We start from the raw sequence: 57671 nt of genomic DNA on the forward strand, positions 1-57671 counted from the left end.
TTTTATTCTAATTTAGGTAAACACTTTAGACATATCTTTGACTTTTATAACGCTATTTTAGATTATAATGAAAACTATAGCGTTGACCTTACTATTAAATCTAGAAATTCTTGCGCTGAAGATGATATTAGTAAAGCTTGTGATTATTTGGATTATGTTGTTAAAAAATTATCTGCATTGGATGAGAGTATGATGAAAAAAAAAGTTTTTGTTATTGATGATTTGGGAAATGGTAAAATAAAAATGAAGTACACTTTTGAGGCTTTGTTATCACAAGCAAATAGTCATACTATCCACCATTATGCTATAATAGCTTATATACTAAACACTTTGGGTGTAAAAATAGAAGATGATACATTTGGGTATAATCCAACAACGCCAAAAAACAAACCTATTTTTAAAGCTGAAAATTAATTTTTTTTGTAGAACATGCTATCCATAATAGTTTTAAGTCCTTTAAAAACAAGAAAAATAGCTAGAATACAGATTAGAATAGCTACAATTAAAATAGGAATATAAAGTGGTTTTTCTTGATTACTAAAGGCAATATATAGTAAAGTAGGACCAAGAAACATGCATAATAATGATATGCCCATTGTTTTTATTCCTTTGACTAAAATTGTTTTATTGGTTCTTTTGGTTTCCATTTTTATAATTTTGGATTGCTAAACGAACATTTTTGTGTTTATCTAATAATAATTTCGCTTGTTGTTCATTAATGTTAAGCTCTGATGATAACATTCTAATAGCTCTATCAACCAATTTATCATTGCTTAACTGCATATCAACCATTTTATTTCCTTTAACTTTCCCCAGTTGAGCCATAGTTGCAGTAGAAATCATATTAAGAATCAGTTTTTGAGCTGTGCCAGCTTTCATTCTAGAACTTCCTGTAACAAATTCAGGACCTACAATTGCTTCTATTGGATATTGAGCAGTTTTAGATAAAGGGCTATTATGATTACATGTAATACATCCTGTAATAATATTTTCTTGATTACATTTTTTTAGACCGGCAATTACATAAGGAGTTGTTCCTGAAGCAGCAATGCCTACTACAACATCTTTATCTGAAATATTATAATCACATAAATCATCCCATGCTTGGGTTGTTGAATCTTCTGCAAACTCTACAGCTTTTCTAATTGCGTTATCGCCACCTGCAATTAATCCAATAACTACATTGTGGGAAACACCAAAAGTAGGTGGACATTCAGATGCGTCTAAAATACCTAATCTACCGCTTGTCCCTGCGCCAATGTAAAATAGACGACCACCCAATTGTAATTTTTTGACAATTTGTTCAACTAAAACCTCAATTTGAGGTAACGCTTTTTCTACAGCTAAAGGAACTGTTTTGTCTTCAGTATTAATATTAGTTAATATTTCTGTAATGGTCATCTTTTCAAGATGATTGTAATGTGAATCTTGTTCGGTTGTTTTTGTAAAGCTCATATAAAAACAAAAATACGGAATTTTGTAAAGCGTTAGTGATGGAAACGGCATCCTTTTGTTTAACAAAAGATATAGTGTAGAGCACGTGCCTTTTTATGGAGTTTGTCATAAAAAGGTAACGCCCAATTATAAAAAAAGCTCCTTTTTAAAGGAGCTTTTATAAGTTATTAATTAAAGAGAATTTATAATATTGTTTAATGTATCGCTTGGTCTCATTGCTTGACTTGCCAATGATTCATTTGGTTCATAATAACCACCAATATTCATTGATTTTCCTTGTGCGCTATTTAGTTCATTTACTATTTGAGTTTCATTTTCTTTTAGTTGATTAGCTACTGCAGAAAATTGCTCTTTTAATTCAGAATCTACGTCTTGATTTGCTAAAGCTTCTGCCCAATACATAGCTAAATAAAAATGACTACCACGATTATCTAATTCGTTTACCTTACGAGAAGGAGATTTACCATTGTCTAGGAACTTATCAGTAGCATCATCTAGTGTGTCAGCTAATACTTTTGCTTTTGCATTACTATTAGCAATTGAAAAATGTTCTAATGATACTGCCAATGCTAAAAATTCACCTAAAGAATCCCAACGTAAGTGATTTTCTTCTTCAAATTGTTGTACGTGTTTTGGAGCTGATCCACCAGCACCAGTTTCAAATAAGCCACCACCATTCATTAATGGTACTATTGATAACATTTTTGCACTTGTTCCTAATTCTAAAATAGGGAATAGGTCAGTTAAGTAATCACGTAATACATTTCCAGTAACAGAGATTGTATCATTACCTTCTTTTATTCTTGCTAGTGTGAAATGAGTAGCCTCAATAGGAGAAAGAATTCTTATGTCTAATCCTGTTGTGTCATGATTTGGTAAATATTTATTTACCTTTTTTATTAATTCTGCATCATGAGCTCTGTTTTTATCTAACCAAAATACAGCAGGTGTATTAGATGCTTTTGCTCTTGTTACTGCAAGTTCAACCCAGTTTTGAATAGGAGCATCTTTTACTTGACACATTCTCCAGATATCACCAGTTTCAACATTGTGCTCAATAAGAACATTTCCTTTTGCGTCTATTACTTGAACTTTTCCGTTACCAGGAATTTCAAATGTTTTATCATGAGATCCATATTCTTCTGCTTTTTGAGCCATTAGACCTACGTTTGGAACTGTCCCCATAGTCGTTGGATCAAAAGCACCGTGCTGCTTACAAAAATCAATAGTTGCTGTATAAACACCAGCATAGCTGCTATCTGGTATAACAGCTTTTGTATCTTGTTGTTTTCCTTCTTTATTCCACATTTGGCCAGATGTACGAATCATAGCTGGCATTGATGCATCAATAATTACGTCACTTGGTACATGTAAGTTGGTAATTCCTTTATCAGAGTTTACCATAGCTAAATCAGGACCATTGTTAAAAGCTGTTTCAATATCAGCTTCAATTTCTTTACGTTTAGCTTCTGGAAGCTCGTTAAGATTTGATATTAAGTTACCAAAACCATTGTTAACATCAACACCTATTTCTTTAAAAGTTTCTCCGTGTTTTTCAAAAAGGTCTTTAAAGAATACTTTTACAGCATGTCCAAAAATAATTGGATCACTAACTTTCATCATGGTAGCTTTCATGTGTAAAGAGAATAAGACACCTTGATTTTTCGCGTCTTTTACTTGTTCATCTAAAAATGCTAATAAAGCTTTTTTGCTCATTACAGTAGCATCGATAATTTCTCCTTGTAAAAGGTTTAAACGATCTTTTAATACTGTTTTTGATCCAGTTTCGTCTGTAAATTGAATACTAACTGTATCTGCTTGTTCCATGGTTAGTGACTTCTCATTATGGGCAAAATCACCTGCTTCCATTGTAGCAACATGTGTTTTAGAATCTGATGACCAAGCGCCCATTGCATGTGGGTGTTTTTTGGCATAATTTTTTACAGCCTTTGGTGCACGTCTATCAGAGTTTCCTTCACGTAGTACAGGGTTTACAGCACTACCTTTTATTTTGTCATATCGACTTTTAATATCTTTTGCTTCGTCAGTGTTAGTGTCTTCTGGGTAATCAGGCACTTTGTATCCTTGTGCTTGTAATTCTTTAATAGCAGCTTTTAGCTGTGGTATTGAAGCACTAATATTTGGAAGTTTTATAATATTAGCTTCTGGTTTTTTTACAAGGTCTCCTAATTGAGCTAATGCATCTTCAACTTTTTGATCAGCATTTAAAAAATCAGGGAATGTTGCTAAAATTCTTCCAGCTAATGAGATATCTTTTGTTTCAACTTGTACTCCTGAAGATTTAGTAAAAGCTTTAACAATAGGTAAAAAAGAATAAGTTGCTAAAGCTGGGGCTTCATCTGTTTTTGTATAGATAATAGTTGGAGTATTTGCCATAGTTGTTTAATATTTAGTTTTGTTAAATTACTTTTTATGAAAGTCTTGCAAATATACAAAATTCATGTGTTTTTTAAACATGTTGATGTTCAGTGTTTAAGGTTTTTATGGGCGATTTTAATCAATTGTAATATTGAAATCTTTTAATAAACCTAATACCTCATTTTTTGAAAACTTTGTATGATTTAAGATATTTTTACTTGGGTTTATTCTGTAATTATATGAAGACCTAAAATCGACATTTTTTAGATTCGTGTTGCTAAAAATACTTTTGTTTAAATCACAGTTTTTGAATTTTGAGTTTTCTAGATTGGCATCAGAAAAATCGACACTTTCTAAATTACAATCTACAAACTGTATGTTTTTTATTTTACTATTATAAAATGATGATAAGCTCATGTTTGAGTTTATAAAAGAGAACTCAATTAAAAACTGATTACATTCATTAAAAGGAACTCCTAGTATCTTACAATTTTTAAATATTACACCTTTAAAAGTGGTGTCTTTTATTTTCACAGAACTTAAATTGCAATTAATGAATTCACATTCTAAAAATGAAATATAGGATAGATAACCGTTAGAAAAATTACAGTCTATAAAAGTGCAATTGTCATATTCAGCTTTTTCTAGAGCTAAATTTGTGAAATCTTTTTTTGTAAAAGTTTTATCTAAAACTAGAGGAAGGTTCATTTATAAGATGTAAGTTATGTTTTACAAACATAAAGTTTATTAAAAACAAAAGCCATATCAGAATAGAATTTAATCTATTTTTGATATGGCTTTCTTTGAAATAGCTTTTTTGATCTATTAACTATACTGTTAAATTTTGATAATTTAAGATTCATCACCTTAATACTATCTTTTCAATTCAAATACAACTATTTCAAAAGGTACATTTTGTTTACAACTTTCAAAATGTATTGACTTGTTGATAAAATGCACTTGATGATTGTTTTTAGAAAGCTATTGCTTTAAAATTAACTGTTTTATGATTAGTGTTTTTAAAGCGATGCTTATTAAGTATTTCTACTTATTAAGTGTATTCTTCTTAAAAAACAATCAATATTAAAGAACGTTTCTTTATACAGCTTAACACAATATTCAAATTCATTGTTGAAACCAACATGGATGTTGTGTTAAACTGTTTTACTAAATTACAAAATTGTTTGAGTTATTTTGTTTTTTTAATAATTTAGTTTTCAACCATTTATGAACTAAAGTTATTAACTTTTGTTAATAAAAAAAGCCTTGCAAATACAAGGCTTTTCAATGTTATTAAACGTTTATTAACGTTTCATGCTTTCTTTAATTCTAGCTTTCTTACCAGTAAGACCTCTGAAGTAATAAATACGAGCTCTACGTACTTTACCTCTTTTGTTGATTTCTACTTTTTGTAAAGCTGGCATGTTGATTGGGAAAATACGCTCAACACCAATTGATCCAGACATTTTTCTAATAGTGAAAGTTTCAGAAGTACCAGTACCTCTTTTTTGAATTACGACACCTCTAAAAAACTGTGTACGTGTTTTACTACCTTCTTTAATTTCGTAGTATACAGTAATAGTGTCACCAGCACTAAATTTTGGTAAGTCTTTTCTTGTTACAAATTCGTCTTGTACAAATTTTACTAAAGATTCCATATCTTTAAAATTATTATAGTTAGTTCGAAACAACATTCACGATTCTCGCCAGAGGTTAACCCGAAATTGGCTGCAAAGATAATTAATAATTAATAACCAACAATTTTTAATGTGATTTTTTAATTCTTATCTAGTCATCAAGTAAATCTGGACGTCTCTCTTTTGTTCTATTGTATGCTTGTTCTTCTCGCCACTTTTCAATTTCAGGAAAATTTCCACTGAATAGTATTTCTGGAACTTTCAAACCTTTGTATTCTCGTGGCCTAGTATAAATTGGAGGAGCTAATAAATTGTCTTGAAAAGAATCTGTTAGGGCAGATGTTTCGTTACCTAAAACACCAGGAATAAGTCTTATTACAGCATCACAAAGTACAGCGGCGCCTAATTCTCCGCCAGATAGCACATAATCTCCAATGGATATTTCTCGAGTGACAAATAAATCTCTTACACGTTGGTCAACGCCTTTGTAGTGCCCGCAAAGTATAATGATATTTTCTTTTAAAGAGATTTGATTTGCAATACCTTGGTTTAAGGTTTCGCCATCTGGAGTCATATAAATAACTTCATCATAAGTGCGTTCAGATTGAAGTTTAGAGATGCATTTATCTATTGGTTCTATCATCATAACCATACCAGCACCGCCTCCAAACTGATAATCATCTATAGACTTATAGTTGTCTGTGGTATAATCTCTTAAATTATGAAAATGAACTTCTACTAAATTAGCGTCTATAGCTCTTTTTAAAATTGAAGCCTCAAAAGGGCTTTGTAGAAGTTCTGGTAAAACGGTTATTATATCAATACGCATTGCAATGTCTTAAGAAATGCAAAGATGCAAAGAATATGGTGAAAATAAAATATGATTTATTTACAGTTTTATAGGCTAGTTATTTTTTTGCTTATTTATTTCGTCTTGTAATTGGCGTCTTACTTTTTGTTCGCGTTCTAGGGCTATTTTTCTGTGTTCTTCAAATTCTTCTTCAGTCTCTTCTAGAGATTTTTTTGCTTGCTTTGTTACAGCGTTACTGTTTTTGAATTTGTAGATAAAGAATAATAGTAAAACAAATAAGCCTCCAATAATAGACCACATTAATGCGTTGTAACTAGCTTTGCTCATTTGTAAACCAAATAATGACATATTGTTTTTTTCATTATTTGTTTTTTCTAATGTTGCTTTTGTATCGTTTAAGTTTGTTTTTAAACTAGCAATCTCATTGGTTTGATTTGTTACTATAGCTTGTGTATCTGCAAGATTTTTATGTATAGCGTTTAGTGAATCTATAGTGTGAGCTTTTAAGGTATATAGCCACGTTTTTTTTACAACTTTATAATCTTGATAATTGTTAGATTTTCTTATTACGTACTCAAATTGATTATCTATTGTTCCACTATTTAATGAAAGTTTATCATCATCTGTGGTTGATTGTGCATGAATGTTGAATGATAAAAATAAAGTAACTAAAGTTAAAAATTTAAGACTATTCATTGGGTGTTTTTTGTTTGACAGTATGTTGCGAAAATAAGAAATAAAGTTTAGTTTTTCTACTAATGAAAAGCCTCACTTTTGTGAGGCTTTATTTATATACGGTCAAAATTTATTTTTGGATGTTTATACTACTAGTAATAAGTAAAACGTCTTACTTTGGCAATATATTTAGCAAGTCTAATTACTTGGTGGCTGTAACCATACTCATTATCATACCAAATGTAAAGAATAATGTTTTTACCATCTTTTCTAACTATTGTTGCTTTGCTATCATAAATAGAAGGCGCAGAGCTTCCTACAATATCACTAGATACAAGTTCGTCACTTAATTCGTATTTAATTTGCTCAACTAAATCTCCTTCTAATGCATATTTTTTAAGAATTGTATTTACGCTATCTAAAGAGGTTTCCTTATCAAGTTCTAAACTTAAAATTGCTAATGAACCATTAGGAACAGGAACTCTAATAGCATTTGATGTTAGTTTTCCTTCTAATGCAGGTAAAGCTTTTGCAACAGCACTTCCTGCTCCAGTTTCAGTAATAACCATGTTTAGTGCAGCTGCACGCCCACGTCTATATTTTTTATGAAAGTTATCTACTAAATTTTGGTCGTTGGTGTAAGCATGAATGGTTTCTAAATGACCAGATTTTACACCAAATGTGTCATTTATAGCTTTTAATACTGGTGTTATAGCATTTGTAGTACAAGAAGCAGCAGAGAAAATATCTATTTTATCTGGATCATTTTCTTTTTGGTTAACACCGTGTACAATATTAGGAATTCCTTTTCCTGGTGCAGTTAGTAATACTTTTTTTACACCTTTAGATTTTAAATGTCTGCTTAAAGCTTCTTTATCTCTAAAGGCTCCTGTATTGTCTATAACCAATGCGTCTTTTATTCCATATTTTGTGTAATCAATATCTTCAGGGGCATTTGCAGAAATAATGTTTACTGTAGTACCATTGATAATAAGTGCACTATTTTCAACATCAGCAGTTACCGTACCAGAAAAATCACCATGAACAGAGTCATTACGCAATAATGATGCTCTTTTTTCTAAAACAGTTTGATCTATTGTACCACGTGTAACAATAGCTCTTAAACGTAACTGACTTCCTTTACCTGTTCTAGTCATTAATTCTCTAGCTACTAATCTACCGATTCTACCAAAACCATAAAGCACTACATCTTTAGGTTGAATAGCTTCTTCTTTACTAGCATTTTTAAGCTTATCAGCAACAAAAGCCAATGCATTGTTGAATTTTTTTTCTTCTAGGTGATACTCGTAAGTTAATTTACCAATGTCAAGTTTTGCAGGAGGTAAATCTAAAGTTTGAATAGCTTGTGCGATTTCTACAGAATCAAAAATAGAAATTGGTTTTTGTACAAATTCACCTGCATATTCGTGTAGGTTTAAAATCTCACTAACATTTCTGTCAATTAGTTGATTTCTAAATAGTACAAGTTCTATAGATTTTTCATACCAAAGATCGCTTACTATCTTAATAAATTCTACAGTAGCTCTTCGTCTATCTGCTTGAAAAGCCAATTCGCTTTCATAAGTTTCTTTAAAACTCATTGTATTCGTTTTTAGTGTGTTGTTTAAATATTTTTTGCAAAAGTAACATATTTCAAACGTTTTCGTAACGTTTTTTCAAAAATAAAAAATCCCTTGCCTGGTTATTGATTTAGACAAGGGATTTATGATATGAAACAAAGAGCGTGGTTATCTAAATATGAAACTTTGCTTTTGGCCGTGACTGTTAAGAATGCTTATTTTTTCAATATTCTCTTTAAAGTCATTACCATATTTTTGCTTTAAAGTATTGATATCGTCAATAGAGTTTATAGGCGTATCATTTATATCAGTAATAATTGTGCCTCTATTTATACCTATTTTTTGGTAAAGCCAATAATTATCATTTTTAGTAACTAAAACACCTTGCTTTATATTATATTTTTCTTTTGTTGCGCTTGGAATATTTTTGAGTTGCATATCTAGAAATGTAACTGTAAGTATTTCACTTTTAGAAAGTTTTACAGGTAATGTTTTTTCTTTACCATCTCTTAAAACTGTTACTTCTACTAAATCATTTGGTCTTTTTGTACTTAAATAACCTGTTAGATCTGCGAATTTTGAGATTCTTACATTATCTATTTGTTTGATAATATCACCACTTTTTATTCCAGCATTTTTTGCACCTGATTTATCTTCAACATTGCTTACGTAAAAACCTTCAGTAACATCAATATCTAAATCTTCAGATTGTTCGCTGTTTAAGCTAATGCCGCTTACACCTAATATACCATTTTGAACATTACCAAATTCCATAATATCTTCTACAACTTTTCTAGCAATGTTACTAGGAACAGCAAATGAATATCCTATATAAGATCCTGTTTGTGATGAAATTGCAGTGTTTATACCTATTAAATCACCATTACTGTTTACTAAAGCACCACCTGAATTACCTGGGTTTACAGCAGCATCTGTTTGTAAAAAAGATTGTGAATGTTGCCCTGTTAAATCTCTAGATTTTGCACTAATAATTCCTGCTGTTACTGTAGATGTTAGGTTAAAAGGGTTACCTACAGCCAAAACCCATTCGCCAACTTTTACTTGGTCGCTATCTCCAAAAGTTGTAAACGGAAGTTCATCATCAGCATCAATTTTAAGTAACGCAACATCTGTTTTAGGATCTGTACCAACTAATTCAGCAGGTAGAGTTCTGTTATCGTTTAGTGTAATTGATATTTCTTTTGCACCATCAATAACATGATTATTCGTTATAATATAACCATCAGGAGAAATAATAACTCCGCTACCAGTTCCTACTTGCGCATGTTGAGAACGTCTGCCATAAAGCAAATCCTGAAAAGTAACAGGACCAGAAACTACTGATGTGTTTTTAACGTGTACTACAGCATCAATTGTTTTTTCAGCAGCATCTGCAAAACTTGGAGCGTTTTCAATACTGTAATTGTTTTTTTTTGTGTTTAAACTTGTTGGAAAATAATGAGTTGACTCTTGAGGTGTTTGCGATGTAGTAATAACATCTTTCTCAATAAATAATTTGTAAGATGACAATGAAATTACGCCACCTAATACCGAAACAAATACGAGTGTTAGAAACTTTTTCATATGTAATTAATTTTATTTGATATTTATAATTCAAGACACTAAAAAGAATTGTGCCTCTAGTAATTAGATTTTTACAACGATTAAAATTAAATTTTTATTGAATTTATTTTTGGTTTTTAACGATTTTTAACGCCAACTTTAACGAGTGATTAACAGTGTGAAAACCGATGTAATATTCCTATATTTGCCAAACAATTATGGGGACAACTTTTTATAAATATCAAGGAACTGGTAATGATTTTGTTATGATAGATAACAGATTATTGCAATTTGATAAAACTGACGCGCAACATATTGCTTTTTTATGTGATAGACGTTTTGGTATTGGTGCTGACGGATTAATATTGTTAGAAAATCATACAGAATATGATTTTAAAATGGTTTACTACAATGCTGACGGTCATGAAAGTTCTATGTGCGGAAACGGAGGCAGATGTATTGTTGCTTTTGCTAAGCAATTAGAAATCATTTCTAATAAAGCTACGTTTGAAGCTATTGACGGTTTGCATCATGCCATTATTGAAAACGATACGGTTAAGCTACAAATGCAAAATGTGTCTACTATAGAAAATCATAAATCGCATTTATTTCTTGATACAGGATCGCCACATCATATAACACTTGTTGAGGACTTAAAAAGTCTTGATGTGAAAACCGAAGGTTCAAAAATAAGATATAGTAACTTGTATGGAAAAGCAGGTAGTAATATCAATTTTGTAAAAAAAATATCTCCAGACACTTTTGCAGTAAGAACCTATGAACGTGGTGTTGAAGACGAAACCCTTTCTTGCGGAACAGGAGTTACAGCTGTAGCATTGGCAATGCATTACATAGGTGAAACAGAAAAGAACCTTATAAACCTTGAAGTAGAAGGAGGAAAACTTCAAGTAGGTTTTGATATTACAGATTCTAATTATGAAAATATTTGGTTAATTGGCCCAGCAAATATGGTTTTTAAAGGCGTTGTATCATGATTACTTTAAAAGGAGAACATATTTATCTACGCGCTTTAGAGCCTGAAGATTTAGAATTTATTTACGTAATTGAGAACGATGAAAGTGTATGGGAATTAAGTAGTACACAAACGCCATATTCTAAATTTTTAATAAAGCAATATCTAGAAAACGCTCATAAAGATATTTATGAAGTTAAACAATTGCGATTGGTTATTTGTAATTATGATGATCAAACTATAGGACTTATAGATCTTTTTGATTTTGATTTTAAAAACAGTCGCGCAGGTGTTGGTATTTTGGTAAAGGATGTAAATAATAGAAATAGAGGTATAGGAAAAGAGGCTTTACAGCTTTTAATATCATATAGCAAAGAACATCTTAATTTGCATCAATTGTATTGTAATATTTCAGAAACAAATGAGAATAGTTTAAAGCTATTTAAAAGTCAAGAGTTTACGATTATAGGTTTAAAAAAGGATTGGAATCTTGTAAAAGGTTCATATAAAAACGAATATTTACTTCAACGTATTTTAAAATAAATGTATATAAAAAAAATACTTTGGGCAGTTGCCCTAATTGGTTTAGTAGTAGCAGGTTTGTTTGCGTACTACATTTATAGTGTTATGTTAAAACCTAACACAGCTTTTAATAATGAAGAAGCCTATGTATATATAGCAAGTAATGCCAATTATCAGGATGTTAGAGATCAATTAGAACCACTTCTTTTAGATATTGATAAGTTTGATGCACTTGCAGAAAGAAAAAAATATACTACCAATGTGAGAGCTGGACGATACGTTATTAAAAAGGGAATGAATAATAACGATATTATTAATTCTATACGAAGTAAAAACATACCAATTAATATAGCGTTTAATAATCAAGAAAGTCTAGAGAAATTAGCTAACAGAATTAGTAACCAGTTAGAGCCTGATAGTTTAGCCATTATATCAGCAATGAAAGATAAAACGTTTTTAGAAGCTCAAGGTTTTACTGAAGCAACAGCTTTAGGTATGTATATTCCTAACAGTTATGAGTTTTTCTGGAACACATCTGCTGAAGCTTTTAGGGATAGAATGCTTAAAGAATATAATAGATTTTGGAGCGAAGCAAGAAAAACTAAAGCTAAAGCCATAGGCTTGTCCCAAGATGAAGTAATGACACTCGCTTCTATTGTGTATGAAGAATCTAAACAAGCAAATGAACAACCAAGAATAGCAGGTGTTTATATGAATAGATTAAACATAGGAATGCCGCTGCAAGCAGATCCAACGTTAAAGTTTGCAGCTTATAAACTGCCACAATATCAAGGTACTGTTATAAAACGAGTATTAAATATTCATAAAGAAATAGAGTCGCCATACAATACCTATAAGTATGCAGGCTTGCCACCAGGATTAATTGCAATGCCAGATATATCTGCAATAGATGCCGTGCTTAATTATGAAAAGCATAAGTATTTATATTTTGCTGCTGATGCACAGCGTTTAGGTTATCATAAATTTGCAAAAACATTAAGCCAGCATAATGTTAATGCTAGAGAGTACCAACGTTATTTATCTTCTCAAGGTATAAATAAATAGTTTTTGAAAACTTGCTTAAAACATACTCTAGTTGCTTTTTTTATAACGATGACTGCTTGGTCGCAGCATAGTGATATTAATTCGTTTTTAAAACCAAGTGATACTTTAAATATATCAAGAAGAAATACAGTACTTATTACTGAAGCTTCTTTAGCAACATTAACATTGGTAGGCTTAAATCAGCTTTGGTATGCAGATTATCCTAAATCAAAATTTCATACGTTAAATGATAATGAAGAGTGGCTTCAAATGGATAAACTGGGTCATGTGTTCTCTTCTTATCAATTAGGTCGAGTAGGAGCAGACGTTTTAAACTGGAGCGGTGTTAGTAAAAAAAATCAGTTAATTTATGGTGCTACTTTAGGCTTTGGTTTTCTTACTGTAGTTGAAGTTTTTGATGGCTTTTCTCAAGAATGGGGATTTTCATGGGGAGACATGGCTGCAAATGCAGCCGGAACCGGATTGTATGTAGGCCAAGAATTACTATGGAAAGAGCAACGTATTGTACTTAAATATTCATTTCACAGAACACAGTATGCAGCGCAACGACCAGATAAGTTAGGTAGTGGGCTTACTGAAGAGTTTTTAAAAGATTATAATGGACAAACTTATTGGTTAAGTTTTAATATGTCTTCGTTTTTTAAAGATTCAAAGATTCCTAAATGGCTAAATATAGCTTTGGGTTATGGAGCTGATGGAATGCTTACAGGAACTAATACACATTTGTCAAATTATGATAGAGGTCGCCAATATTACTTAAGTCTTGATGTTGATTTAACAAGAATAAAAACGAATTCTCATGTTTTGAAAACTTTGTTTAGCGTTTTTAATACCATTAAAATACCTTTCCCTGCTTTAGAAATAAATGAGAAAAACGGTGTAAAGCTACACGCTGTCTACTTTTAGAAAACCTTAACACTTTGGTTTTCAGATATTAAAAAAAATACGTATATTTGCACGCTGAAAATTTCAACGCACCGTGATTTTTTATTGTGGAGCAATGTGTTGAAGAAATTCAAAAATATGATAAAAAATATTGGAAGTTACACAGCCCTATCACTTACAATATGTTTCTTATTGTTTGGCTCTTTTTACTTAAATAAAGAAGTAAAAACCAAATTAAATACATCAAAAAGAATAGCAATGGTTGATAATACTGTTGTTGATAATGATGTACTTGTTGCAGATGCTATTCATCCTATTCACAAGCCAAACGATTATTCTTTTTCTCCTAAATTAGGTAAATCACTTATTGGTTTTAAAGAAGCTTTAGGTTTTAAAGAATCTCGAGGTGATTACTTTACAGTAAATACTTTTGGTTATTTAGGTAAGTATCAATTTGGAAGAGAAACTCTAAAACTTATTGGTGTTTACAACACCGTTATGTTTCTTAACAATCCCGAATTACAAGAAAAAGCATTTATAGCAAATGCTGAACGTAATAAATGGATTTTAAGAAAAGACATAAAACGTTTTTCAGGACGTACTATTAACGGAGTTGAAATAACAGAATCAGGTATTTTAGCAGCAGCTCATTTAGCTGGAGCTGGCAATGTAAAAAAATACTTAAGAAGTCATGGAGCTCAAGGTTTTTCTGATGCATTTGGTACATCAATTCAATATTATATCAAGAAATTCTCTGGATACGATACGTCATCAATAAAACCAAATAAAAAAGCAAAAGTAAAGGTGACAGCTTAATAACAGTTGTTACTCTTTATGTATTACAAATAATGCAGGTCTTTTATGTAGGTCTGCATTATTTTTTTTCCACGCTTTTACTGTTTTAGTTTTTATGTATTCTGTTGATAGTGTTATGTCACAAGCAATACAAACCAAAGTATTTTCATTTAGTGTATGGCATATGTCTTCAAGCATTGCGTTATTTCTATAAGGTGTTTCAATAAAAAGTTGCGATTGATTTTGTTTAAAAGACAATTGCTCTAATCGTTTTAATTCTTTTTTTCTCTCGCCTTTATCTATAGGTAAATAGCCGTTAAAAGCAAAGCTTTGTCCATTCATTCCAGAACCCATAACGGCCATTAAAATTGATGAAGGACCAACCATAGGTACGACCTTAATATTGTTTTGATGAGCAATTCTAACTATATCAGAACCAGGATCGGCAACAGCAGGGCAACCAGCTTCAGATAGTAATCCAACTGGTAATCCTTCTTTACACGGATTTAAAAAACTAGGTATTTCTGAAGCATCTGTAAATTTATTTAGAACAAACAGCTTTAATGAAGATTGCTTTTTGTTAGGGCAGATTTTTTTTATAAATCGTCTAGCACTTTTTTCATTTTCAACTATAAAATGAGAAATATTTTCTATTGTTTTTTTTACAGAAATAGGAAGAACTTCTAAAGGTTCGTTATCGCCTAGCGTTGTAGGTATTAAATATAGGTTTCCAGAATTAGGGTTGCTCATTAGTATATTATAAGTTTTTTTAATGATGTTTTTCCATTTGTAGCAGTTATTTCAGTGAGGTATAATCCGCTAGCTAAATCTTTTGTAGATACTTTAATTGAACTATTGTTAGTGTTATTTACTGTTTTTATGGCAGTACCTTGAATATTATATATTATTATTTTTGAGATATTATTAGTTGCGCTTGAGTTGTCAAAATATACCATGTCATTTGTTGGGTTAGGATACATTTTTATAGATGATAGATTAAATTCATCAGTACTTAAATTGGTGTCAACAATTTTAAAAATGTTTCCAGAGCTTAAACCAGCTACATAAATCTCACCATCAACATCTTCTCCAAAAGCAGTCCAGTTGTTGCCCGAGTATTGTTGTGTAAAAGACATATCCCAAGTTGTGCCATTGTATTCTAAAATTCCTATTTCATTACTGCAATAATCTGCAAAAAAGTATAAACCACTTAATGTTGATTGCGCTGTTCCTCGATATCTATATCCGCCTGTAATAGAACATTTAAAAGCGCCACTTCCAGAATGACTATATTGACTTACCGGAAATGTTATTGTATTAACGTCAGGACATCCTGTTGTATTGTAAGCCGAATTTCCTTCATAGCATCTCCAGCCGTAATTTACACCAGCTGTTGTAATTGGAACCATGTTTATTTCTTCAATATCATTTTGACCAACATCTGCAATCCAAATGTCATTAGTTTGCCTATCAAAAGAAAAACGCCATGGATTTCGAAGTCCATAAGCCCAAATTTCATCTCTAGCATTTGCTGTACCAACAAACGGGTTATCGCTAGGAATTCCGTAGTTGTTTCCGCCACTAGCTGTGTTTACATCTATTCTTAATAGTTTGCCTAATAGCGAATTCAAATTTTGTGATCTGTTTTCAGGGTCACCACCAGAGCCGCCATCACCTGTAGCAATATATAAATAGCCATCGCTGCCAAAAGCGATATCACCTCCATTATGATTAGAGTAAGGTTGAGCTATGGTAAGTAATATTTCTTCTGTACTAGGATTTGCAGTGTTATCATCTGGAGGGTTTGTTACAAACCTAGAAATAACGGTATCCCCGTTATTGTTTATATAATTAACATAGAAAAAACCGTTTGTTAGGTAGTTAGGATGAAAAGCTAAACCTAGCAAACCTCGTTCACCTCCGCTATTTGAAACTAATGTGTTAATATCTATAAAAGGCGTTGGGTTTGTGCTTCCATCATTGTTTACAATTTTTATTACACCAGCTCGTTCAACAATAAAGAGTCTGTTGTCTCCGGCATGTTTTATACTTACAGGGTTTGTGAACCCAGAAGCATAGGGCTCGATATCAATGCTTTGAGATATTGATACAATTGAATAGGTAAGTAATAGAATACTAGTATATAGCTTTTTCATAAGTATCAATTTTAAAGATTAGCACTATGGTAAAATACAAAAAAAAGCTAGTAAACTTAAAATATTTTAAAGTCTTAATGTTAGTGTTGAAGTTTTGATGCAATTTCATTACATGCCTCATCAAGCATTTTGTAAGTATTTTCAAAGCCTTGTTCGCCACCATAGTAAGGATCTGGAACACTGTGGTTTTGATTGGGATATATCTCGTTAAGTATGTATTTAACTTTAGCAATATCTTCAGGAGTTCTAGACTGTTTTATAACGTTTTCATAATTTGATTCATCCATCACGTAAATTAAATCAAAAGTATCAAAGTCTTCAGTAGAGAATTGTCTTCCTTTAAGATTAGAAATATCGATACCATATTTTTTAGCAACTGCAATAGAGCGTTTATCTGGAGCGTCACCTACATGGTAATTGCTAGTTCCTGCAGAGTCTACAAGGACATTTTCAGAAAGTTTGCTTCGTAAAATACCTTCGGCCAAAGGAGAACGACAAATATTTCCTAAACAAACCATGAGTATTTTAGTCATCGAAAAAGGTTTTTATACAGAAAGCTTTTTTGTTAAGTCTTCTACGTACTTTCTAAATTGCTTGTCTGTTGCAGATAAGTTATCTACAGTTTTACAAGCATGCAAAACTGTGGCATGATCTCTTTTTCCTATTTGAGAGCCAATACTAGCAAGTGAAGCTTTTGTGAATTTTTTAGCAAAAAACATAGCAAGCTGTCTTGCTTGAACAATGTGACGTTTTCTTGTTTTAGATTGTAAAGTATCAATATCCATTTGGAAATAGTCAGATACCACTTTTTGAATATAATCTATAGAAACTTCACGTTTAGTGTTTTTAACAAATTTCTCAACAACTTGTTTTGCAAGATCAATTGTAATTTCTTTTTTATTGAAAGAAGATTGCGCGATTAAGGAAATAATAGCTCCTTCTAATTCTCTAATATTTGTTTTAATATGTTTGGCTACGTAATCTACAATTTCGTCTGGCATATCAACACCATCTCTGTATAGTTTGTTTTTTAATATAGATACACGTGTTTCAAAGGCAGGACTTTGTAGTTCTGCAGAAAGTCCCCATTTAAACCTTGATAGTAAACGTTGTTCTATATCTTGCATATCAACAGGAGCTTTGTCACTTGTTAATATCACTTGTTTACCGTTTTGATGTAAATGGTTGAAGATGTGGAAAAATACATCTTGAGTACCAGTTTTTCCTGATAAAAACTGTACATCATCAATGATTAACACATCAATAATTTGATAAAAATGTATAAAATCATTTCTATTATTTTTCTTAACAGACTCTATATATTGTTGTGTAAACTTTTCAGCTGAAATATATAAAACTGTTTTTTCAGGATATTTATCTTTAATATCAATACCAATAGCATGCGCTAAATGGGTTTTTCCTAAACCAACACCACCAAAAACTAGTAGCGGATTAAATGATGTGCCTCCTGGTTTTGAGGCTACAGCTAAACCAGCACTACGAGCTAAACGATTAGAGTCTCCTTCTAGGAAATTTTCAAAGTTATAACTAGGATTAAGTTGCGACTCTATTTTGACATTTCGAATTCCAGGAATAACGAAAGGGTTTTTTAATTCAGGGCTTTTATTGTTTAGAGGAATATCAACATCTTGAGCTTTTACAGCGCTTCTATTAGAACTAGGTATACGTTCTGTAAAAGGTTGTTTGTTACCATACGTGTTTTCCATTTTTATAATGTAAACAAGTTTGGCTGTGTCTCCAAGTTCTTTAGTAAGTGCAACTTTTAAAATCTTAACATAGTGTTCTTCAAGCCACTCGTAAAAAAATTTACTAGGTACTTGAATGCTCAATGCGTTGTCTGTAAGTTTTACTGCTACAATAGGTTCAAACCATGTTTTGTATGCTTGCGGTTGGATGTTATCCTTTATAAATTCAAGACAATTATTCCATACCGATTTCGCAGTTACACTCATTATTAGTTAAAAGGTTTTACTAGTTAGTTATTGAAGAGACCTGATATTCTCTGTTGATTTATAGCTGAGCAAATATGTGAACAAAATTCTAAAAAAAAAAATCAATACCTATTGAATTTTAAGAAATTTTTTCTCATGTTTAAAAGCATGCCTAAACTACAAAAAAATATTTAAATAAGATGACGGTTTTTGATGAAATTCCAATAAGAATTAGATATGGTGAAACAGACCAGATGGGTGTTGTACATCACGGTAATTACGCATTATACCTAGAAATAGGTAGGACAGAGTGGTTGAGAAAAAAAGGAATTTCTTACAAATCTATGGAAGATAACGGTGTTATGTTACCTGTTATCTCTATGAACATTAATTTTAAAAAATCTATTCTTTATGACGACGTTATTACGGTAAGAACACAGTTAAAAAGAGCACCTTCGGTAAAGATTGAATTTAACTATGAAATACGTAGCGAAACAGGTATTGTTTTGGCTACTGCAAACACGGTTTTGGCGTTTGTAGATATGAAAACTAAACGTCCTATTAAATGTCCGGAGTATATTTTGGAGAAACTGTAGTTAAAGTTCTTTAATACTTACTTCATAAATGTTTTTTATAATATCAAATATGCTTTTTGCTTCTTTTTGTCTAACACTTATTGTAAGTTGGCAATCTAGCTCTAGTTTTTGATTTATAACATTTAGGTTTTTTTCTTTTACAACACGCATAACTTTGTTCATGTTTTTGTAATCAAATGTTATTAGGTATTGAGTATTTATTGTTTTTGTAACTATTTTAGAGTTTTCTAAAGCTAATTGAGCTGTAGTTTTATAAGCATTTATAAGTCCGCCAACACCAAGTTTAACGCCACCAAAATAACGAACTACAATAATGAGTGTGTTTGTTATTTCAAAGGATTGAATTTGACCATAAATAGGCATTCCAGCACTATTATTTGGTTCACCGTCATCATTAGCTCTAAACAGGATATTGTTTTCACTTGTGCCTATTTGATAAGCATAACACCAATGTCTTGCTGTATGATGTTGTTTTTTTATGGTTTCAAGATGTTCTTTTACTTCGTCTTCAGAAGTTACTGGGAAAGCATACCCAAAAAACTTACTGTTTTTATCTTTAAAAAGTACTTCTTCGCTAGGTTTAGTAATAGTTCTGTATGTATCTTTCATTACGTAAGAGTTACAAGTATTATAGATATTACGGCAATTACAATACCTATCCAATTAGTTTTTGATAGATTTTCTTTAAAAAATAACAAGCCTGTAAAAGTAGATAGCATGACTACGCCTACGTGATTTATGGTGAATAACGTAGAGCTTTCAAAAAGCTCATGATCTAAAGCTTTTAATAAAAAGAAAATTGAACCAAAGTTCACAATGCCTAAAATAATGCCACTTACAAAAGCTCGTGGTGTGATTAGTAATTCTTTTTTTATCACTAGAGTACATACGCCTATTATAGCTGCAATACAAAAAATGGTTGCTGAAAACAATGGAATACCATTTTCAGGAACATAAGTTGTCTCTAAATACTTTATAGAAGTATCAATAATACCAGAGCCAAAGAATAAAATGATAGGAAATAAAAGATTTTTTTTGAAATCTATCTTTGATGCTGATTTTATAGATGTTAAGTATACTGCTGTAAGCGCTAGTAAAATCCCAATTATTTTTTGTAAACCAGTACTTTCATGATATACATAAATGCCAAATATAATAGGGATTATAACACTCATTTTAGATGCAACAGAAGCAACAGAAACACCATTTTGCTGTGATGTTTTAGCCATTACAAAAAAGATAGAGATAAATAAAAACCCTAAAAAAACAGCGCCATAAAACCAAGGCGATTTTATGGTGTTATTTACTGTGATATTTCCTCCGTAGGTTATTAAACCTGTAATACACGCAAAAAAATAGTTTATTACGATAACCTGAAGTGTTTTTATATTATAAGCTTGAAGTAGCTTAAATATTACAAAAATAAGGGTGGAGCAGACTATACTACAAAGTAAATACATGCTTAAAATAAATGTTTGTTAGTAATAAATAACTGTGTTACATCATCTGTTTCTGGATTTATGTTCCAAGTGTTAATACCTAAAAGAGCAGCACTGTCGGTATTTTCTTTTAAGTCATCAATAAATAAACATGTTTCAGGAGCTAGGTTGTTTTCTTTCAATACAAAATCATAAATAGCTGTGTCTGGTTTTCTTAAGTTTATTTCGTGAGATAAATAGAATTTGTTAAAGCAGTTTTTAAAATCTTCGTAAAAACGAATTTCATTTTTTATCCATTCTATATGAAGTTCATTTGTATTGCTTAAAAGTATAAGGTTGTATTGCTTATCATTTTTAAGTTGTTGTATGAATTCTAATCTATGACTAGGAAAATCTTTTAAAATGCAATTCCAAGCATCTAATATTGAGCTTTTATCTAAAGCAGGAAAATTATCTTGATAGAATTCCAGAAACTCATTTGTAGAGATTAGTCCTTGTTCGTATAAGCTGTTTATAGCTGTAAGTTCTTCAGGAAATGTTTCAATTTCAAATAGGTTTAGAGCATTTGTGATGGCACCTTGTTTGTCAAGGTTTATAAATACATCGCCAAAATCAAAAATTAATGTTTTTATCATACTATGTAAGTTGTAGTGATATATGCTTTACAATTATTTTTTTAGTTAGAATTATTGTTAGCGTATACTTTTAAGATATCTTGTTTTATGTGTTGTTTTGAAGTTAATTCTCCAATTAAATCAGGTGCTTTTATACCATCATCAAATGTTGTGTCGCCAATAAAAATACGAGCTTCGTCCCAAAGATTTTCATTAATAAAACGTTGTAAAGTTTTGCTGCCACCTTCAATTATTACAGAGTTTATATCTGCCTTAAATAATAAGTCGCAAATAGATTTAGCAGATGTTTCTTTAACAAGAATGGTTTTAGCTTCGTTACTAAAAACATTCAAGTCTTGAGAAAGAATTTCATTTTTGTCTAAAACAATCCTTACAGGATTTTCTCCAGTCCAATCTCTTACAGTCAGGCTAGGATTGTCTTCAATAACAGTATTTGTGCCAACTAAAATAGCTTGCTCTTCAGCACGCCACTTATGTACCAATTGCCTAGAATAAGAATTAGTAATCCAAACGGGTTTCTTTTCGTTTTTGGTTTTTGGAGCAATAAAGCCATTTGCAGTTTCAGCCCATTTTAAAATTACATAAGGACGCTTTTTATTATGAAAAGTAAAAAAGCGTTTATGATGTGTTTTGCAAGCATTTTCTAATACGCCAACAGTAACGTTGCAACCAGCTTTTTTAAGTCGCTCTATGCCTTTTCCGGCAACTTTGCTATGCGTATCAATGGTGCCAATAATAACATTGGGGATTTTTTTTTCTACAATTAAATCGCTGCAAGGAGGCGTTTTTCCATAGTGACTACAAGGTTCTAAAGTCACATAAAGTGTAGCCTCTTGTAATAACGCTTGGTTTTTAACAGCATTTATAGCGTTTACTTCAGCGTGAGCTCCGCCATACGGACTCGTAAAGCCTTCACCAATTATTGCATTATTGTGTACAATAACACAGCCTACCATAGGATTTGGTCTTGTAGAACCCAAGCCGTTTTTGGCAATTTCAATACAGCGTTTTATGTATTTTTCATGTATCTTCACGGGCGCAAAAATAAGATAATAAAATGAGCCGTGATAATATTGTGATTAGAGATATTACTCCAGCAGATAATAAGGAAATTGCTCAAGTGATTCGTGATGTGTTGGTTGAGTTGGGAGCGCCAAAAGTAGGAACAGCTTATGAAGATAAAACCCTTGACTGCATGGCTGAAACCTATAGTAAGCCAAAAGCGGCTTATTTTGTGGTTTCTTCAAATAAAAAAGTAATAGGAGGTGCTGGTATTGCTCAATTAGACAACTGTGATGAAAATGTTTGTGAGCTTCAAAAAATGTATTTTTTGCCAGAGGCTAGAGGACTAGGGCTTGGTGAAAAAATGATTAATACTTGTCTTGATAAAGCTAGAGAATTAGGGTTTGAACAATGTTATTTAGAAACTTTACCTTATATGAAAGCTGCTACAAAACTTTATACAAAGGTTGGTTTTAAATCACTAAAAGAGCCATTAGGTAATACTGGACATTTTTCTTGTAATGTCTGGATGATAAAACGTTTATGATTTTAAAAGATATTCAAAATATATACCACAAAGAGTTAGATGCTATTTACGGAAAAAACGAGGTAGATAGTTTTTTCTATTGGTTGATAGAGTATTATTTTCAGTTTAATAGAGTCACATTGGTTTTAGAGCCGCAATTAGCCTTAAGTAAAACCGAAGAGCAGTGTTTGTTTGAGGCTTTAGCTAGGTTAAAACAAAATGAACCAATTCAATATATTCTAGGAGAAACAGAATTTTATGGTTTAACATTTAATGTGAATAAACATACCTTAATTCCGCGCCCTGAAACAGAAGCGTTAGTTTCATGGGTAATATCTCATAGCTTATCTCTTGATAAAGAAAAGCCTCTTAAAATATTAGATATTGGTACAGGTACTGGATGTATTGCTATTTCAATTGCTAAAAATTTACCAAATGCAAGTGTGTATGCTTTAGATGTGTCTTCTGAAGCCTTACATGTGGCTAAAGAAAATGCTAAACGCCATAAAGTAAATGTCACGTTTATTCAAGATGATATTTTAAATGTATCAGCATTAAACGCTAATAATTTAAATGCTTTTGATATTATTGTTTCAAATCCGCCTTACGTTAGAAACCTTGAAAAACAAGAAATAAAAGCCAATGTGTTAGACTATGAACCACATTTGGCCTTGTTTGTCGAAGATGATAATCCTTTAGAATTTTATGAAGCAATAGTTCATTTTGCTCAAAAAAAACTAAACAAAAAAGGAGCATTATTTTTTGAAATAAACGAATATTTAGGGGAAGAAATGAAACATTTGTTTATCTCTAATAATTTTAATGAGGTTGTCTTGAAGCAAGATATTTTCAATAAAAACAGAATGATCTCTGGAAAAAAATAAACAGAAAATTAAAATAGTTTTTTTAGCAGTGTATTTTAATTAATTGTTAATAACTCTATTAAGGAGTTCGGTATAAAATGCATAATTTTACAGACTTATCAACCTTAAAAGGTTTAATAAGGAACGCCTTAAAATGACAGTACAAGACCAAATAAACCAGCTTCGAGAAGAACTTCGTCAACATAATTATAACTATTATGTTCTTGATAACCCTACTATAAGTGACTTTGATTTTGATGTAAAACTAAAACAGTTACAAGTATTAGAGGAAAAACATCCAGAATTTTATGATGCTAGTTCACCAACTCTGCGCGTTGGAGGAGAAGTGACAAAAAACTTTGAGACAATTGTTCATGAACACCGTATGTATTCGTTGGATAATTCGTACTCTAAAGAAGACTTGTTGGATTGGGAATCCCGAATTAAAAAGCAAGTAGATGGTCCTGTGCAGTATACTTGTGAACTTAAGTATGATGGCGCTTCTATAAGTTTAACATATGAAAATGGGAAACTATTAAGAGCTGTTACACGTGGAGATGGTTTTCAGGGTGATAATGTGACAACCAATATAAAAACGATAAAATCTGTACCACTACAATTAAAGGGCGATTATCCGTCAAAATTTGATATCCGTGGAGAAATTGTTTTACCTTTTGATGGGTTTCATAAAATGAATGAAGCTCGAATTGAAATAGGAGAAGAGCCATACAGAAATCCAAGAAACACAGCATCTGGTAGTTTAAAATTACAAGATAGTGCCGAAGTCGCAAAACGACCACTAGAATGTTTGTTGTATAATATAACAGGAACAAACTTAAATATAACCACACAGTTTGAGAGTTTACAAAAAGCACGTGTCTGGGGATTTAAGGTTCCAGATGCTGCAAAATTAGCAAACTCAATTGATGAGGTTTTAGAGTTTATTAATTATTGGGATACGCATCGTCATAACTTACCTTATGAAACTGACGGTGTTGTTATTAAAGTAAATAGTTTATACCAGCAAGAAGAATTAGGATATACAGCAAAAGCGCCAAGATGGGCTATGGCTTATAAGTTTAAGGCAGAACAAGTGTCAACCAAACTTAACGAAATCACCTATCAAGTAGGCAGAACAGGAGCTATTACGCCTGTAGCCAATTTAGAGCCTGTTGAGTTAGCAGGAACTACAGTAAAAAGAGCTTCTTTGCATAATGCAGATCAAATAGAAAAATTAGATATTCGTGTTGGAGATGAAGTTTTTGTTGAAAAGGGAGGAGAAATTATACCAAAAATTATTGCTGTAGATTTAACAAAGCGTCCTCAAGATTCTCAACCAACCAATTATATTACTCGTTGTCCTGAATGCGAAACAGAATTAGTTAGAACCGAAGGCGAGGCTCAACATTACTGTCCTAATTATAACGGTTGTAAGCCACAAATCATAGGAAGAATACAGCACTATATCTCTAGAAAAGCAATGGATATTGATGGTTTAGGAGGAGAAACAGTGACTTTATTGGTAAATGCAGGTCTTATAAGTAATTATTCAGATTTATATGAGCTTACAATAAATGATGTTTTACCATTAGAACGTATGGCTCAAAAGAGTGCTGAAAATTTAATTAATGGAATAGAAGCTTCAAAACAAATTCCTTTTGAACGCGTTTTATATGCTTTAGGTATTAGATATGTTGGTGAGACTGTAGCCAAAAAATTAGCTAAACATTATAAATCTATTCAAAATATTGCAAATGCGTCTCATGATGATTTGGTAAATGTTGATGAGATAGGAGTGAAAATTGCAGAAAGTGTTTTGATGTTTTTTGCATCAGAAGAGAATATGTTGATTATTGAGCGATTAAAACGCTTTGGTGTGCAATTAGAAATTTCAGCAGAAAAGCTAGCAAATCAAACGAACAAATTAGAGGGTTTAACATTTGTTGTTTCTGGTGTTTTTGAAAACGTTTCTAGAAATGAGTTAAAGAAACTTATAGAAGATAATGGTGGTAAAGTATCTTCTTCAATTTCATCAAAAACCAGCTATATAGTAGCGGGAGCTAATATGGGACCAAGTAAAAAAGAAAAAGCAGAAAAGCTAAATATAGAATTATTGTCAGAAAGTGAATTCTTACAAAAAATACAAGTAAAATGATTTTTATTAGATAAAAAGTATTTTTTTATCGATAAATTGTAATTATATATCTATATTTGCTTCAGTGTAAATTAATTATAAATAATGAACAGGTCAAATATTTTAATAGTAGTTATACTATTGTTGTGTGCTGTATCTGTTGTGCTTGAGTTTAATCAACGCGAGATTTTATCTCGTGTGTTTAAGTCTTGTATCGTGCCCACAATAACAGTTTTTTATTTTATTTCGGTTACCAAAAAATCTAAGTATTTTGTTTGGTTTTTATTATTATTTTCCTTTTCAGATGTTTTAAGCTTTATAGAGGTTCATTTAGAATCTGATTTGTCTTTTGACTTATATTATACTTTTGGCAACCTTTTGTATATAGCAGGTTATTTGTTTTTGTTGTTGGAAGTGTTTAAAAGTATTAGCATAAAAGATGTTTTAAAAAATTACATGGTACACTTGGTGGTCCTAACAATCCTTAATGCTTACATAGTTTATGTGTTAATGGTTATTGTAAACCCGTATTTATCTGGTTCTTACTTGTATTATATTGAGGCACTTTACAACATCATTATTTTAATATTACTTTCGGTGTCATTAGTAAACTATTTGCATAATGAAAGTAAAAAATCTTTATTATTATTTATAGGCTCGTTGTTTATTGTGTTTTCAGAAGTTATACAAATTGCTTATTACTATATTTCAGAGCGCACGTTGTTGCAAGTTGCATCTACTTTTTTGTTTGTTATAGCTTTTTTGTTCTTCTATTATCAATCTAAAATAGAAAACAAGCCTATAAAAATTTACTTAAGCTAGGAAGATCTTTTCTGTGTATGTAAATTATGATTATAGATAATATAAAGGTGATTATAGCAGTTATAAAAAGTACTCCGTTATCGTTATTTACTTGAATTCCTATTTTTGTTAAGTGTAAAAATATGGCGCCACCAATTATGCCTGACGTTAATACAGCGCCTATCCATGCTGTCTTGTTTCTTAATAACAAGATACTTGAAATTAATTCTAATATACCTATTAGTATTCTTCCGTAGGGCTCAAGTCCAGCTTTTGAAAAAATATACACACTATCAGGATGTGCTGTAAATTTAAATCTTAAAGTTTGTAATAATATTATGGCTACTATTATTCTTAAAGCAATAGATGTGTAACGCTTCATGTTTTTCTTTTTTTTGACGAAAAACAAATACTGTGCTAACATTTTTGATTTTAAAAGACTTTGTAAATCTAGAAATTTAACATTTTATTCGACGAAGCGCATTAATTTTCGATGAAAATGTGTATATTTGCTACACCTACTTATAAATAATCTACTGTGAAAGAATGGCTAAAAATTAGTTATAATAAGATATTATTGTGTGTCTTATTAGTACTTATTGTGGTTAATGTTATGGCTACATTAGGTCACTTTGAATTGTTAGAAAAGCTAACAAAATCCTTACTTATTCCAATTTTTTTAATGTATTTTCTAACAAGGCACAAGCGTATTGAAGCCGCTGTTGTAGGGTTTTTAATATTTTCTTTTTTAGGAGATTTGTCATCGGTGTTTTTTGACAACGAATTACTAATTGAGAGTTCTAGTATTGCTTATTTTTTAAGCTATGTATGTTTAGTTTATGTTGCTATTACTCGAATCCACAAAATAAATTTTGATAAAATTATAGGAGCTTACTTAACGGTGGTTTTTGCAATAAACGCCTATTTTATGTATGTTTTATTCACGGTTTTGCAAGCTCAAATAGCTGATGAAGTTGAGGTTATTGCTTTTGGCGCTAGAAGTATAGCGCTTGTTGTGCTAGCGTTTGTAGCGTTTGTTGTGTATTTAAATTTTGAAACAAAGCAATCTATAATGTTTTTAGTGACATCGTTATGTTTTGTCTTTTCAGATGTTCTATTTTACATCAGCAACTATTATATATATGACTGGAGCTTTGTATTAATTGATAGAGTGTTGCACGCTGTTGGTTTATTCTTTTTAATAGGTTGTGTTGTAAATGAAAGTAAAATGCTCAACAATCAATCTGTAAAATCAAGACTGTCTATTGAGCGTACAAACAATGACCCTATTGCTGCTTAAGGTCTAAACAATTATAGATTTGCCTGTAGCTGTTTTATTTTTATCATTATCAAAATAGAAGTCAATTCTTCCTAAATTAATACCATAACATCCTACTTGGTTTACAAGCATATTGTTACCATTTACATTTTTTACAATGGTAGGTTTTGGTAAAAACGTGTGTGTGTGACCACCTATTATTAGGTCAATATCTTTAGTGTTTTTTGCGATTACTAAATCAGATACTTTTTTAGAATCATCGCCGTAATAGTAACCAAGATGCGATAAACAGATAATTAAATCGCATTGTTCATTTTCTTTTAAAGTTCTACTCATATCTTGAGCTATTTCAATAGGATCTAAATATCTGGTTTCTTTATAAGCGCTTTTTAATACAAGACCATTAAGCTCAATGCCCAAACCAAATACGCCAATTTTTAACCCAGCTTTATTGAAAACTTTATAGGGCTTAACATGTGTGTCCATTATGGTGTTAGAAAAGTCGTAGTTAGCAGATAAGAAATCGAATTTTGCATAAGGTAATTGAGCATAAAGTCCATCAATACCATTGTCAAAATCATGATTACCTATAGTTGCAGCGTCATATTTTAATTTACTCATTAATTTAAACTCGAGTTCACCACCATAATAATTAAAATAAGGTGTGCCTTGAAAAATATCGCCAGCATCAAGTAAAAGTGTATTAGGATTTTCTTTTTTAATATTATCTATAAGTGTAGCTCGCCTTGCAACACCACCTTTATTAGGGTTTTTTCCATCATCAGGACCAAAGGCATCAATATGACTGTGAACATCGTTGGTGTGTAAAATGGTAATTTGTTTACTATGATTAGGTTTGCTAAATGCTTGTAGGCCTAAACCACCAAGTGTTAATAAGGAGGTTGCAGCAGTGGTTTGTTGTATAAAATCTCTACGTTTCATTACTTGATGTTGTTTGCTTTTATAAATCGGTCGTCAATTTCTGGTTGTATGGTATCAGTTTTTTTAAAGTAATCTAATAATACATTTCTAATTTTATAATTTAAATTATACATAGTATCACTAGCTTTGAAAAAATCCATGTGATCACCTCCATTATATAGGTAATCATTAGTTGCTACATAATATGTTTTTGTAGTATCTATAGGTTGATTATTTATGGTAGCTTCAATAAGGTTGTAGTCATTATCTAAAGCTATTTTTAGGCCGTGAATAGGGTGAGCTCTTTTGGCTTTGCTTAAGTAAGAAACTAGTTCATTTACAGCATGTCCGTTTAGTGAAGCAACAACAACACTGTTCTCAAACGGCATAAGTTTAAAAGCGGTTCTTCTTGTAATATTTCCTTTTGATATTATAGAGCGAATTCCACCATGATTTATAAGAACAATATCAATATCATTGTTGGTCATATTATTAAATATAGGGTTGCATTGCTCAAAAATGGCATCAGCAAACAAGTTTCCTATAGCAGTATTTAACTCGCCGTCTTTTTTTGAGTAGGTTTCCTTTGAAAAAGAAATCACGCTATCTAAATCTTGATTTACATGATCTCTGTAAGGTTTTATAAAGGTTTCAATTTCAGTATTAGCTTTTAAGCTATCAGAAATAGAGATTTGTTTTCCTTCAATGCGAGTAACCTGCATTTTCTCTTGTTTGCAACTCAAAAAGCATAGCGTGATAACAAGAATTAAAATTGGTTTAAAATTCATCATGAAACTTGTAAGTTTTAATAATCTTTTGTGTGTACTTTTACTACCTTTGTACAAAGTATAAAGATATAATGATTTTAAAGGGTTTTAAAGAAAAATCTATTAAAAAACAGTTAAGTTCATTTTTAAAAAATCGCCAATTAAAATTTAGCGACAAAAAAATTGAATCTGTGGGAATTATCTTAAGCGCAGATGAAGAGAATGATTTTGAATTTTTAAAAACTTTAGCAACAAGACTAAAAATTTCACCAAATAAGTTAAAAATCATTGCATATACATCGTCAAAAAAGGAAATGACGTATGCGTGGGATGTTTGTTTTAATCCTAATGATTTTACATGGAATGGACGTGTTAAAAATGCCGAGTTACAAACATTTATAAACACCGAATTTGACTTGCTAATAAGTTATTATAGCACAGATGTAACAACGTTAAAATATATAACAGCAGCTTCAAAATCAGTATTTAAAACTAGCATTTTTCAAAATGACAAACGGCTTAATGATCTAATAATAAATACAGATTTACAAAACGTAGAAGCCTTTAAAAACGAACTATATAAATACCTAACCGTATTAAATAAAATTAAAGAATGAAAAAACTAGAAGGAACTGGAGTAGCTATAGTAACACCATTTAAAAATGATTTAAGTGTAGATCACGAAGCTTTAGCAAATATAGTTAACTATAATATTGATAATGGTACCGATTATATTGTAATATCAGGAACCACAGGAGAAAGTGTAACAATAACAAAGGCTGAAAAACAAGCTATAACTGAAACCATTGTAAAAACAAATAACAACAGAGTTCCTTTAGTATTAGGAATAGGAGGAAATAATACAGCTCAAGTTATTGAAGAAATAAAAGCTACAGACTTAAGTGCTATGACAGCGATACTGTCTGTTTCTCCTTATTATAGTAAGCCAACACAAGAAGGAATTTATCAACATTTTAAAGCAATATCAGAAGCATCACCTGTTGATATTATACTATACAATGTGCCTGGCAGAACAGCTTCAAACATGTTGCCAGCAACAATTGTTAGGTTAGCAAATAATTTTGAGAACATAATAGCTGTAAAAGAAGCAGGAAGTAATGTGACACAATATTTACAATTATTAAAAGATAAACCTGAAGATTTCATGATAATATCAGGTGATGATGACCTAGCATTAGGCGTTGTTTTAGCAGGCGGTTCAGGCGTTATATCTGTTATAGGGCAAGCGTTTCCTAAAGAATTCTCTCAAATGATTCGTTTAGGTTTACAAGGGAAAGCAAAAGAAGCATATGCCTTACATTTTAAGCTTATGGATGTTATAAAACTTATCTTTTCTGAAAACAATCCAGCAGGAATTAAAGCGGTTTTAGAGCAACTAAACTTATGTCGTGATAAAGTAAGGTTACCACTTGTTGAAGCAACTGAAACTTTAAAAGAAAAAATCGCCTTATTTATAAAAAGTTTCTAGTAAAAGTTAAATTATACTTAAACATGTTTACAAGCGGGATGCATCAATTATTTTAGCAAAATAAAATATTTTTAAAATCCATATTATTAACGTAATTTTGCATCTTGTTATATACCTATGAAGAATTTTTTTTACATCATATTAACCTGCACTATTTTAAGTTCTTGTAGTGAATACCAAAAGGCATTAAAGTCTGAAGATATCGCAACAAAATTTAAAGTAGGAGAGCAAAAATTTAATGAAGGTAAATACTCAAAAGCTAATAAGTTATTTGTGCAAATAGTACCTAACTACAGAGGTAAACCACAAGCCGAAAAACTTATGTATTTATATTCTATGACATTTTACGAAATGGGAGAATATTATTTAGCTAGTTACCAATTTGAACGTTTTGTTGCAGCTTATCCTAATAGTGAAAAGCTTGAAGAAGCAGCTTTTTTAAGTGCAAAAAGTGCTTACATAGTATCAGACGATTTTATTTATAGCAAAGAGCAAAAAGAAACAAAAGACGCTATAGAAAAGCTACAGTTGTTTATCAACTCATATCCTAATTCTAGCTACATAGCAGAGGCAAACGAGCTAGTTAAAGAATTAGATTATAAATTAGAGAAAAAAGCTTTTGAAATAGCAAAAAATTACAACAGAATAGCTGGATTTACAAGAGATTATACAGCTCCAATAAAAGCTTTTGAAAACTTTATATTTGATTATCCAGGATCAAGTTTTAGAGAAGAAGCATTTTTTTATAAGTTAGATTCTGCCTACAAATTAGCAATGAATAGTGTTGAGTATAAAAAAGAAGAACGTCTAGAAACAGCAAAAAAATACTACAATACATTCGTAAAATCATATGCTAGTTCTGAAAGGATAGAAGAAGCTAATAAAATGGCTGAAAACATTGACAAAGAATTAGAAAATTACAGCACTAAAAGTTAATACACGTAACACATGGATTTAAAAAAAATCAACGCACCTGTTAACACAACAACTTATAATAGAAACAAAGTAGACGAAGCTACAGGAAACATTTATGAGTCAATATCTATCATTTCAAGAAGAGCAGAGCAAATTAATTCTGAAATAAAAAAAGAATTAATAGAAAAACTTGAAGAGTTCGCTACTTACAATGATAGTCTTGAAGAAATTTTCGAAAACAAAGAACAAATAGAAGTATCTAAGTTTTATGAAAAATTACCAAAACCACACGCACTAGCTGTGCAAGAGTGGTTAGATGGTAAAATATACCATAGAAACACTGAAGAAGATACGCAACAGTAGTATATGTCTATATTAAGTGGCAAAAATATACTTCTAGGCATTAGTGCTGGTATAGCTGCTTACAAGACAGCTAATCTGGTTAGATTATTTATTAAAGCAGGCGCAAGCGTAAAGGTCGTTATGACGCCTGCTTCTAAAGACTTCATAACGCCTTTAACTTTATCAACGCTCTCTAAAAACCCTGTACAGTCATCTTTTTACAATGAAGATGACGACAATGCAGTATGGAATAACCATGTAGATTTAGGACTTTGGGCAGATTATTTTGTTATAGCACCTGCAACAGCAAACACTTTGTCAAAAATGGCAAATGGCGTTTGCGATAACTTACTTTTAGCAACGTATTTATCAGCAAAATGTCCTGTATATTTTGCACCAGCTATGGATCTTGATATGTATAAGCATCCGTCTACATTACAATCATTTCAAAAGCTAAAAGAATTTAAAAATATAATGATTCCGGCAACTAGTGGTGAACTAGCAAGTGGCTTGGTAGGAGAAGGACGTATGGCAGAGCCAGAAGATATCTTGACGTTTATTGAGAATGATATTTTAAACAAGTTGCCTTTAAAAGGAAAAAAAGTTTTAATTACTGCCGGGCCAACCTATGAGGCCATAGATCCAGTTCGTTTTATTGGGAATCATTCAAGTGGTAAAATGGGGTTTGAGATAGCAAAAAAAGCCGCTTCTTTAGGTGCAGAAGTAACATTAATTTCTGGACCAACCCAACAAAAAGTATCTCATAGCTTAATACATGTAACTCATATAACGAGTGCTGAAGATATGTATCAACAGGCTAGTGCTGCGTTTCCAGATGCAGATATAGCAATATTTGCAGCCGCTGTAGCCGACTATAAACCAAAACATGTTGCAACTCAAAAAATAAAAAAGGCAGATAGTACGTTAACTTTAGAGTTAGAAAAAACAAAAGATATTTTAGCATCTTTAGGTAAAACTAAAACAAATCAATTTTTAGTAGGCTTTGCCCTAGAAACAAATAACGAGCTAGAAAACGCAAAAGCTAAACTAAAAAAGAAGAATTTAAACTTAATTGTTTTAAATTCGTTAAATGATAAAGGTGCAGGTTTTAAAACAGAAACCAATAAAGTAACTTTGATAGATAATAAAGACCGAGTAACCCAATATGAATTAAAGTCTAAACAAGAGGTTGCTAGTGATATACTTAAGGAAATAATACATCAAATCAATGCGTAACATACTATTTATATTCTTTTTTAGTATTATAACATTTACTTCGTTTTCTCAAGAATTAAACTGTTCGGTAGTTGTAAATGCAACACAAACAGGTAATGAAAACCTGCCAGTTTTTAAAACTTTAGAAAGACAACTTAATGAGTTTATAAACAATACAAAGTGGACAAATAAGGTTTTTAGCACACAAGAACGAATAGCATGTAGTATGTATATTAATGTGACTTCGTATTCTGGAAATGCATTTACTGCAACAATACAGGTGCAATCATCTAGACCCGTTTTTGGTTCAACCTATACATCACCAGTTTATAACGTCAATGATAAAGATTTTAGCTTTGTTTATTTAGAGTTTCAAAACCTGATTTACAACCCAAATCAATTTCAATCAAATTTAATTTCAGTATTAGCATTTCATGTTAATATAATTTTAGGTATGGATGCAGATACCTTTGCTCCAAATGGAGGCGATGTGTATTACAAACAAGCTCAAACTATAGTAAACTATTCACAACAAGCAAATTTAAAAGGATGGAAGTTAGAAGATGGCTTACAGAGTAGGTTTGCTTTGATAGATAACTTGTTATCTTCAACATTTAAAGAATACAGAAAAGTCATGTACGACTACCATAGAAATGGGTTAGACATTATGAGTGAAAAAAGAAAAGACGCCAAAGAAAGTATAGCTAATTCTATAGCGTTATTCAACGAAATGAATAGCAGACGACCTAACTCTTTCTTATTACGTACGTTTTTTGATGCCAAAGCAGATGAAATAGAGCAAATATTTACTGATGGTCCAAGTGTAAATATATCAAACCTAGTAAGCACGTTAAACAGAGTAGCACCAATGCACTCTAATAAATGGCGCAATATTAAGTTTTAGTTTCGTATTTTAGAGTCTATCTAAATTTTTTTTAAAAATCCAGGTTTACAAAGTATGCTTACATCACTTTCCATTAAAAATTATGCTTTAATAGACCATTTCCAGGTTCAGTTTAATCAAGGTTTAACTATTATAACAGGAGAAACAGGAGCTGGTAAATCTATATTACTAGGAGGTTTGTCTCTTATTTTGGGAAAACGAGCAGATTTAAACAGCTTAAAAAATCCAGAAAAAAAATGTGTTATAGAAGCCGTTTTTGATGTTACAAATTATGATTTAAAACAGTTATTCAAAACTGAAGATTTAGATTATGAACCACAAACAATCATAAGACGAGAAATTTTACCATCAGGAAAATCTAGAGCCTTTGTTAATGATTCTCCGGTAAATTTAAATAGCTTACAAGCATTGAGTTCGCACTTAATTGATATTCATTCACAACATGAAACCTTACAATTAGTAAATGACGACTTTCAGTTTCAGGTTATAGATGCATTAGCAAAAAACGCATCATTTTTAACATCTTATAAGCAGGAATTAACCCAATATAAATCTGTTCAAAAAGCGTTAACTGACTTACAGCAGTTTAAAGCTGAAGCAATAAAAGAGTACGACTATAATACATTTTTACTTAACGAACTAGAAGAAGCAAATCTTGTTGAAGGCGAATTACAAGAGTTAGAAGAAGAGTATGAGGCACTTCAAAACGTTGAAGAAATTGAAGAAAAACTAGCTCTAGCCAATCAATTACTTAATGATGAGCAAGTAGGAGCGTTAGCTATTCTTGCAGAACTAAAACAAGCAACTCAAAAGCTATCTACGTTATCTGTGAAATATGAGACGTTATTTCAACGTGTAAGTAGCAGTTTAATAGAGCTAGATGATGTATTTGCAGATATTGAAACCTATCAAGAAACATTAGATTCTGACCCCAGTAGATTGCAGTATGTAAATGATAAGCTAGCGGTAATAAATGCGTTGTTTAAAAAACATTTTGTTGAGTCTATTTCTGAATTGTTGGTTATTAAGAACAATCTATCAGAAAAAGTATCAGAAACTGAAAATATAGAGGGTAGTATTGTTGATAAAGAAAAAGAACTTCAAGTAATAGAAGATAAACTCAATAAACTATCTAAAACCATTCATGATAATAGAAATAAAGCCATTCCAGAGTTAAAAAAGCAGTTAGAAAGTATCTTGAGTCTTTTAGGAATGCCAAATGCACAGTTTGACATTCGTGTCACTTATGAAGAAGCATTTTTAGGTAATGGTAAAGATGTGTTGTCCTTTTTATTTTCTGCAAATAAAGGAGGCCATTTTAATGAGTTGAAAAAAGCAGCTTCTGGTGGCGAGCTTTCTAGAATTATGCTAGCAATAAAATCTATTTTATCAAAATATATGCAATTACCAACCATTATGTTTGATGAAATAGACTCTGGAGTTTCAGGAGAAGTCTCAAATAAAATGGGGCAAATCATGCTTCAAATGAGTCAAACAATGCAAGTTTTTGCAATTACGCATTTACCACAAATAGCCGCAAAAGGGCATACGCATTTTAAGGTTTATAAAGAAGATGTAAATAATATAACAACAACAAACCTTACACAATTAAATCACGACGAACGTATTATTGAAATAGCACAGATGTTAGGAGGTATAGAAATATCAAATTCTGCAATTGCACATGCTAAACAATTATTGAATTAATAGTATCTTTGAAAAAGTAAACAACGAATCAACAACAAGATTATGTCATATAATTTATTAAAAGGAAAAAAAGGAATCATATTTGGAGCATTAGACGAAAACTCTATTGCTTGGAAAACAGCAGAACGTGTTCATGAAGAAGGTGGAGAATTTGTTTTAACAAATGCACCTGTTGCTTTAAGAATGGGACAAATAAATGCTCTTGCTGAAAAAACAGGATCTCAAATTATTCCAGCCGATGCAACATCTATGAGCGATTTAGAAAACCTTGTAGAAAAATCAATGGAGATTTTAGGAGGTAAAATAGATTTTGTTTTACACTCAATAGGTATGTCTATAAACGTAAGAAAAGGAAATGCCTATACAGATCAAAATTATGATTGGACTCAAAAAGGAACAGATATTTCTGCAATGTCATTTCACAAAGTGATGCAAACATTATACAAAAAAGACGCTATGAGCGAGTGGGGAAGTATTGTTGCATTAACATATATGGCAGCACAACGTGTCTTTCCTGATTATAATGATATGGCTGATAATAAAGCGTATTTAGAAAGTATTGCTCGTAGTTTTGGGTATTTCTTCGGAAAAGATAAAAAAGTACGTGTAAATACAATATCTCAATCACCAACACCTACTACTGCTGGTAGCGGTGTAAAAGGTTTTGATGGCTTTATAAACTATGCAGATAAAATGTCACCATTAGGTAACGCAACTGCTTTAGATTGTGCAAACTATACAGTGTCAATGTTTAGCGACTTAACTAAAAAAGTAACATTACAAAATTTATTTCACGATGGTGGATTTAGCAATGTAGGAGTTAGCAATGAAGTTATGGAGGCTTTTTCAAAATAAAAGACTTATTTATTTAAATATTAAAAAGAGAAGTTTGTTTTGCAAACTTCTCTTTTTTTTGTTATAAAATTAGTAATTCACTAAAATTTTAAGACGGTTGTAAAAAATAATAATTTCTCTTTATATTTAGCAATAACAATAATTTAGTATAGGTATGTTGCATTTTAAATTAAGAATTGTTTTAGCTTTTTTATTTTTTTTAGGAACCCATTTACAAGCGCAGACAAATTTTGTTGATATAGCTCAAACTTCTGGAGTTTTTATTAATCCTGGTAGTTTAGAATATGGTAGTGGAATTTCATTCTGTGATTTTAATAATGATGGATGGGATGATATTACTTTAGGGACAGGTTCCGGAAGACAGATTGAGTTTTTCAGTAATGATCAAGATGGTACATTTACACGTGAGTTTTTCCTTACGGCAGACCCTAGTGCACAAGACAGACAAGTCATCTGGGTAGATTATGATAATGATGGCGATAAGGATTTGTATATAGCAAGTGACGCAAACGGAAGCCACTTATATAATAACGATGGTTCCTTAAATTTTACTGATGTTACTGCAGCCGCAGGGTTACCTGTTAGTAATATTTATAACTGGGGAGCCTCATGGGGCGATATAAATAATGATGGGTTATTAGATGTTTTTATTAGTAATAGAGATGATAGTTTACAACAACCCAATTTGTTATATCAAAACAATGGAGACGGAACATTTACAGATATAAGCACGCAAGCAGGAATACATAATACAAGCCATTTATCATTTTGTTCAGCCTTTTTTGATTATAACAATGATGGCTGGCAAGATATTTATGTAGCTAATGATAAAATTTTTAACGAAAACTTTCTTTATCATAATAACGGAGACGGAACATTTACTAATGTAGCGGCCACAGCAAATGTAAATATAGCCATAGATGCTATGTCTACCACAATAGGAGATTTTAATAATGATGGTTGGTTTGATATCTATGTATCAAATACCCCAATAAACGGTAATGTATTTCTAAAAAATAACGGCGATGGCACTTTTTCTGATGTTACAAATAGTACAAATACAGAATTTAATGGTTTTTCTTGGGGCGCAGTTTTTTTAGATGCTGATAATGATATGAATCTAGATTTATATGTAAGTAGTTCAATGGATGGTTCTGTTCCTAGTTTAGCTTCTGCTGCATTTTATCATAATAACGGAAATGAAACTTTTACCATACCAGAAGAGGGTTTTCAGAATGATACAAGAATAAGTCATTCTAATGCTATAGGCGATATAGATAATGATGGCTATCCAGAAATAATAGTTAATAATACAAATAATGCTAATATGTTCCTCTGGAAAAACCAAGGAGATTTAAGCAATAATTGGTTGAAGGTTAGATTGTCAGGTGTTCAAAGTAATAAAGATGGAATAGGTTCTGTTATTGAAATATCAGTTGATGGAAATAAGCAATACCGATATACGCTTTGTGGAGAAGGCTACATTTCTCAAAACTCCAGTGCAGAATTTTTTGGAGTAGGTAGCTATAATGTTATTGATTATGTTAAGATAACTTGGTTAAGTGGTATTGTAGATTATATAGAAAATGTAAACGTAAACCAAGAACTGTTAGTTGTAGAAGGTTCTAATCAATTATCTGTAAAGGAGAAACAACTTAAAATGTCATTAAACGTTTACCCTAACCCAGTAAACGGTGCTCTAAACATTATAACACAAAAGAAAATGACAGATGTGTCAGTTTATAACATGCTAGGTCAAGTAGTTGTTAATGTACAACCAAACGCAGTAACAGGTAATATAGATATGACGTCATTGCAATCTGGAGCATATTTTGTAAAAGTTACCATAGGAGATGTAACAGAAACAGTTAGAATAATTAAAAATTGATTTAATAAAAAATTATATTTAAAAGCCACGCTTTAGAGTGGCTTTTTTTGGGGGTTTAGTTACATTTGTTGTATGCAACTAGCGTTTACATTTATAATACCAGTTTACAATCGCCCTAATGAAATAGAGGAGCTACTACAAAGTTTTGTAGCACTACAAACGGATGTCATATTTGATATAGTTATTATTGAGGATGGCTCATCAGTAACGTCAAAAGAAGTTGTAGAAAAGTATCGGGAACTATTAAAAATAGACTATTACTTTAAGCCTAATTCAGGCCCTGGCGATTCTAGAAACTATGGTATGGAAAGAGCTAAAGGTAATTATTTTATAATTTTAGATTCTGATTGTTTACTACCTCCAACTTATTTGACTGAAGTTCAAAAAAGTTTAAAAGAATCATATGTAGATTGTTTTGGAGGTCCTGATGCCGCTCATAAATCTTTTTCAAGCTTACAAAAAGCCATTAACTTCTCTATGACCTCAATATTAACAACTGGAGGAATAAGAGGAGGAAAAAAACATGTAAATACATTTCAACCTAGAAGCTTTAATATGGGGTTATCTAAAGAAGCCTTTTTAAAAACTCAAGGTTTTGGCAAAATTCATCCAGGAGAAGATCCTGATTTATCAATAAGATTAACTAAACTAGGGTATAAAACAAAACTGATTCCAACAGCCTTTGTGTATCATAAACGAAGAATATCTTGGAATAAGTTTTTTATACAAGTAAAAAAGTTTGGTTTAGTAAGACCTATACTTAATAAGTGGCATCCAGAAACAGCAAAAGTAACGTATTGGTTTCCTTCTGTATTTTGCGTTGGTTTTTTAGTTGCTATTGGTGCTACGTTCATTGGTTTTCCATGGCTTATTTATTTATATGTGATTTATTTTATGCTAGCTTTTGCTTTAGCTATAATATCAACAAAAAGTGTCTCTATTGCAATAATGGCTATATTAGCTATTGTAATCCAGTTTGCAGGATATGGATACGGCTTTTTAAAATCTATATTTTATATCCATTTACTAGGAAAAAAACCTGAAAAACAATTTCCTAATTTGTTTTTTTTATAGTGCATGCATAAAACTTTAAAATCTAAAATATTAAAATCTATAAAGGATAAGAGAATTAATATTTTCTTTTTATTCCTTGTGCTGTCTTTTTTTATTTTAGTAATAACGAAATTATCAGCAACTTATACCAATACTATTATGTTTCTGCTAAAAACAGAACACGTGCCAAGCGAAGAAGTGATAGTAAGTGATAAAAGTCATAAACTTAACATAACACTTAAGTCTCAAGGATTTAATTTGATAAAGTACTATTTTAAAACGCCTGAACTAGCTATAGATTTCTCTAAAAATATTAACAAGACTGATAGTTTATATATTTGGAATAAAAGTTCTGGTTACACAAATCTTGCCTCCCAATTTGATAAAAATGAAGAGATAATAAATGTAACTCCTGATACTTTAAGATTTAGATATGATGTAAATGCAGTAAAAAAAGTACCTGTAAAACTACATACAGATATAAGGTTTAATCAAGGCTATGATTTACTAGATGGCTTTTCTGTAAAACCAGACTCTATAACAATAATTGGACCTCATGTAATAGTTGATAAAATAAATTACATCAATACAGATACACTTAAGCTGAAAAAAGTAAAATCAAATATTAACTCAATTTTAAACCTTAAACTTCCAAATACTCTTAATGAACTAAAATTTTCTGATAAACAAGTAAGTCTGAAAGCATCTGTAAGTAAATTTACTGAAGGTATAATGAAGGTTCCTGTTATAATAACAAATGTGCCAGATAGTATAAGTGTAAAGTATTTTCCTAAAAAAATAGCATTGACATATTATACAAGTTTAAGTAACTTTAATAATATTAAAATAGAAGACTTTGAAGTTGTTTGTGATTTTTCTAAACTAGTAAAAGGTCAATCATACTTACATCCAGAAGTTACAAAAATCCCAAAATCTGTAAAAAACGTAAAAATTAATCAACAGCAAATAGAGTTTATTATAACAGAATGACTATAGTAGGATTAACAGGCGGAATAGGTAGTGGTAAAACTACAGTAGCAAAACAGTTTGAAAGCTATGGAGTACCTGTTTATATAGCAGATGATGAAGCAAAAAAACTGATGCACACATCAAAGGTTATAAAACGTAATCTAATAAAACTTTTTGGAGAAGAAGCCTATATAAATAACACGCTAAACAGACCCTTTTTAGCCAATGCCATTTTTAATGATAAATCACTTTTAGAAAAAATGAACGCAATTGTTCATCCAAGAGTAGCAAAGCATTTCGATAAGTGGGTTGCAAAACAAAAAGCACCTTATGTTTTAAAAGAAGTTGCTATTTTGTTTGAGAACGGAAGTGACGCAAGTTGTGATTTTATTATTACAGTAACAGCTCCAGTCGATGTAAGAATATCTCGAGTTTTAAAAAGAGATAATACTACACAAAAAAAGATTAAAGCCATAATGAATAATCAGCTAGATGACGCTGAAAAAATTAAGAAGTCTGATTTTGTGATTGTTAACGAAGAACTAGAAACTACAAAAGAACAATCACTTAAAATTCACCACCAAATTTTAAAAGAAATACAATAAATCTTAAATTTTAACATTTTTGTTAATGTAAGGTTAAATGCTAAGGGAACTAAATGTTAAAATGGTAATTTTGAGCGATGAGCAAAAAGCTATTCATCATATTAGTATTGTTAATGAGTTTGTCTCTTGTTGGGATAATATTTGTACAAGCATATTACATTAACAACTCAATAAAAAATGAACAAGAACAATTCACTTTTAATGTAAAAAAAGCACTGACTTTTACATCAAAAGAAATTGAAGATAAAGAGTTTGAAGACTACGTATACCTTGTGCAAGATTTATTTGCAAAAGGCGTAGAACCTGACACAACAGCATTTAGAGAATTATATTACAAGCAAGAAAGCAATAACTCTCATGAAATGCTGATATATAAAAACAGTATTCTAGAAGAAAACTATAAACTTTCTTCATCGATCTTTGACATAGGTTTAGATAGTATCAATATTAAAAAAGTATTGAGCGAAAGTAATACAAAGGTTTTAAGAGGCTCTGCAGTTGAAAAAAACTCAAATAAAAGTTTGAGCGCTATGCTTGTAGAAATGGGAAACATCTCTAAAGGAGAAAAAGTTTTCTACGAAGATTTTTATAAAAGTATAGCTTTTAGAACACCTTTGCATAAACGTGTAACGGTAAAAGAAATAAAGAGACTTTTATCTAAAAAACTAAAAGAGGATGAGATAGAAGGAGACTACCAATTTGCAATATATAGCAATGGTTTAGCAACCAAAGTACAAAGTGAAAACTTTGAACTTCAAAAATCATCAACCTTTAGTGTGCCAATATTTCAAAATGAAAATGATAGCAATAATTATAGGCTGTTATTAAATTTTCCAACAAGAAATATGTTTTTACAGTCATCAATAATCAAGATGACGTTATTATCAATCATTTTTACATCTATCATTATAATTGCTTATACAAGTGCTTTGATGCAGTTACTTAAACAGCGAAAAATATCTGAAATAAAAACAGATTTCATAAACAACATGACGCATGAGTTTAAAACACCAATAGCTACTATAAACTTGGCTTTAGACGCTATAAGAAATCCAAAAATTATAGAAGATAAAGAAAAAGTAATGCGTTATCTTAAAATGATAAAAGACGAAAATAAGCGTATGCATGCGCAAGTAGAAAATGTATTACGAATATCTAAACTAGAAAAAAACGAACTGAATATAAGTAAAGAGCGTGTTGAATTGCACGACTTATTAGAGGATGCTATAACTCACGTTGAGTTAATAGTTGAAGATAGGGCAGGATTTGTTAAAACACATTTAAATGCTGAAAAGCACACGGTTTTAGCAAACGAAACACACTTTACAAACGTATTAGTAAACATTCTGGACAATGCCATAAAATATTCTCCAGAAGCACCAAAAATTGATGTTTACACAGAAAATGTAGGCAACAATGTAATAATAAAAATTAAAGACCAAGGCAGCGGTATGAGTAAAGCTGCACAAAAGCGTGTGTTTGAAAAATTTTATAGAGAGCACACCGGAAACATACATAATGTAAAAGGACATGGACTAGGTTTGGCCTACGTAAAACGTATTGTAGAAGACCACCAAGGACATATCTCTGTAGAAAGTGAAAAAGACAAAGGAAGTACCTTTATTATAAAACTTCCATTAATATCGTAAAGCTATGACTGAACAACAAAAGAAAATTTTATTAGTAGAAGACGACCCGAATTTTGGTACCATTTTAAAAGATTATCTTGTAATGAATGATTACGAAGTAACACATGCAAAAAATGGTATGGAAGGTTTTGAGAAATTCAAAAAAGACGATTTCGATTTGTGTATTTTAGATGTGATGATGCCCTATAAAGACGGATTTACATTAGCTAAAGAAATTAGAGAAAAAAACACCGATGTGCCTATTATTTTCTTAACAGCCAAAGCCATGAAAGAAGATGTGCTTAAAGGCTACAAAGTAGGAGCAGACGACTATTTAAACAAGCCTTTTGATAGTGAAGTTCTACTAATGAAAATCAAAGCTATTATGCAGCGTAAAGCTACAGAAACAGTAGCAGATAGTAAGCAGTTTCAATTTAAAATAGGAAATTTTGACTTAAATTCAAAACTACGCTTTTTAAGCTACAAAGGTGGTGAGCAAATAAAATTATCTCCAAAAGAAAACGAATTATTGAGATTGTTAGCTCTGCACGAAAATGACTTAATGCCTAGAGAGCTTGCTTTAACAAAAATATGGAGAGATGATAATTATTTCACTTCTAGAAGTATGGATGTTTACATTGCAAAATTACGTAAGTACTTAAAGCAAGATGATAAAGTAGAAATACTTAACATTCATGGAGAAGGATTTAGACTAGTTGTAAATTCTGAAGAAGCTTAAAAGCAAATAAAACAGATAAATAAAGAAGTCAGCAGAATATGCTGGCTTTTTTATTTTATTACTTTTTTGATATGATCTGTAATAAGGTTGATATCATATTCATAATCAAACCAAGTAGTGTTTTCGTTTTTTTTAAACCAAGTTAATTGACGTTTAGCAAAACGACGTGAATTTTTTTTGATTTCAGAAACAGCAAAATCTAAAGACCATTTATTGTTTAAGTATTTAAAAATTTCTTTATAGCCAACCGTATTTAAGGCGTTTAGATGCTGCTTGTTTTCTAGGTTTTTTACTTCTTGTAATAAGCCTTCATCCATCATTATATCTACACGTTTATTTATTCTATTGTAAATAATTTCTCTTTCAGCTGTTAAACCAATAGAAATGGTTTTAAAGTTTCTTTTTTCTTTTTTCTTGTTTAAAAAAGATGAAAAAGGCTTTTGTGTTCCTATACAAATCTCTAAAGCACGAATTACACGATGCGGATTATCTATTGCAATATTGTTAAAAGATACTTCATCTAGCGTTTTTAATTGCTTTTGTAAACTCTCTAATCCTTCTGTTTCTAGCTGTTTGTTTAAATGCGTTCTTATAGATTTATCTACTTCGGGAAAATTATCTAATCCTTTTGTAACTGCATCTACATAAAGTCCAGAGCCACCAACCATAATAACTATTTCTTTTGTTTGAAATAAATGGTTTAACCTTGTAATAGCGTCTTTTTCAAAGCTGCCAACATTGTAATCATTTTCAACTGATTTGTGATGTATAAAATGATGTTTTGCAGCTAATAATTCATCAGGAGTTGGAGCAGCAGTACCTATTTGCATTTCTCTAAAAAACTGTCTGGAATCTGCTGAAATAATTTCAGTATTAAAATAGTTTGCAAGCTTAATACTTAAAGCTGTTTTTCCTATAGCAGTTGGACCAACTATAGATACTACATAGTTATTTGAATCTGATTTTGAGATGGCTATATGGGTTTGAGAATTAATTTATGTGTAAGTTGTGACCGCATTTATGACAATATTCAGCATTATCTTTATGGTCATTTGCTAGACAGTTAGCACAGGATTGCGAGTTTAAGTGTATGTTTCTATGTGGTTGATTTGTTAATGGTGTTTTTGCTTGTCCTGCCTGTTTTGTATACTCGGCAGATACAATACCTGTAGGAACAGCTATAATCCCGTAACCTAGTATCATAATTACTGAAGCTATAAATTGTCCTAAAGGTGTTACGGGAGCAATATCTCCAAAGCCAACAGTTGTAAGAGTTACTATACACCAATAAATACTTTTTGGGATATTTTCAAATCCGTGTTCTTCTCCTTCAACAAGATACATGATGGTTCCAAAAATGGTTGCAGCGATAAGCACAGCAAAGAGAAATACCGAAATTTTTGCCCTACTAGCTTTGATTGCAGAAGCCAAATGATTTGAAGCTCCTAAATATCTTGCAAGTTTTAGTACTCTAAATACACGTAATAAACGTAAAGCTCTTAAAGCAACAAGTGCATGTGTGCCAGCAAAAATTAATGATAGATACTTTGGTAATGTAGATAGTAAGTCTATAACACCATAAAAACTGGTAATATATTTTATAGGTTTCTTTACGGTAACTATTCTAGCGATATATTCAACAGTAAAAAGAATGGTAATTACCCATTCAGAAATGTTTAAAAAATCATGATACTTTTCATCAAAGCTTTTTATGCTTTCAAGCATAACTAAAGCAATACTAGCAAGAATGGCTATGAGAAGAATAATATCAAATAATTTACCGGCAGGCGTATCTGCTTCATAAATAATTTCATGAAGCTCATCTCGCCAATTTTTATTTGATGATTTACTCATAATTTCAAAAATAATAAAACTTGCAAGTAGAAATGTACTTTGGTTAAAAAATAACTGTTTTTATTCGTTTGTTTTTTCTTAAATAGGCTTGTATAATGTGCTGTGAGTCCCTGTTGTTTTCCATAGGTGTAATTATAGATTCTAGAACGTCGCTGTTGGTTATTTGATAATTTAAGTCAAAAAAACCAAGTCCTTTAAAAATACCATTTTTAATTAAAATAGCGCTGCGTTCATCAATATCTCTGCCTTTGTCAATAATAATCATATTTAGGTTTGAGTAGCTGTTTTTTTGAATAAGCGACTCCACACGACTATTGTATGACTCTGTTGTTTCTTGTTGTATACAAGCGCCTTCGCATTGTTTTATAGTGTAATTAAAGCAGTTTGTTTTAGTAGGATAAAGCCCTGTCAATTTTTGGCATAAATTATAGTCTTCTACAGCTTTGTGCATAAAACTTTTAGCGCTTTGTCTGTTACTGAATGTTGTTATAGCTGTTTTTCTACCATCAGCTTTATCAATTTTTAGGTTGATATATCCATTGTCATCTACAAAGCTATATAGGGCATAGGTGAAAATAGTTCTACGTAAAGCTCTATTAAATAAAGGCTTGTTCTTTTTTATTTCTTGGTTTTCTTTTAAAAGTGCTACAAGTTCACTGCCTGTTTTTTCGTAAGTAACAGAAGCAGTTTGTAATTGAATTTTTTTTGATTTTGGGCTGGTACTGCTAAAATGTTGACTTATTCTATTTTTAATATTATTGCTTTTTCCAATGTAAATAATATCGCCTTTATCATTATGAATGTAATATACTCCAGTTTCATTAGGCAGCTCATTTATAATCTGTTTCAAGTTGGGCTCCATTTGAAACTTTGGTTCGGCACGCACTGCGTCTTTTATAATATGCTTTTCTAAGTCTTTATTTAGTAGCATTTTAAAAAGCTTTACAGTTGCCATTGCGTCACCAGATGCACGATGTCTATCTGTTACAGGAATTCCTAAAGCTCTAGCTAGCTTACCCAAACTGTAGGACGGTTGTCCAGGAATTAATGATTTAGAAAGCTCTACAGTACAAATGGTTTTACGTTTGTATCCAAAACCAAGTCTTTTAAATTCGGTTCGTAAAATACGATAATCAAATTGGGCATTATGAGCAACTAAAATACAGTCTTCAGTAATTTCAACTATGCGTTTGGCAACCTCATAAAATTTTGGAGCATTGCGAAGCATATTGTTGTTAATCCCTGTAAGATTTACAACAAAAGGTTGAATATCTCTTTCTGGGTTAACAAGACTTATAAACTGATCTACAACTTTATGACCATCAAATTTATAAATGGCGATTTCGGTTATTCCTTCTTCATTGTACTTTCCGCCGGTAGTTTCTATGTCTAATATTGCGTAAATAAGTCGTTGTATGTTATATTAATTATAATTTCTTGAGCCAAATATACTGCTTCCTACTCTAATCATTGTACTTCCACTAGCTATTGCTGTCTGGTAGTCACCACTCATACCCATACTTATGGTTTTAAAGTTAGGGTATTGTTTGTGTAATGTATCAAAAATATTTTTTAAAGTAAGAAATTCATTCTCAATTTGTGAAGTGTTATCAGTAAATGTAGCCATTCCCATTACACCAGTAATTTGCACGTTTTTTAGATTATTGAATGCTTCAGATTGTAGTAATTGCATAGCATCTTTTTCAGACATACCAAATTTACTCTCTTCTTTAGCGATTTTAATTTGAAGTAAGCAATTAATAGTTCTGCTGTTTTTTTTAGCCTCTTTATCAATCTCTTTAAGTAGTTTAAAGCTGTCTACACCATGTATTAAGGAAACAAAAGGCGCCATGTATTTTACTTTATTTCGCTGTACATGACCTATCATATGCCACTGAATATCTTTAGGTAGCGCTTCATATTTGTCAACCATTTCTTGGATTTTGTTTTCACCAAAAACACGCTGACCAGCTTCGTAAGCCTCAATAATATCAGTATTAGGTTTTGTTTTTGAAACAGCTACAAGCGTAACATGTTGAGGTATTTGTGATTGAATTTTATGAAGGTTTTGTTTTATACTCATTTAGTATTTTTGTTTTAAGCTTTTTATTAAGTATTATCAATACTATCAGCATTGGAGTTGCTAACAGGTGGTTTTGTTAAAACTCGTAAATGGTTACACCACTGCGAAGTTTGGGCTCTATATAGGTGCTTTTAGGAGGCATTTTTAAACCATCGTCAGCAATGTTTTTCATTTGCTCAATAGTTGCGGGAACCATACCAAAACCAACAGTAAACTCACCACTATCAACAGCACTTTTTATATTTACAATATCATTTTTACCATTACTATACTCAATTCTTATGTCGTTTCGTAAGTCATCAATACCTAAAATAGGTTGTAAAATGGTTTTGTAAAGCAATTGAGCATCAAGGCCATCAAGTGATGTTTCTATGTTATAAACCGTTTTTCGTAAATATAGCGAATAAAAATCGCCATCTAAATACATGCTAAAATGATTTTTTTTAGAAGGTTTATAAGGTGTTTTTCCTCGGTTTTCAATACGGTAAAAAGTGTCTAATTGAATCAAAAACTCTTCTTTACTTAAGCCATTTAATCCTTTTACAAGTCGGTTAAACTCATGAATTTTTAAATCAGATTCAGGAATTAAATAGCTCATGAAAAAATTATAGTCTTCGTCACCTTGATGATCAGGGTTGGCGTCTTTTAAATCTTTGTAAAGTAAATAGGATGATGCAGACCTGTGGTGTCCATCGGCTATGTAAATGGCCGGCATGTTTTTAAATTCCTCTTGAATACTTTTTATGGTTTTAGGAGTATCTACCAACCACAAGTAGTGTGTATCTCTATAAGTTGTTGTAAACTCAAATTCAGCACGCTTTTCTTGAGCTTCTTTGATGATTGTTTCAATAACGTTATTGTCAGGATAGGTAAGTAGTACAGGTTCAGCATTAAACCCTACCGTTTTTAAATAATCTTTAAAAACTACTTCTTTATATGCAATGGTATCTTCATGCTTTTTTATAGCATCGTTTTCATAATCTAAAGCGCTTGCAGCAGCAATGATACCATTAAATTCTCTGCCTTCACGATTTACAATTTTATAAACGTAATAACAAGGAGCATCATCTTGAACAAAAATGCCTTCTTCTTTAAATTCTAAATACCTGTTTTTTACCAAAGAATAACGCGCCTGACCAGAAATTTCTTTATCAAACTTATAACCAGGGTTTACAATATGTAAAAAAGAAAATGGATTATCACGTAAGCGTGCTTCGCGCTGTTCCTTTGTGTAGCTTTGGTATGAACGAGCAGCTACAAGACTTACTTTGTCTCGTGTTGGTCGCACAGCTTTGAAAGGTATAATGTGAGCCATTTTCTTTTTTTATTACTTTAAAAAACAGTGAATCTGTTTTTTAAAATTATTAGTTTGAGAATTGTTTAGAAATTTTTTCGGCCTTTCTGCTTTCAGAATAATCATAAAAACCTTCGCCTGATTTTACACCTAGTTTTCCAGCTCTTACCATATTTACTAATAGTGGACAAGGTGCATATTTAGGGTTTTTAAAGCCATCATACATGACGTTTAATATCGATAAGCAAACATCTAAACCAATAAAATCTGCTAATTGTAATGGTCCCATAGGGTGAGCCATACCTAGTTTCATTACCGTGTCTATTTCTTGTACACCAGCAACACCGTTGTATAATGTTTCTATAGACTCATTTATCATAGGCATTAAGATACGGTTTGCCACAAAACCAGGGTAATCATTTACTTCTACAGGAATTTTTCCAAGTGTTTTAGAAAGTTCCATAATAGTACTCGTTACTGCATCAGTAGTATTATAACCTCGAATTATTTCTACTAGTTTCATAATTGGCACAGGATTCATAAAGTGCATTCCAATTACTTTTTCTGGTCTTGAAGTTACAGCTGCAATTTGTGTTATAGAAATTGATGATGTATTTGTTGCTAAAATTGTTTCGTCAGAGCAAACTTCATCCAATTGCTTAAAAATATTCAGTTTTAAATCGATATTTTCAGTTGCTGCTTCTACTACTAAACTAACATTTTTAACACCGTCTTCTAGTTTTGTATGAGTGGTTATATTACTTAAAGTAGCTTGCTTGTCAGCTTCAGTAATTTTTTCTTTGGCAACCATTCTGTCTAAATTTTTAGCAATGGTATCCATACCTCTTTTTAAAGAAGCTTCACTTATATCTATTAATTGTACTTGAAATCCACTCTGAGCAAAGGTATGAGCAATACCATTTCCCATTGTGCCAGCTCCAATTACTGCAACATTTTTCATATTAATTTTCATGTTTTTTTATTTCTTAAAATAAGAAAATTGTTAATAATTTTAATTTTAGAATTGATTGATAATCATTGTAGCAACACGCAAAGCTTCTGTACCATCATGTAGTGTTACAATTGGTTTTGTGTTGTTGTTAATAGCGTCAGCAAAAGTTTCTAGCTCGTCTAGAATAGCGTTGTTTCCTGCTACATCCGGATTATCAAAATAGATTTGTTTTTTTACGCCTTCAGCATTTTGAAGAATCATATCAAAATCTCCAGGTGTTTCTGGTGCGTCTTTCATTTTTACAACTTCACATTTTTTCTCTAAAAAATCTACAGAGATGTATGCATCACGTTGAAAAAAACGTGTTTTTCGCATGTTCTTTAATGATATTCTACTGGCTGTAAGGTTTGCTACGCAACCATTTTCAAATTCAATTCGTGCGTTAGCAATATCAGGTGTGTCACTGATTACAGAAACGCCACTAGCTGAAACGTGTTTTACTTTAGATTTCACAACGCTTAATATGATATCAATATCATGAATCATTAAATCTAAAACCACAGGAACATCAGTGCCTCTAGGGTTGAACTCGGCTAGCCTATGTGTTTCTATAAACATAGGGTTTTCAATTTTGTCCTTCACCGCTGTAAACGCAGGATTAAACCGTTCTACATGACCAACTTGACCGCGTATGTTATGTTCGGCTAGTAGTTCTCTAATGTGTTCTGCTTCTTCAACAGTGTTTGTGATAGGCTTTTCAATAAAAATATGTTTTCCTTTTGCAATGGCTTGTTTAGCACAATCATAATGCGATAATGTAGGTGTTACAATATCTACCATATCAACAGCATCAATCAATGCTTCAATTGAGTTAAAGTATTTAAAGCCAAACTCGGCTTCTACCTTTTTAGCATTAGCTTCATCAGCATCATAAAATCCGACAAGCTCATATTTTTCAGATTGATTAAGTAATCTTAAATGAATTTTTCCAAGATGCCCAGCACCAAGAACTCCAGCTTTTAGCATGTTATTTACGTTTTCAACAAAAATAAGATTTTTCACTATTTATTGGTGTGAAATTATTAATAAAATGTTGTAAATTATAGAGGAATGATAATTGTTGAAAGATTAATTTTTAGCTTCAGAATCTTTGAATTATTTTAGCTCTGAAAACCTGACTAACATTGAAAGATACGTTTAAACACCGCGGATTAAGGCAAAAGCTTGTTGAAGTTGTTAAAGCAAAGGGCATTACAGATGATAATGTTTTAAAGACGATAGGAAATATTCCTAGACATTTGTTTATGGACTCTAGTTTTTTAGATCATGCATATCAAGATAAAGCATTTCCTATTGCTGCTGATCAAACTATTTCGCAACCATACACGGTAGCTTTTCAGTCTGAATTACTACAAATTACACCTGGAGACAAAATTCTAGAAATAGGAACAGGTAGTGGTTATCAAACTGCGGTATTATGTGAGCTTGGCGCTAAAGTTTATAGTATTGAGCGCCAGCATGAGCTGTTTAAAAAAACAAGTAAATTTCTTCCTAAACTAGGTTACAGACCCAAGAAACTCATTTTTGGAGATGGCTACATTGGGCTTAAAGAAGAAGCGCCTTTTAAAGGTATTATTGTAACTGCAGGAGCGCCATTTGTGCCTAAAGCGTTATTAGCACAGTTAGAAATAGGAGGAAGGCTTGTAATTCCTGTTGGAGAAAATGTACAAACAATGACGCTTTTTATTAGAAAAGGGCCAAAAGATTTTGAAAAGCATGAGTTTGGAGAATTTAGATTTGTACCCTTATTAGAGGATAAAAACTAATTTTTTTGTTTTCTTATTGTAAGTACAACTTGTATTATTGGAACAACCACCATTGCTAGAAGAATACAGTTTAATACATAGTGAGATATTAGGCTAAAACCACTTTCACTGTTAATAGATACGCGGACAATCTCATAATTAATGATTAAGAATAATGATGCAACACCAATATTCATATAAGTCATCATTTTTATAGCCGATTTATATTGCTTTTCGGCATTTTCTGGTGTAATTTTTACAGGATAATTAAATTGATGCGGGTATCGCATCAGTTTATACATTCCAAAAGTTAGTACAAACCCTAATATGGTTAAAAACCAAATAGAATTTTTTTCAGCATAATTTGTGACTTCTCCAGAAAAATTAAAATGGACAGGTACTTGGGCTGGTAACGAGTTGTAGTTGATTAATGTGTAAACCAAACCAATACCTAAAAGTATAAAGGGTGTGAGTTGCAAAAACTTATCTTGTACACTTTTTTCTATATCTATTTTTGGTCTATCATCATGAAACATAATTACTCTTTTGGTGGTAAATACGCCTGTGGAATAGGATTGTTTTCAGTTTCTTGAGTCCAATATACATTTATTATCCACCAACGGTAACCATCATTTAAAAGTTGAATACTGTTAATGCCTCTCATAAAAGGCGTATCATCTTCTTTGTTTTTATAAGCTTCGTAAGTACTGAAAACTTGAGCTATATTTCCAAATGTGTTAGTAACTCTATGAATTTCTCTTTCATGAAATCCGTTTTCTTCAAGCCAGGTTCCAGAAGTACTTACATAATCTCTTGGCGACATGTAGCGCACATGAAGTAGGGGGTCTTTAGGTTTTTTTCCGGCAGGAATAAGCTTAGCATCTTCTTTAAAAAGGTGTTGAAACAGACTCCAATCTCTCTCAAAACCTCTGTCTCCTGAAATTACATTATATAAAGATGTGACAATAGCATCAATACTTTCTACATTTTTAGAGTAATCTATTTCTTCAATATCTGTTTCGGTGTCTTGCGCCCAAAATGATTGTGTACTGCTTATTAAAATAAAAAGTATATATAATGTTTTTCTCATGCGTTAGTTTTTTATCAAAAATAACTAATTAAGAAGTTTTATGCCAAAAATAATAGCATCACTTTGAAAACCGCTTTGATATGATCGAACATAATCTAATCTTAAAAATCTAAAATTGCCCCAACCTAAATTGTCTAAACCAATAGAGAACTCTTGATAAGGATTTTTTCCATCTACAGAAAGAGCGTGAGCTCCAGCTACCAAGTTAAAATTAAGCTTATTTAAAAGAGGAATTTTTCCTAAAATAAAGCCTTTAAAATCATGTTCAACATGAAGTTCAGCATAAGATTTATTAGTGCTCATGCTGTAATATGGTAAGTTGTTAAAAACATTTATATAGCTGCTACCAGAGCCAATTTGTGTTTGATTACCGTTAAAGTGTTTGTAATCTATAAAAGCAATATTATCTGCATTTATAAAAGTTCCTCCTTTTAGGTTATATTGAAAATATCCTTTGTTTCCTACATCAAACCCTTGGTATATTCGTGCTTTGATTTCATCAAAATTATAGTTTGATATTGTTGCTCCAAACCCTTTTTCATAACCAATTAACAAGCTTGGATATTTGTCTGATGATACATTAAATTTTCCATCAGGGTAACTCATGTATTTTTGTCCGAAATTAATAAACGCATTAATGCCGAGTTTCATAATGTTATGAGATACAAAAGGCGCATTTGTATAAGCTGTTTCGTCTAATGGATTATTACTAGAGTATGCTTTGTCAGCTTGAGGAAACCATGCTTGATCTGTGGTGTTAAAAAGTGGTTTTCTAGCTTCGTAAGCAATGGCAGAACCTAAATAAAGACCATTAAATAGCTCTTGAGAGTAGTCTGCTCTTATGAATTGCTTTTCATATAGCTTCATGTAATTTTCTTCAGCTAGTAGTGAATATGCCGTGTTTATGAGTTTTGAAATAGGGTTGCTACCATTAAATTGTTCTACAGAAACACCACCCGAAAGTTTTGCAAACCGTCTGTTTGTGTTGTTAAATTTATAAGATATTGCTCCTGATACTCGTAATCTTTCGTCACTAAAACCATAGTTTATTTTAGCATTAGCACTAAAGCGTTTGGTGTAATCATCGTAACTTTTGTTAAAGTATAGGTTTATGTCACTATTAAAGCCTTGTACGGTATTAAAGCTCAAGTTCTCTAACGGATTTGAATATCCTATATTCCAGTTTTTATAAGAGTTTTGATAATTGTAGCCAAAAAGGACGTTGGTTAACTTGAATTCATTACGTTCTGCGTCAATGGAATCTAGGTATGTTTCAGATTTCCTTATTGTTTGTATGCTGTCTTTTTTTACATAGTCAGTCGCTTCTTCAGTAGTTAAAGGAACTGGGCGTTTGTTGTTCCAGAATAAAGAATCTTTTTTATTAGCTTCTTTTTCAAATGATAAAATCTCGCTTGTAAATGTTTTTTTGGTAAACTCCGGATGAAAATTATAATTACTATAAACAGCGGTAAAGCGGCCATTTCCAGTTATTCCAAACATGCCATATGAAAAGTCAATATTGTTAGAGATTAAAGCCCAAAGTTTATCAATATCAGAGTAAGAAAAAGTTTGCTTTATGGTAATGGTTTTTGCAGCGGGAATTTGAGCTTGTTCTCCTGTAACACTCAATTCTAACCCATAAAGTGCCCATTGGTCTTCAACAATGTAAATGGTTCCAGAGAATACTCGATCATTTTCTCGCCTTGGAATTACTGCTATTTGATTGATTAAGTGTCCTTGGTCATCATAAAAAACTCCTTCTAGTTTATAGCGGTAGTAATTAAAAGCGTTGCTAGCTATGGGTGATACAATTTGATTGCCAATTTCTACAGTTGAGTTGTAGATGTTAAAATCAACACTACTAGCGCTATTAAAGCTAAAACCGTTATCATTACCACTCACTTTAGAGGCTATAATATGCTCTTTTAATTTATCTGGATATTGGTATGTAAGTTTTGAAATTGTTTCAGATAGATAGATCATTCCACTACGTGTTGAGTCTAAATTACCATCTAAATCGCCAATTTCTTGACCAAGTATTTTTTCGGGAACATTTTCAATTTTTATAAAGCCTCTGGAATAAAAATCTGATGTGTAAGTTTTTGTGTTTTCTAGGTTTTTCTTTCTGTGAGCTATTGCATTTCGTATTATTTTATTAGCTGGGTTTTCGTCAGAATTAATGATTACTTCAGTAAGAGAAATATCTTCGTTTTCAAGCGTTGCATCTAGCGTAAAAGGAAATGAATTTATAGAGACTGTTTTTTTTAGAGTTTTGTAGCCTATAAATTTAAAAACTATGGTGTAAGTTCCTTTTTCTGATATATTTAATTCGTAAATACCATTATCGTTACTAGTAGTACCTGTGTAAGTGTTTTCAATATAAATATTTACAAATGTAAGTGGCTCTCCTTGTGTAGATGTTACACTTCCTGTAACTTGAGAAAATAACGTAGTGTTGATTAATACTATAAAAGCGAGTAGTAATAGTTTTTTCATAAATTGATTATTAGCATGTTTCAAACATAGCTATAATATCAATTACGAATTGTTAGAGATGTCATAAAATTATTAAAAGCTTTTTTTGATTCTGTCAAGCCTAACTTTATTTTCTCTGTCTTTTATTGTTTCTCTTTTATCGTAAAGTTTTTTACCTCTTGCAAGAGCAATAACTAGTTTGGCAAGACCGCGTTCATTAATAAACAGGCGTAAGGGAATTATAGTTAGTCCTGTATTTTTGACTTCTTTTTCAAGTTTTTTTAACTCTCGTTTGTTGAGTAATAACTTACGTTCGGCTTTAGGTTTGTGATTGTAATATGTGCCGTACAAGTATTCTTCAATAGTCATGTTTATAACAAACAATTCGCCTTGCTCGTTAAACTCACAAAAACTTTCAGCTATTGATGCTTTACTGTTGCGAATAGATTTAATTTCGGTTCCAGTTAAAACAATACCTGCGGTATACTTATCTAAAATTTCGTACTGAAATTTAGCTTTTTTGTTCTGTATGTTTATTTGTTTTTGCATGAATGTCAAAGGTAAATAATTTAAGGGGAAATTATAATTTTAAAAGGATATGATTTTTAAAACGCAGATATATGAAATAAAAAAGCAATTATATAGCTTATATCGTATATATAATTGCTTTTCTGATAATGTTTTTATGAGAAATAGTTTTAGCTGGCCTCGGTTAGTAAGGACTCTGATGCTATTTGAGCACCAGACGAAGTGCCTATTCTATCAGCGCCAACCTCTATATACTTCAAAGCAGTTTCATAATCTTTTATACCGCCAGAAGCTTTAATTTTTACTTTATCTTTTACCGTTTTCTTTATCATCTTAATGGCTGTAAGTGTCGCGCCACTTTTTGAGAATCCAGTAGAAGTTTTTATATAATCTGCTTTAGCGTCGATACAAATTTGACAAGCTTTAATTATTTCATTTTTAGATAATTCACTGATTTCTAAAATTACTTTAAGAGGTGTGCTGCCTATAGCTAATTTAACATCGCAGATGTCTTTGTATACAGCTACATAGTTTTTACTTTTTAGCATTCCAACATTAATAACCATATCAATTTCGTTAGCACCATCTTCAACGGCTTTTTTAGCTTCACAGACTTTGGCTTTAGTGCTCATAGCACCTAAAGGAAAACCAACAGTAGCACATACTTTTATGTTGGTCATGGTTAAAAAATGTTTAGACAAAGGCACATAGTAGCTATTTACGCATACGGCATGTAGGCGATATTTCTTGGCTTCGTCACATAATACTTTTATATCTTTTTTTGTTGCAGCTGCATTTAGCAGTGTATGATCAATATGCTGATTTATGGACATTTTGTGTAATTTGTAGGTTAAGATGTTGTAAAAATACGATTAACGGTTGATTTTTTTAAATTTTTAACGAACTTTTAGATAAACGACATGTGCTTGTTTTTTCTATTAAAAAGCGTTTTTACATTTTTTATTATTGTCTTGAAGTTGGCTGAAAAAATATTTTGTTTGTAAGTATTTGTTTGTTAGTTGTATATGTGAATTTTCTTACTTGCTGTTTTCTGAAATAATCTTTTGAGTCCACTGAATAGCATTGCTTAAGGAATCAAAAATAGCAAAGGGCTTATTATAAATTTACTTTCATATTCGGCCCTTTTAAACATTTTCTCGTTGTTCGGGATAACCGCTATGGCTACCAAGTTAGATGTTTTTTCAATTTCTTTATAAACTATAGGGTTTACAGAAAAGGAAGTAATTCTATTAGAAATGTAAGCCATTTTACAACCGTTAAAATGCTGCTCTAAAATGAGTTTTAAATTGTTGGTCTATTCTAAATCAAAATTTTCCCCTTCTTTAACCTGCTTGATTAAGAAGTTGTCAAAAACAAAGACTTCGGCATGGCCGATGTCATAATAATGAAATATTCTCGTAAAAAATTGATTTGGAGATATTTAAAGATAGTGAATTTTGAAATACGAGTGAGAATTATGTGCAAAAAAAAGCAACGCTAGTCTTATGTGTATAAGATGTGCGTTGCTTTTCAATTAACTAACCAACTATTATGAAAACGAATACTTCGTTTCTTTATTATAACTTTAACAAGTTTTTAATACTCTTCTGAAACTAAATCGCCTTGGTTTCTAAATACTAATTTATCATCAAAAGCATCCAGTAAAATAATACTGTCTGTAGATACTTTTCCAGATAGTATTTCTTTACTTAACTCGTTTAAGACTTCTTTTTGTATCACGCGTTTTACAGGTCGTGCACCATATTCTGGATTGTACCCTTTTTTTGCTAAATAGGTTACAGCTTCTGGTGTTGCATCAAAAGTGATGCCTTGTTTTGCAATCATCTTAGTGATGCCTTTTAGTTGTAAG

The 57671-nt window shown here is 31.2% G+C and carries 60 protein-coding genes (1 of these 60 running past the window's edge); 27 read left to right on the top strand and 33 right to left on the bottom strand.

The genetic code is table 11. The features are described 5' to 3' along the window. Positions 1–414: hypothetical protein (locus ABD690_RS12550; protein ID WP_344730937.1), on the top strand; the 414-nt coding region annotated here is incomplete at its 5' end. On the opposite strand, the gene ABD690_RS12555 is transcribed toward ABD690_RS12550, so the two are convergent. The 9 genes from ABD690_RS12555 to ABD690_RS12595 all read right to left on the bottom strand — a co-directional run bounded on the left by ABD690_RS12555 (position 411) and on the right by ABD690_RS12595 (position 10121). Further along, on the bottom strand, positions 411–647 hold the full coding sequence (locus ABD690_RS12555) for a DUF6095 family protein (protein ID WP_344730938.1): 237 nt from the start codon (positions 645–647) through the stop codon (positions 411–413). The two genes, ABD690_RS12550 and ABD690_RS12555, sit on opposite strands and share 4 nt — an antisense overlap. Further along, complete coding sequence (gene murQ, locus ABD690_RS12560; protein WP_344730939.1) at positions 625–1455, bottom strand: N-acetylmuramic acid 6-phosphate etherase; 831 nt, start codon at positions 1453–1455, stop codon at positions 625–627. The genes ABD690_RS12555 and murQ overlap by 23 nt, the downstream gene beginning before the upstream one ends. 171 nt (positions 1456–1626) lie before the next feature. After that, positions 1627–3852, bottom strand: coding sequence for an NADP-dependent isocitrate dehydrogenase (locus ABD690_RS12565; protein WP_344730940.1), 2226 nt, complete (start codon positions 3850–3852; stop codon positions 1627–1629). A 117-nt stretch (positions 3853–3969) separates the two neighbouring features. Beyond that, the gene (locus ABD690_RS12570; protein WP_344730941.1) at positions 3970–4542 is read right to left on the bottom strand and encodes a pentapeptide repeat-containing protein; all 573 of its coding nucleotides are present in this window, start codon (positions 4540–4542) and stop codon (positions 3970–3972) included. Between the two features lie 596 nt (positions 4543–5138). Then, positions 5139–5492 (bottom strand): 50S ribosomal protein L19, encoded by a 354-nt coding sequence (gene rplS, locus ABD690_RS12575; RefSeq protein WP_344730942.1) that lies wholly within the window; start codon positions 5490–5492, stop codon positions 5139–5141. A gap of 130 nt (positions 5493–5622) precedes the next feature. Further along, entirely contained in the window at positions 5623–6300 is a 678-nt protein-coding gene (gene trmD, locus ABD690_RS12580; RefSeq protein WP_344730943.1) for a tRNA (guanosine(37)-N1)-methyltransferase TrmD, read from the bottom strand. A 75-nt stretch (positions 6301–6375) separates the two neighbouring features. Further along, on the bottom strand, positions 6376–6978 hold the full coding sequence (locus tag ABD690_RS12585; RefSeq protein WP_344730944.1) for a tRNA (guanine-N1)-methyltransferase: 603 nt from the start codon (positions 6976–6978) through the stop codon (positions 6376–6378). A 131-nt stretch (positions 6979–7109) separates the two neighbouring features. Further along, entirely contained in the window at positions 7110–8558 is a 1449-nt protein-coding gene (locus ABD690_RS12590; protein ID WP_344730945.1) for a glyceraldehyde-3-phosphate dehydrogenase, read from the bottom strand. 147 nt (positions 8559–8705) lie between these two features. Further along, positions 8706–10121 carry a trypsin-like peptidase domain-containing protein gene (locus ABD690_RS12595; protein WP_344730946.1) on the bottom strand — a complete coding sequence of 472 codons (1416 nt, stop codon included), beginning with the start codon at positions 10119–10121 and terminating at the stop codon, positions 8706–8708. A 197-nt stretch (positions 10122–10318) separates the two neighbouring features. Between ABD690_RS12595 and dapF the strand changes: the two genes are divergently transcribed. From dapF to ABD690_RS12620, 5 genes are all read left to right on the top strand, one after another. Then, positions 10319–11095: a diaminopimelate epimerase gene (dapF, locus tag ABD690_RS12600; protein WP_344730947.1), complete on the top strand. Its 777-nt coding sequence runs from the start codon at positions 10319–10321 to the stop codon at positions 11093–11095. Beyond that, positions 11092–11616, top strand: coding sequence for a GNAT family N-acetyltransferase (locus ABD690_RS12605; protein WP_344730948.1), 525 nt, complete (start codon positions 11092–11094; stop codon positions 11614–11616). Before dapF ends, ABD690_RS12605 begins: the two co-directional genes overlap by 4 nt. Next, positions 11617–12660, top strand: a complete 1044-nt coding sequence (gene mltG, locus ABD690_RS12610; protein ID WP_344730949.1) for an endolytic transglycosylase MltG — start codon at positions 11617–11619, stop codon at positions 12658–12660. It abuts the gene before it with no gap. A 48-nt stretch (positions 12661–12708) separates the two neighbouring features. Next, positions 12709–13566 (top strand): DUF2279 domain-containing protein, encoded by an 858-nt coding sequence (locus ABD690_RS12615; protein WP_344730950.1) that lies wholly within the window; start codon positions 12709–12711, stop codon positions 13564–13566. Between the two features lie 117 nt (positions 13567–13683). After that, positions 13684–14361, top strand: a complete 678-nt coding sequence (locus tag ABD690_RS12620; protein ID WP_344730951.1) for a peptidoglycan-binding protein LysM — start codon at positions 13684–13686, stop codon at positions 14359–14361. A gap of 9 nt (positions 14362–14370) precedes the next feature. On the opposite strand, the gene ABD690_RS12625 is transcribed toward ABD690_RS12620, so the two are convergent. From ABD690_RS12625 to dnaA, 4 genes are all read right to left on the bottom strand, one after another. Then, positions 14371–15090 carry an SAM-dependent methyltransferase gene (locus ABD690_RS12625; RefSeq protein ID WP_344730952.1) on the bottom strand — a complete coding sequence of 240 codons (720 nt, stop codon included), beginning with the start codon at positions 15088–15090 and terminating at the stop codon, positions 14371–14373. Next, positions 15090–16496, bottom strand: a complete 1407-nt coding sequence (locus ABD690_RS12630) for a PQQ-dependent sugar dehydrogenase (RefSeq protein WP_344730953.1) — start codon at positions 16494–16496, stop codon at positions 15090–15092. Before ABD690_RS12630 ends, ABD690_RS12625 begins: the two co-directional genes overlap by 1 nt. Before the next feature lie 80 nt (positions 16497–16576). Continuing rightward, entirely contained in the window at positions 16577–17029 is a 453-nt protein-coding gene (locus ABD690_RS12635) for a low molecular weight protein-tyrosine-phosphatase (RefSeq protein ID WP_344730954.1), read from the bottom strand. Between the two features lie 12 nt (positions 17030–17041). After that, on the bottom strand, positions 17042–18469 hold the full coding sequence (gene dnaA, locus ABD690_RS12640; protein ID WP_344730955.1) for a chromosomal replication initiator protein DnaA: 1428 nt from the start codon (positions 18467–18469) through the stop codon (positions 17042–17044). 179 nt (positions 18470–18648) lie between these two features. Here dnaA and ABD690_RS12645 point away from each other — a divergent pair, with 179 nt between their 5' ends. Further along, positions 18649–19044, top strand: coding sequence for an acyl-CoA thioesterase (locus ABD690_RS12645; RefSeq protein WP_344730956.1), 396 nt, complete (start codon positions 18649–18651; stop codon positions 19042–19044). Here ABD690_RS12645 and ABD690_RS12650 read toward each other — a convergent pair whose 3' ends face one another. Genes ABD690_RS12650 through ribD form a run of 4 tightly spaced genes read right to left on the bottom strand, consistent with a single transcriptional unit; the run spans position 19045 to position 22152 of the window. Continuing rightward, positions 19045–19653, bottom strand: coding sequence for an IMPACT family protein (locus ABD690_RS12650; protein ID WP_344730957.1), 609 nt, complete (start codon positions 19651–19653; stop codon positions 19045–19047). After that, positions 19653–20504 carry an EamA family transporter gene (locus tag ABD690_RS12655; RefSeq protein WP_344730958.1) on the bottom strand — a complete coding sequence of 284 codons (852 nt, stop codon included), beginning with the start codon at positions 20502–20504 and terminating at the stop codon, positions 19653–19655. Before ABD690_RS12655 ends, ABD690_RS12650 begins: the two co-directional genes overlap by 1 nt. A gap of 2 nt (positions 20505–20506) precedes the next feature. Continuing rightward, entirely contained in the window at positions 20507–21118 is a 612-nt protein-coding gene (locus tag ABD690_RS12660; protein ID WP_344730959.1) for an HAD family hydrolase, read from the bottom strand. Positions 21119–21159: 41 nt separating this feature from the next. After that, positions 21160–22152, bottom strand: coding sequence for a bifunctional diaminohydroxyphosphoribosylaminopyrimidine deaminase/5-amino-6-(5-phosphoribosylamino)uracil reductase RibD (ribD, locus tag ABD690_RS12665; protein ID WP_344730960.1), 993 nt, complete (start codon positions 22150–22152; stop codon positions 21160–21162). Positions 22153–22175: 23 nt separating this feature from the next. Here ribD and ABD690_RS12670 point away from each other — a divergent pair, with 23 nt between their 5' ends. The 4 genes from ABD690_RS12670 to ABD690_RS12685 all read left to right on the top strand — a co-directional run bounded on the left by ABD690_RS12670 (position 22176) and on the right by ABD690_RS12685 (position 26465). Then, complete coding sequence (locus tag ABD690_RS12670) at positions 22176–22667, top strand: GNAT family N-acetyltransferase (RefSeq protein WP_344730961.1); 492 nt, start codon at positions 22176–22178, stop codon at positions 22665–22667. Continuing rightward, a complete protein-coding gene (gene prmC, locus ABD690_RS12675; protein WP_344730962.1) occupies positions 22664–23530 on the top strand; it encodes a peptide chain release factor N(5)-glutamine methyltransferase in 867 nt (288 codons plus the stop codon). The genes ABD690_RS12670 and prmC overlap by 4 nt, the downstream gene beginning before the upstream one ends. A gap of 133 nt (positions 23531–23663) precedes the next feature. Next, entirely contained in the window at positions 23664–25664 is a 2001-nt protein-coding gene (ligA, locus tag ABD690_RS12680; RefSeq protein WP_344730963.1) for an NAD-dependent DNA ligase LigA, read from the top strand. 84 nt (positions 25665–25748) lie between these two features. Next, a complete protein-coding gene (locus ABD690_RS12685; protein WP_344730964.1) occupies positions 25749–26465 on the top strand; it encodes a hypothetical protein in 717 nt (238 codons plus the stop codon). Here ABD690_RS12685 and ABD690_RS12690 read toward each other — a convergent pair. After that, a complete protein-coding gene (locus tag ABD690_RS12690; RefSeq protein ID WP_344730965.1) occupies positions 26443–26826 on the bottom strand; it encodes a DoxX family membrane protein in 384 nt (127 codons plus the stop codon). The genes ABD690_RS12685 and ABD690_RS12690 overlap by 23 nt on opposite strands. 156 nt (positions 26827–26982) lie before the next feature. On the opposite strand from ABD690_RS12690, the gene ABD690_RS12695 reads away from it, so the two are divergent. Then, complete coding sequence (locus ABD690_RS12695) at positions 26983–27744, top strand: lysoplasmalogenase family protein (protein ID WP_344730966.1); 762 nt, start codon at positions 26983–26985, stop codon at positions 27742–27744. A 3-nt stretch (positions 27745–27747) separates the two neighbouring features. On the opposite strand, the gene ABD690_RS12700 is transcribed toward ABD690_RS12695, so the two are convergent. Together ABD690_RS12700 and ABD690_RS12705 are read right to left on the bottom strand one after the other, a co-directional pair. After that, positions 27748–28665 (bottom strand): bifunctional metallophosphatase/5'-nucleotidase, encoded by a 918-nt coding sequence (locus ABD690_RS12700; RefSeq protein WP_344730967.1) that lies wholly within the window; start codon positions 28663–28665, stop codon positions 27748–27750. Then, entirely contained in the window at positions 28665–29435 is a 771-nt protein-coding gene (locus ABD690_RS12705; RefSeq protein WP_344730968.1) for a 5'-nucleotidase C-terminal domain-containing protein, read from the bottom strand. Before ABD690_RS12705 ends, ABD690_RS12700 begins: the two co-directional genes overlap by 1 nt. 68 nt (positions 29436–29503) lie before the next feature. Between ABD690_RS12705 and ABD690_RS12710 the strand changes: the two genes are divergently transcribed. From ABD690_RS12710 to ABD690_RS12775, 14 genes are all read left to right on the top strand, one after another. Further along, on the top strand, positions 29504–30028 hold the full coding sequence (locus ABD690_RS12710) for a DUF6913 domain-containing protein (RefSeq protein WP_418513370.1): 525 nt from the start codon (positions 29504–29506) through the stop codon (positions 30026–30028). Then, positions 30025–30900, top strand: coding sequence for a 4-hydroxy-tetrahydrodipicolinate synthase (gene dapA / locus ABD690_RS12715; protein WP_344730970.1), 876 nt, complete (start codon positions 30025–30027; stop codon positions 30898–30900). The genes ABD690_RS12710 and dapA overlap by 4 nt, the downstream gene beginning before the upstream one ends. A 117-nt stretch (positions 30901–31017) precedes the next feature. Beyond that, positions 31018–31836, top strand: coding sequence for an outer membrane protein assembly factor BamD (locus tag ABD690_RS12720; protein WP_344730971.1), 819 nt, complete (start codon positions 31018–31020; stop codon positions 31834–31836). A gap of 12 nt (positions 31837–31848) precedes the next feature. Beyond that, complete coding sequence (locus tag ABD690_RS12725) at positions 31849–32178, top strand: DNA-directed RNA polymerase subunit omega (protein WP_344730972.1); 330 nt, start codon at positions 31849–31851, stop codon at positions 32176–32178. A gap of 3 nt (positions 32179–32181) precedes the next feature. Continuing rightward, on the top strand, positions 32182–33393 hold the full coding sequence (coaBC, locus tag ABD690_RS12730; RefSeq protein WP_344730973.1) for a bifunctional phosphopantothenoylcysteine decarboxylase/phosphopantothenate--cysteine ligase CoaBC: 1212 nt from the start codon (positions 32182–32184) through the stop codon (positions 33391–33393). Continuing rightward, positions 33386–34276 carry a type IX secretion system protein PorD gene (gene porD, locus ABD690_RS12735; protein ID WP_344730974.1) on the top strand — a complete coding sequence of 297 codons (891 nt, stop codon included), beginning with the start codon at positions 33386–33388 and terminating at the stop codon, positions 34274–34276. Before coaBC ends, porD begins: the two co-directional genes overlap by 8 nt. Before the next feature lie 54 nt (positions 34277–34330). Then, positions 34331–35983 carry a DNA repair protein RecN gene (recN, locus tag ABD690_RS12740; RefSeq protein WP_344730975.1) on the top strand — a complete coding sequence of 551 codons (1653 nt, stop codon included), beginning with the start codon at positions 34331–34333 and terminating at the stop codon, positions 35981–35983. Between the two features lie 42 nt (positions 35984–36025). After that, the gene (locus ABD690_RS12745) at positions 36026–36838 is read left to right on the top strand and encodes an enoyl-ACP reductase FabI (RefSeq protein ID WP_344730976.1); all 813 of its coding nucleotides are present in this window, start codon (positions 36026–36028) and stop codon (positions 36836–36838) included. Positions 36839–36992: 154 nt separating this feature from the next. Next, entirely contained in the window at positions 36993–38726 is a 1734-nt protein-coding gene (locus tag ABD690_RS12750) for an FG-GAP-like repeat-containing protein (protein WP_344730977.1), read from the top strand. A gap of 72 nt (positions 38727–38798) precedes the next feature. Continuing rightward, complete coding sequence (locus tag ABD690_RS12755) at positions 38799–39800, top strand: glycosyltransferase family 2 protein (protein WP_344730978.1); 1002 nt, start codon at positions 38799–38801, stop codon at positions 39798–39800. Positions 39801–39938: 138 nt separating this feature from the next. After that, positions 39939–40769 carry a CdaR family protein gene (locus ABD690_RS12760; protein WP_344730979.1) on the top strand — a complete coding sequence of 277 codons (831 nt, stop codon included), beginning with the start codon at positions 39939–39941 and terminating at the stop codon, positions 40767–40769. After that, positions 40766–41353, top strand: a complete 588-nt coding sequence (gene coaE, locus ABD690_RS12765) for a dephospho-CoA kinase (RefSeq protein WP_344730980.1) — start codon at positions 40766–40768, stop codon at positions 41351–41353. The genes ABD690_RS12760 and coaE overlap by 4 nt, the downstream gene beginning before the upstream one ends. Positions 41354–41430: 77 nt before the next feature. Continuing rightward, on the top strand, positions 41431–43002 hold the full coding sequence (locus ABD690_RS12770) for a sensor histidine kinase (RefSeq protein WP_344730981.1): 1572 nt from the start codon (positions 41431–41433) through the stop codon (positions 43000–43002). 4 nt (positions 43003–43006) lie between these two features. Further along, positions 43007–43720, top strand: coding sequence for a response regulator transcription factor (locus ABD690_RS12775; protein ID WP_344730982.1), 714 nt, complete (start codon positions 43007–43009; stop codon positions 43718–43720). A gap of 50 nt (positions 43721–43770) precedes the next feature. Here the strand turns inward: ABD690_RS12775 and miaA are convergent, their stop codons facing one another. From miaA to ABD690_RS12810, 7 genes are all read right to left on the bottom strand, one after another. After that, positions 43771–44691: a tRNA (adenosine(37)-N6)-dimethylallyltransferase MiaA gene (gene miaA, locus ABD690_RS12780; RefSeq protein WP_344731003.1), complete on the bottom strand. Its 921-nt coding sequence runs from the start codon at positions 44689–44691 to the stop codon at positions 43771–43773. 19 nt (positions 44692–44710) lie between these two features. After that, positions 44711–45574 (bottom strand): ion transporter, encoded by an 864-nt coding sequence (locus ABD690_RS12785; protein WP_344730983.1) that lies wholly within the window; start codon positions 45572–45574, stop codon positions 44711–44713. A gap of 43 nt (positions 45575–45617) precedes the next feature. Continuing rightward, a complete protein-coding gene (locus ABD690_RS12790; RefSeq protein ID WP_344731004.1) occupies positions 45618–46979 on the bottom strand; it encodes an exonuclease domain-containing protein in 1362 nt (453 codons plus the stop codon). Positions 46980–46997: 18 nt separating this feature from the next. Next, positions 46998–47657, bottom strand: coding sequence for a YggS family pyridoxal phosphate-dependent enzyme (locus ABD690_RS12795; RefSeq protein WP_344730984.1), 660 nt, complete (start codon positions 47655–47657; stop codon positions 46998–47000). Between the two features lie 76 nt (positions 47658–47733). After that, complete coding sequence (locus tag ABD690_RS12800) at positions 47734–48972, bottom strand: DUF1015 domain-containing protein (RefSeq protein ID WP_344730985.1); 1239 nt, start codon at positions 48970–48972, stop codon at positions 47734–47736. Between the two features lie 49 nt (positions 48973–49021). Continuing rightward, positions 49022–49912, bottom strand: coding sequence for a 3-hydroxyacyl-CoA dehydrogenase family protein (locus ABD690_RS12805; RefSeq protein ID WP_344730986.1), 891 nt, complete (start codon positions 49910–49912; stop codon positions 49022–49024). Positions 49913–49969: 57 nt separating this feature from the next. Then, a complete protein-coding gene (locus ABD690_RS12810; RefSeq protein ID WP_344731005.1) occupies positions 49970–50929 on the bottom strand; it encodes a Gfo/Idh/MocA family protein in 960 nt (319 codons plus the stop codon). 158 nt (positions 50930–51087) lie between these two features. Here ABD690_RS12810 and ABD690_RS12815 point away from each other — a divergent pair, with 158 nt between their 5' ends. Next, positions 51088–51729 carry a protein-L-isoaspartate(D-aspartate) O-methyltransferase gene (locus ABD690_RS12815; protein ID WP_344730987.1) on the top strand — a complete coding sequence of 214 codons (642 nt, stop codon included), beginning with the start codon at positions 51088–51090 and terminating at the stop codon, positions 51727–51729. Here ABD690_RS12815 and ABD690_RS12820 read toward each other — a convergent pair. The 6 genes from ABD690_RS12820 to clpB all read right to left on the bottom strand — a co-directional run. Then, a complete protein-coding gene (locus ABD690_RS12820; RefSeq protein ID WP_344730988.1) occupies positions 51726–52244 on the bottom strand; it encodes a DUF1648 domain-containing protein in 519 nt (172 codons plus the stop codon). The two genes, ABD690_RS12815 and ABD690_RS12820, sit on opposite strands and share 4 nt — an antisense overlap. A gap of 2 nt (positions 52245–52246) precedes the next feature. After that, a complete protein-coding gene (locus ABD690_RS12825; RefSeq protein WP_344730989.1) occupies positions 52247–52798 on the bottom strand; it encodes a hypothetical protein in 552 nt (183 codons plus the stop codon). Between the two features lie 24 nt (positions 52799–52822). After that, complete coding sequence (locus ABD690_RS12830; RefSeq protein ID WP_344730990.1) at positions 52823–55294, bottom strand: DUF5686 and carboxypeptidase regulatory-like domain-containing protein; 2472 nt, start codon at positions 55292–55294, stop codon at positions 52823–52825. Between the two features lie 72 nt (positions 55295–55366). Then, on the bottom strand, positions 55367–55822 hold the full coding sequence (gene smpB, locus ABD690_RS12835; RefSeq protein ID WP_344730992.1) for an SsrA-binding protein SmpB: 456 nt from the start codon (positions 55820–55822) through the stop codon (positions 55367–55369). Positions 55823–55971: 149 nt separating this feature from the next. After that, positions 55972–56634, bottom strand: coding sequence for a deoxyribose-phosphate aldolase (gene deoC / locus ABD690_RS12840; RefSeq protein ID WP_344730993.1), 663 nt, complete (start codon positions 56632–56634; stop codon positions 55972–55974). Positions 56635–57397: 763 nt separating this feature from the next. Then, positions 57398–57671 carry the final stretch of an ATP-dependent chaperone ClpB gene (gene clpB / locus ABD690_RS12845; protein ID WP_344731006.1) on the bottom strand. It continues 2336 nt past the right edge of the window, so the window shows 274 of its 2610 coding nt (coding positions 2337–2610); the start codon falls outside the window, past its right edge — the gene reads right to left on this strand; it ends in the stop codon at positions 57398–57400.

Origin of the sequence: Corallibacter vietnamensis (genome assembly GCF_039537875.1) — a bacterium.
Classification (GTDB): Bacteria; Bacteroidota; Bacteroidia; order Flavobacteriales; family Flavobacteriaceae; genus Corallibacter; species Corallibacter vietnamensis.

Coding starts and splice junctions, on each gene's coding strand:
- ABD690_RS12635 (WP_344730954.1), bottom strand. CDS start 17,029: ATGACTAAAATACTCATGGTTTGTTTAGGAAATATTTGTCGTTCTCCT.
- coaBC (WP_344730973.1), top strand. CDS start 32,182: ATGTCTATATTAAGTGGCAAAAATATACTTCTAGGCATTAGTGCTGGT.
- ABD690_RS12595 (WP_344730946.1), bottom strand. CDS start 10,121: ATGAAAAAGTTTCTAACACTCGTATTTGTTTCGGTATTAGGTGGCGTA.
- ABD690_RS12755 (WP_344730978.1), top strand. CDS start 38,799: ATGCAACTAGCGTTTACATTTATAATACCAGTTTACAATCGCCCTAAT.
- smpB (WP_344730992.1), bottom strand. CDS start 55,822: ATGCAAAAACAAATAAACATACAGAACAAAAAAGCTAAATTTCAGTAC.
- murQ (WP_344730939.1), bottom strand. CDS start 1,455: ATGAGCTTTACAAAAACAACCGAACAAGATTCACATTACAATCATCTT.
- ABD690_RS12555 (WP_344730938.1), bottom strand. CDS start 647: ATGGAAACCAAAAGAACCAATAAAACAATTTTAGTCAAAGGAATAAAA.
- ABD690_RS12810 (WP_344731005.1), bottom strand. CDS start 50,929: ATGCTAAAAGCTGGAGTTCTTGGTGCTGGGCATCTTGGAAAAATTCAT.
- coaE (WP_344730980.1), top strand. CDS start 40,766: ATGACTATAGTAGGATTAACAGGCGGAATAGGTAGTGGTAAAACTACA.
- ABD690_RS12795 (WP_344730984.1), bottom strand. CDS start 47,657: ATGAGTATAAAACAAAACCTTCATAAAATTCAATCACAAATACCTCAA.
- ABD690_RS12590 (WP_344730945.1), bottom strand. CDS start 8,558: ATGAGTTTTAAAGAAACTTATGAAAGCGAATTGGCTTTTCAAGCAGAT.
- ABD690_RS12690 (WP_344730965.1), bottom strand. CDS start 26,826: ATGAAGCGTTACACATCTATTGCTTTAAGAATAATAGTAGCCATAATA.
- ABD690_RS12825 (WP_344730989.1), bottom strand. CDS start 52,798: ATGAGAAAAACATTATATATACTTTTTATTTTAATAAGCAGTACACAA.
- porD (WP_344730974.1), top strand. CDS start 33,386: ATGCGTAACATACTATTTATATTCTTTTTTAGTATTATAACATTTACT.
- ABD690_RS12565 (WP_344730940.1), bottom strand. CDS start 3,852: ATGGCAAATACTCCAACTATTATCTATACAAAAACAGATGAAGCCCCA.
- ABD690_RS12620 (WP_344730951.1), top strand. CDS start 13,684: ATGATAAAAAATATTGGAAGTTACACAGCCCTATCACTTACAATATGT.
- ABD690_RS12805 (WP_344730986.1), bottom strand. CDS start 49,912: ATGAAAAATGTTGCAGTAATTGGAGCTGGCACAATGGGAAATGGTATT.
- ABD690_RS12660 (WP_344730959.1), bottom strand. CDS start 21,118: ATGATAAAAACATTAATTTTTGATTTTGGCGATGTATTTATAAACCTT.
- ABD690_RS12725 (WP_344730972.1), top strand. CDS start 31,849: ATGGATTTAAAAAAAATCAACGCACCTGTTAACACAACAACTTATAAT.
- deoC (WP_344730993.1), bottom strand. CDS start 56,634: ATGTCCATAAATCAGCATATTGATCATACACTGCTAAATGCAGCTGCA.
- ABD690_RS12570 (WP_344730941.1), bottom strand. CDS start 4,542: ATGAACCTTCCTCTAGTTTTAGATAAAACTTTTACAAAAAAAGATTTC.
- dnaA (WP_344730955.1), bottom strand. CDS start 18,469: ATGAGTGTAACTGCGAAATCGGTATGGAATAATTGTCTTGAATTTATA.
- trmD (WP_344730943.1), bottom strand. CDS start 6,300: ATGCGTATTGATATAATAACCGTTTTACCAGAACTTCTACAAAGCCCT.
- prmC (WP_344730962.1), top strand. CDS start 22,664: ATGATTTTAAAAGATATTCAAAATATATACCACAAAGAGTTAGATGCT.
- ABD690_RS12785 (WP_344730983.1), bottom strand. CDS start 45,574: ATGAGTAAATCATCAAATAAAAATTGGCGAGATGAGCTTCATGAAATT.
- ABD690_RS12655 (WP_344730958.1), bottom strand. CDS start 20,504: ATGTATTTACTTTGTAGTATAGTCTGCTCCACCCTTATTTTTGTAATA.
- ABD690_RS12745 (WP_344730976.1), top strand. CDS start 36,026: ATGTCATATAATTTATTAAAAGGAAAAAAAGGAATCATATTTGGAGCA.
- ABD690_RS12775 (WP_344730982.1), top strand. CDS start 43,007: ATGACTGAACAACAAAAGAAAATTTTATTAGTAGAAGACGACCCGAAT.
- ABD690_RS12830 (WP_344730990.1), bottom strand. CDS start 55,294: ATGAAAAAACTATTACTACTCGCTTTTATAGTATTAATCAACACTACG.
- dapF (WP_344730947.1), top strand. CDS start 10,319: ATGGGGACAACTTTTTATAAATATCAAGGAACTGGTAATGATTTTGTT.
- dapA (WP_344730970.1), top strand. CDS start 30,025: ATGAAAAAACTAGAAGGAACTGGAGTAGCTATAGTAACACCATTTAAA.
- ABD690_RS12770 (WP_344730981.1), top strand. CDS start 41,431: ATGAGCAAAAAGCTATTCATCATATTAGTATTGTTAATGAGTTTGTCT.
- ABD690_RS12685 (WP_344730964.1), top strand. CDS start 25,749: ATGAACAGGTCAAATATTTTAATAGTAGTTATACTATTGTTGTGTGCT.
- ABD690_RS12630 (WP_344730953.1), bottom strand. CDS start 16,496: ATGAAAAAGCTATATACTAGTATTCTATTACTTACCTATTCAATTGTA.
- ABD690_RS12670 (WP_344730961.1), top strand. CDS start 22,176: ATGAGCCGTGATAATATTGTGATTAGAGATATTACTCCAGCAGATAAT.
- mltG (WP_344730949.1), top strand. CDS start 11,617: ATGTATATAAAAAAAATACTTTGGGCAGTTGCCCTAATTGGTTTAGTA.
- ABD690_RS12750 (WP_344730977.1), top strand. CDS start 36,993: ATGTTGCATTTTAAATTAAGAATTGTTTTAGCTTTTTTATTTTTTTTA.
- ABD690_RS12800 (WP_344730985.1), bottom strand. CDS start 48,972: ATGGCTCACATTATACCTTTCAAAGCTGTGCGACCAACACGAGACAAA.
- ABD690_RS12720 (WP_344730971.1), top strand. CDS start 31,018: ATGAAGAATTTTTTTTACATCATATTAACCTGCACTATTTTAAGTTCT.
- ligA (WP_344730963.1), top strand. CDS start 23,664: ATGACAGTACAAGACCAAATAAACCAGCTTCGAGAAGAACTTCGTCAA.
- ABD690_RS12700 (WP_344730967.1), bottom strand. CDS start 28,665: ATGAAACGTAGAGATTTTATACAACAAACCACTGCTGCAACCTCCTTA.
- ABD690_RS12820 (WP_344730988.1), bottom strand. CDS start 52,244: ATGTTTCATGATGATAGACCAAAAATAGATATAGAAAAAAGTGTACAA.
- ABD690_RS12705 (WP_344730968.1), bottom strand. CDS start 29,435: ATGATGAATTTTAAACCAATTTTAATTCTTGTTATCACGCTATGCTTT.
- recN (WP_344730975.1), top strand. CDS start 34,331: ATGCTTACATCACTTTCCATTAAAAATTATGCTTTAATAGACCATTTC.
- ABD690_RS12615 (WP_344730950.1), top strand. CDS start 12,709: ATGACTGCTTGGTCGCAGCATAGTGATATTAATTCGTTTTTAAAACCA.
- ABD690_RS12760 (WP_344730979.1), top strand. CDS start 39,939: ATGTTTCTGCTAAAAACAGAACACGTGCCAAGCGAAGAAGTGATAGTA.
- rplS (WP_344730942.1), bottom strand. CDS start 5,492: ATGGAATCTTTAGTAAAATTTGTACAAGACGAATTTGTAACAAGAAAA.
- ABD690_RS12585 (WP_344730944.1), bottom strand. CDS start 6,978: ATGAATAGTCTTAAATTTTTAACTTTAGTTACTTTATTTTTATCATTC.
- ABD690_RS12650 (WP_344730957.1), bottom strand. CDS start 19,653: ATGAAAGATACATACAGAACTATTACTAAACCTAGCGAAGAAGTACTT.
- ABD690_RS12605 (WP_344730948.1), top strand. CDS start 11,092: ATGATTACTTTAAAAGGAGAACATATTTATCTACGCGCTTTAGAGCCT.
- ABD690_RS12710 (WP_418513370.1), top strand. CDS start 29,504: ATGATTTTAAAGGGTTTTAAAGAAAAATCTATTAAAAAACAGTTAAGT.
- ABD690_RS12645 (WP_344730956.1), top strand. CDS start 18,649: ATGACGGTTTTTGATGAAATTCCAATAAGAATTAGATATGGTGAAACA.
- ABD690_RS12625 (WP_344730952.1), bottom strand. CDS start 15,090: ATGAGCAACCCTAATTCTGGAAACCTATATTTAATACCTACAACGCTA.